Source organism: Streptomyces sp. NPDC085900 (assembly GCF_044540925.1).
GTDB lineage: Bacteria > Actinomycetota > Actinomycetes > Streptomycetales > Streptomycetaceae > Streptomyces > Streptomyces gilvifuscus.
Genome location: NZ_JBITSP010000001.1, coordinates 394,633 through 451,525, shown reverse-complemented (window position 1 = coordinate 451,525; position 56,893 = coordinate 394,633). Strand labels below are relative to the sequence as shown.

49 protein-coding genes and 2 tRNA genes (1 of these 51 cut by a window edge) are annotated in these 56,893 nt (G+C 70.9%); 27 read left to right on the top strand and 24 right to left on the bottom strand.

The window, feature by feature from the left end; genetic code table 11:
* From ACIGDI_RS01990 to ACIGDI_RS01980, 3 genes are all read right to left on the bottom strand, one after another.
* A protein-coding gene (locus ACIGDI_RS01990; protein WP_200701528.1) for a DUF4233 domain-containing protein crosses the window boundary here: on the bottom strand, positions 1–199 show its 5' portion. The gene continues 158 nt to the left of window position 1, outside the view; only the first 199 of its 357 coding nucleotides appear in the window; its start codon is at positions 197–199; its stop codon lies off the left edge, out of view.
* Between the two features lie 4 nt (positions 200–203).
* On the bottom strand, positions 204–1,688 hold the full coding sequence (locus tag ACIGDI_RS01985) for a bifunctional folylpolyglutamate synthase/dihydrofolate synthase (RefSeq protein ID WP_399889129.1): 1,485 nt from the start codon (positions 1,686–1,688) through the stop codon (positions 204–206).
* A gap of 152 nt (positions 1,689–1,840) precedes the next feature.
* Entirely contained in the window at positions 1,841–4,465 is a 2,625-nt protein-coding gene (locus ACIGDI_RS01980; protein WP_399889126.1) for a valine--tRNA ligase, read from the bottom strand.
* A gap of 201 nt (positions 4,466–4,666) precedes the next feature.
* Between ACIGDI_RS01980 and ACIGDI_RS01975 the strand changes: the two genes are divergently transcribed.
* Both ACIGDI_RS01975 and ACIGDI_RS01970 read left to right on the top strand, forming a co-directional pair.
* Positions 4,667–5,104 (top strand): hypothetical protein, encoded by a 438-nt coding sequence (locus ACIGDI_RS01975; protein ID WP_399889123.1) that lies wholly within the window; start codon positions 4,667–4,669, stop codon positions 5,102–5,104.
* Between the two features lie 156 nt (positions 5,105–5,260).
* Positions 5,261–6,244: a hypothetical protein gene (locus tag ACIGDI_RS01970; RefSeq protein ID WP_399889120.1), complete on the top strand. Its 984-nt coding sequence runs from the start codon at positions 5,261–5,263 to the stop codon at positions 6,242–6,244.
* A gap of 67 nt (positions 6,245–6,311) precedes the next feature.
* Here ACIGDI_RS01970 and clpX read toward each other — a convergent pair whose 3' ends face one another.
* The 5 genes from clpX to ACIGDI_RS01945 form a co-directional block, all read right to left on the bottom strand.
* Positions 6,312–7,601 carry an ATP-dependent Clp protease ATP-binding subunit ClpX gene (clpX, locus tag ACIGDI_RS01965; protein ID WP_058925301.1) on the bottom strand — a complete coding sequence of 430 codons (1,290 nt, stop codon included), beginning with the start codon at positions 7,599–7,601 and terminating at the stop codon, positions 6,312–6,314.
* 188 nt (positions 7,602–7,789) lie between these two features.
* The gene (locus ACIGDI_RS01960; RefSeq protein ID WP_200701533.1) at positions 7,790–8,470 is read right to left on the bottom strand and encodes an ATP-dependent Clp protease proteolytic subunit; all 681 of its coding nucleotides are present in this window, start codon (positions 8,468–8,470) and stop codon (positions 7,790–7,792) included.
* Between the two features lie 52 nt (positions 8,471–8,522).
* Complete coding sequence (locus ACIGDI_RS01955) at positions 8,523–9,131, bottom strand: ATP-dependent Clp protease proteolytic subunit (RefSeq protein WP_055623941.1); 609 nt, start codon at positions 9,129–9,131, stop codon at positions 8,523–8,525.
* 275 nt (positions 9,132–9,406) lie between these two features.
* Entirely contained in the window at positions 9,407–10,807 is a 1,401-nt protein-coding gene (gene tig, locus ACIGDI_RS01950; protein ID WP_200701534.1) for a trigger factor, read from the bottom strand.
* Positions 10,808–10,975: 168 nt separating this feature from the next.
* Positions 10,976–11,052: transfer RNA gene (locus ACIGDI_RS01945), tRNA-Pro, on the bottom strand.
* Between the two features lie 165 nt (positions 11,053–11,217).
* On the opposite strand from ACIGDI_RS01945, the gene ACIGDI_RS01940 reads away from it, so the two are divergent.
* Positions 11,218–11,291: transfer RNA gene (locus ACIGDI_RS01940), tRNA-Gly, on the top strand.
* Positions 11,292–11,538: 247 nt separating this feature from the next.
* On the opposite strand, the gene ACIGDI_RS01935 is transcribed toward ACIGDI_RS01940, so the two are convergent.
* Positions 11,539–11,733 carry a hypothetical protein gene (locus tag ACIGDI_RS01935; RefSeq protein WP_016435177.1) on the bottom strand — a complete coding sequence of 65 codons (195 nt, stop codon included), beginning with the start codon at positions 11,731–11,733 and terminating at the stop codon, positions 11,539–11,541.
* A 586-nt stretch (positions 11,734–12,319) separates the two neighbouring features.
* On the opposite strand from ACIGDI_RS01935, the gene ACIGDI_RS01930 reads away from it, so the two are divergent.
* On the top strand, positions 12,320–13,441 hold the full coding sequence (locus ACIGDI_RS01930) for an acyltransferase family protein (protein ID WP_399889114.1): 1,122 nt from the start codon (positions 12,320–12,322) through the stop codon (positions 13,439–13,441).
* Here ACIGDI_RS01930 and ACIGDI_RS01925 read toward each other — a convergent pair.
* The gene (locus ACIGDI_RS01925) at positions 13,431–13,907 is read right to left on the bottom strand and encodes an HD domain-containing protein (RefSeq protein ID WP_399889111.1); all 477 of its coding nucleotides are present in this window, start codon (positions 13,905–13,907) and stop codon (positions 13,431–13,433) included. The genes ACIGDI_RS01930 and ACIGDI_RS01925 overlap by 11 nt on opposite strands.
* Before the next feature lie 58 nt (positions 13,908–13,965).
* Positions 13,966–15,150 (bottom strand): PP2C family protein-serine/threonine phosphatase, encoded by a 1,185-nt coding sequence (locus ACIGDI_RS01920; protein WP_200701537.1) that lies wholly within the window; start codon positions 15,148–15,150, stop codon positions 13,966–13,968.
* Positions 15,151–15,338: 188 nt separating this feature from the next.
* Between ACIGDI_RS01920 and ACIGDI_RS01915 the strand changes: the two genes are divergently transcribed.
* Positions 15,339–16,568, top strand: coding sequence for a GNAT family N-acetyltransferase (locus ACIGDI_RS01915; RefSeq protein ID WP_399889107.1), 1,230 nt, complete (start codon positions 15,339–15,341; stop codon positions 16,566–16,568).
* Here the strand turns inward: ACIGDI_RS01915 and ACIGDI_RS01910 are convergent.
* Both ACIGDI_RS01910 and ACIGDI_RS01905 read right to left on the bottom strand, forming a co-directional pair.
* On the bottom strand, positions 16,565–17,374 hold the full coding sequence (locus ACIGDI_RS01910; RefSeq protein WP_399889104.1) for an Fpg/Nei family DNA glycosylase: 810 nt from the start codon (positions 17,372–17,374) through the stop codon (positions 16,565–16,567). The genes ACIGDI_RS01915 and ACIGDI_RS01910 overlap by 4 nt on opposite strands.
* Positions 17,375–17,409: 35 nt before the next feature.
* Positions 17,410–17,898: a ribose-5-phosphate isomerase gene (locus ACIGDI_RS01905; RefSeq protein ID WP_142151968.1), complete on the bottom strand. Its 489-nt coding sequence runs from the start codon at positions 17,896–17,898 to the stop codon at positions 17,410–17,412.
* Positions 17,899–18,113: 215 nt separating this feature from the next.
* Here ACIGDI_RS01905 and ACIGDI_RS01900 point away from each other — a divergent pair, with 215 nt between their 5' ends.
* Positions 18,114–19,562, top strand: coding sequence for an amino acid permease (locus ACIGDI_RS01900; protein WP_399889100.1), 1,449 nt, complete (start codon positions 18,114–18,116; stop codon positions 19,560–19,562).
* 79 nt (positions 19,563–19,641) lie between these two features.
* Here ACIGDI_RS01900 and ACIGDI_RS01895 read toward each other — a convergent pair whose 3' ends face one another.
* Positions 19,642–21,765 (bottom strand): protein kinase, encoded by a 2,124-nt coding sequence (locus ACIGDI_RS01895; protein ID WP_399889097.1) that lies wholly within the window; start codon positions 21,763–21,765, stop codon positions 19,642–19,644.
* A 282-nt stretch (positions 21,766–22,047) separates the two neighbouring features.
* Between ACIGDI_RS01895 and ACIGDI_RS01890 the strand changes: the two genes are divergently transcribed.
* Positions 22,048–22,782 (top strand): LPXTG cell wall anchor domain-containing protein, encoded by a 735-nt coding sequence (locus ACIGDI_RS01890; protein WP_399889094.1) that lies wholly within the window; start codon positions 22,048–22,050, stop codon positions 22,780–22,782.
* 111 nt (positions 22,783–22,893) lie between these two features.
* The gene (locus ACIGDI_RS01885; protein WP_399889091.1) at positions 22,894–24,207 is read left to right on the top strand and encodes an FAD-binding oxidoreductase; all 1,314 of its coding nucleotides are present in this window, start codon (positions 22,894–22,896) and stop codon (positions 24,205–24,207) included.
* Positions 24,208–24,228: 21 nt separating this feature from the next.
* Here the strand turns inward: ACIGDI_RS01885 and ACIGDI_RS01880 are convergent, their stop codons facing one another.
* Positions 24,229–24,810: a biotin transporter BioY gene (locus tag ACIGDI_RS01880; protein ID WP_399889088.1), complete on the bottom strand. Its 582-nt coding sequence runs from the start codon at positions 24,808–24,810 to the stop codon at positions 24,229–24,231.
* 404 nt (positions 24,811–25,214) lie between these two features.
* On the opposite strand from ACIGDI_RS01880, the gene ACIGDI_RS01875 reads away from it, so the two are divergent.
* The 6 genes from ACIGDI_RS01875 to ACIGDI_RS01850 all read left to right on the top strand — a co-directional run bounded on the left by ACIGDI_RS01875 (position 25,215) and on the right by ACIGDI_RS01850 (position 31,568).
* The gene (locus ACIGDI_RS01875; RefSeq protein WP_399889085.1) at positions 25,215–26,423 is read left to right on the top strand and encodes an ROK family protein; all 1,209 of its coding nucleotides are present in this window, start codon (positions 25,215–25,217) and stop codon (positions 26,421–26,423) included.
* A 206-nt stretch (positions 26,424–26,629) separates the two neighbouring features.
* On the top strand, positions 26,630–27,697 hold the full coding sequence (locus ACIGDI_RS01870) for an ABC transporter substrate-binding protein (RefSeq protein ID WP_399889082.1): 1,068 nt from the start codon (positions 26,630–26,632) through the stop codon (positions 27,695–27,697).
* Positions 27,694–28,545, top strand: coding sequence for an ABC transporter permease (locus ACIGDI_RS01865; protein WP_399889079.1), 852 nt, complete (start codon positions 27,694–27,696; stop codon positions 28,543–28,545). The genes ACIGDI_RS01870 and ACIGDI_RS01865 overlap by 4 nt, the downstream gene beginning before the upstream one ends.
* Positions 28,521–29,255, top strand: coding sequence for an ABC transporter ATP-binding protein (locus tag ACIGDI_RS01860; protein WP_399889076.1), 735 nt, complete (start codon positions 28,521–28,523; stop codon positions 29,253–29,255). The genes ACIGDI_RS01865 and ACIGDI_RS01860 overlap by 25 nt, the downstream gene beginning before the upstream one ends.
* A gap of 66 nt (positions 29,256–29,321) precedes the next feature.
* Positions 29,322–30,656 carry an LLM class flavin-dependent oxidoreductase gene (locus ACIGDI_RS01855; protein ID WP_399889073.1) on the top strand — a complete coding sequence of 445 codons (1,335 nt, stop codon included), beginning with the start codon at positions 29,322–29,324 and terminating at the stop codon, positions 30,654–30,656.
* Between the two features lie 15 nt (positions 30,657–30,671).
* Complete coding sequence (locus ACIGDI_RS01850; RefSeq protein ID WP_399889070.1) at positions 30,672–31,568, top strand: TauD/TfdA dioxygenase family protein; 897 nt, start codon at positions 30,672–30,674, stop codon at positions 31,566–31,568.
* A 25-nt stretch (positions 31,569–31,593) separates the two neighbouring features.
* On the opposite strand, the gene ACIGDI_RS01845 is transcribed toward ACIGDI_RS01850, so the two are convergent.
* Positions 31,594–32,214 (bottom strand): histidine phosphatase family protein, encoded by a 621-nt coding sequence (locus ACIGDI_RS01845; RefSeq protein ID WP_399889068.1) that lies wholly within the window; start codon positions 32,212–32,214, stop codon positions 31,594–31,596.
* Positions 32,211–33,785, bottom strand: a complete 1,575-nt coding sequence (locus ACIGDI_RS01840; protein ID WP_399889065.1) for an FGGY-family carbohydrate kinase — start codon at positions 33,783–33,785, stop codon at positions 32,211–32,213. The genes ACIGDI_RS01845 and ACIGDI_RS01840 overlap by 4 nt, the downstream gene beginning before the upstream one ends.
* A gap of 185 nt (positions 33,786–33,970) precedes the next feature.
* On the opposite strand from ACIGDI_RS01840, the gene ACIGDI_RS01835 reads away from it, so the two are divergent.
* The 9 genes from ACIGDI_RS01835 to ACIGDI_RS01795 all read left to right on the top strand — a co-directional run bounded on the left by ACIGDI_RS01835 (position 33,971) and on the right by ACIGDI_RS01795 (position 42,866).
* Complete coding sequence (locus ACIGDI_RS01835) at positions 33,971–35,392, top strand: ABC transporter substrate-binding protein (RefSeq protein WP_399889063.1); 1,422 nt, start codon at positions 33,971–33,973, stop codon at positions 35,390–35,392.
* A 6-nt stretch (positions 35,393–35,398) separates the two neighbouring features.
* Entirely contained in the window at positions 35,399–36,280 is an 882-nt protein-coding gene (locus ACIGDI_RS01830) for a carbohydrate ABC transporter permease (protein ID WP_399889059.1), read from the top strand.
* On the top strand, positions 36,277–37,107 hold the full coding sequence (locus ACIGDI_RS01825) for a carbohydrate ABC transporter permease (RefSeq protein ID WP_399889056.1): 831 nt from the start codon (positions 36,277–36,279) through the stop codon (positions 37,105–37,107). The genes ACIGDI_RS01830 and ACIGDI_RS01825 overlap by 4 nt, the downstream gene beginning before the upstream one ends.
* Complete coding sequence (locus ACIGDI_RS01820) at positions 37,104–38,189, top strand: ABC transporter ATP-binding protein (protein WP_399889053.1); 1,086 nt, start codon at positions 37,104–37,106, stop codon at positions 38,187–38,189. The genes ACIGDI_RS01825 and ACIGDI_RS01820 overlap by 4 nt, the downstream gene beginning before the upstream one ends.
* Positions 38,186–39,052, top strand: a complete 867-nt coding sequence (locus ACIGDI_RS01815) for a DeoR/GlpR family DNA-binding transcription regulator (RefSeq protein WP_399889050.1) — start codon at positions 38,186–38,188, stop codon at positions 39,050–39,052. The genes ACIGDI_RS01820 and ACIGDI_RS01815 overlap by 4 nt, the downstream gene beginning before the upstream one ends.
* Complete coding sequence (locus tag ACIGDI_RS01810; RefSeq protein ID WP_399889048.1) at positions 39,030–40,109, top strand: ABC transporter ATP-binding protein; 1,080 nt, start codon at positions 39,030–39,032, stop codon at positions 40,107–40,109. Before ACIGDI_RS01815 ends, ACIGDI_RS01810 begins: the two co-directional genes overlap by 23 nt.
* On the top strand, positions 40,106–41,128 hold the full coding sequence (locus ACIGDI_RS01805; RefSeq protein WP_399889045.1) for a 2-hydroxyacid dehydrogenase: 1,023 nt from the start codon (positions 40,106–40,108) through the stop codon (positions 41,126–41,128). Before ACIGDI_RS01810 ends, ACIGDI_RS01805 begins: the two co-directional genes overlap by 4 nt.
* A 13-nt stretch (positions 41,129–41,141) precedes the next feature.
* Positions 41,142–42,569, top strand: a complete 1,428-nt coding sequence (locus ACIGDI_RS01800) for an FGGY family carbohydrate kinase (protein ID WP_399889042.1) — start codon at positions 41,142–41,144, stop codon at positions 42,567–42,569.
* A gap of 90 nt (positions 42,570–42,659) precedes the next feature.
* The gene (locus ACIGDI_RS01795; RefSeq protein ID WP_399889039.1) at positions 42,660–42,866 is read left to right on the top strand and encodes a hypothetical protein; all 207 of its coding nucleotides are present in this window, start codon (positions 42,660–42,662) and stop codon (positions 42,864–42,866) included.
* 11 nt (positions 42,867–42,877) lie between these two features.
* Here the strand turns inward: ACIGDI_RS01795 and ACIGDI_RS01790 are convergent, their stop codons facing one another.
* Positions 42,878–43,540, bottom strand: coding sequence for a DsbA family protein (locus tag ACIGDI_RS01790; RefSeq protein ID WP_399889036.1), 663 nt, complete (start codon positions 43,538–43,540; stop codon positions 42,878–42,880).
* Positions 43,541–43,685: 145 nt separating this feature from the next.
* Here ACIGDI_RS01790 and pepN point away from each other — a divergent pair, with 145 nt between their 5' ends.
* Together pepN and ACIGDI_RS01780 are read left to right on the top strand one after the other, a co-directional pair.
* The gene (gene pepN, locus ACIGDI_RS01785) at positions 43,686–46,265 is read left to right on the top strand and encodes an aminopeptidase N (protein WP_399889034.1); all 2,580 of its coding nucleotides are present in this window, start codon (positions 43,686–43,688) and stop codon (positions 46,263–46,265) included.
* A 207-nt stretch (positions 46,266–46,472) separates the two neighbouring features.
* Positions 46,473–47,519 carry a hypothetical protein gene (locus ACIGDI_RS01780; protein ID WP_399889031.1) on the top strand — a complete coding sequence of 349 codons (1,047 nt, stop codon included), beginning with the start codon at positions 46,473–46,475 and terminating at the stop codon, positions 47,517–47,519.
* A 94-nt stretch (positions 47,520–47,613) separates the two neighbouring features.
* Here ACIGDI_RS01780 and ACIGDI_RS01775 read toward each other — a convergent pair whose 3' ends face one another.
* The 4 genes from ACIGDI_RS01775 to ACIGDI_RS01760 all read right to left on the bottom strand — a co-directional run bounded on the left by ACIGDI_RS01775 (position 47,614) and on the right by ACIGDI_RS01760 (position 51,431).
* Complete coding sequence (locus tag ACIGDI_RS01775; protein WP_399889028.1) at positions 47,614–49,368, bottom strand: TIGR03767 family metallophosphoesterase; 1,755 nt, start codon at positions 49,366–49,368, stop codon at positions 47,614–47,616.
* Positions 49,369–49,613: 245 nt separating this feature from the next.
* A complete protein-coding gene (locus tag ACIGDI_RS01770; RefSeq protein WP_399889025.1) occupies positions 49,614–50,072 on the bottom strand; it encodes an NUDIX hydrolase in 459 nt (152 codons plus the stop codon).
* A gap of 9 nt (positions 50,073–50,081) precedes the next feature.
* A complete protein-coding gene (locus tag ACIGDI_RS01765; RefSeq protein ID WP_399889022.1) occupies positions 50,082–50,969 on the bottom strand; it encodes a pyridoxamine 5'-phosphate oxidase family protein in 888 nt (295 codons plus the stop codon).
* Between the two features lie 15 nt (positions 50,970–50,984).
* Positions 50,985–51,431 carry a VOC family protein gene (locus ACIGDI_RS01760; RefSeq protein WP_399889019.1) on the bottom strand — a complete coding sequence of 149 codons (447 nt, stop codon included), beginning with the start codon at positions 51,429–51,431 and terminating at the stop codon, positions 50,985–50,987.
* Positions 51,432–51,548: 117 nt separating this feature from the next.
* Between ACIGDI_RS01760 and ACIGDI_RS01755 the strand changes: the two genes are divergently transcribed.
* Both ACIGDI_RS01755 and ACIGDI_RS01750 read left to right on the top strand, forming a co-directional pair.
* Entirely contained in the window at positions 51,549–52,091 is a 543-nt protein-coding gene (locus ACIGDI_RS01755; RefSeq protein WP_399889017.1) for a CGNR zinc finger domain-containing protein, read from the top strand.
* Positions 52,092–52,251: 160 nt separating this feature from the next.
* Positions 52,252–55,521, top strand: coding sequence for a S8 family serine peptidase (locus ACIGDI_RS01750; protein WP_399889014.1), 3,270 nt, complete (start codon positions 52,252–52,254; stop codon positions 55,519–55,521).
* 63 nt (positions 55,522–55,584) lie between these two features.
* Here the strand turns inward: ACIGDI_RS01750 and ACIGDI_RS01745 are convergent, their stop codons facing one another.
* Together ACIGDI_RS01745 and ACIGDI_RS01740 are read right to left on the bottom strand one after the other, a co-directional pair.
* Entirely contained in the window at positions 55,585–56,313 is a 729-nt protein-coding gene (locus ACIGDI_RS01745; protein ID WP_399889011.1) for a hypothetical protein, read from the bottom strand.
* 1 nt (position 56,314) lies between these two features.
* Positions 56,315–56,842, bottom strand: a complete 528-nt coding sequence (locus ACIGDI_RS01740) for an RNA polymerase sigma factor (protein ID WP_272174043.1) — start codon at positions 56,840–56,842, stop codon at positions 56,315–56,317.
* Between the last annotated feature and the right edge of the window lie 51 nt (positions 56,843–56,893).

Sequence of the window (56,893 nt, the reverse complement as noted above, 5' to 3'; positions counted from 1 at the left end):
CGATCTGAAGGGCCCAGCCGAGGGCGATGCCGCCCGGGCGGGTGACCATGCCGCACAGCAGCAGGCACAGGAACATCGCGATGCCGCTGACCGTCCACACCGTCGACTGGGACAGGTCCGGATCCTTCATGGCGACCAGGCCGGCGAACCCGATCACGAAGAACTCGCCGATCAGCGTCGAGGAACACAGCGTACGCACGGTGTCAGCCCTTCCCCAGGAGCAGTCGGGCCTCGCCCACGGTGATGACGGAGCCGGTCACGAGGACACCGCCGCCCGCGAACTCGCCCTCCTCCTCGGCGAGGGTGATCGCGGCCTCCAGGGCGTCCGGCAGCCGCGGCTCGACCTGGACGCGCTCCTCGCCGAACACCTCGACGGCGATCGCGGCGAGTTCGTCGGCGTCCATCGCGCGGTGCGTGGAGTTCTGGGTGACGACGACCTCGGCGAAGATCGGCTCGAAGGCCTCCAGCAGCCCCCGCACGTTCTTGTCGCCGCTGGCGCCCACGACCCCGATCAGCCGGCTGAAGTCGAAGGCCTCGCCGACCGCCTCGGCCGTGGCGCGGGCGCCCGCCGGGTTGTGGGCGGCGTCCAGGACGACGGTCGGGGAGCGCCGTACGACCTCCAGACGGCCCGGGGAGGACACGGACGCGAAGGCCTTGCGGATCGTGTCGATGTCGAGGGGGTCGGGGCGCTGGGAGCCGACGCCGAAGAACGCCTCGACGGCGGCCAGGGCCACGGCCGCGTTGTGGGCCTGGTAGGGGCCGTGCAGGGGCAGGTAGACCTCGCCGTACTCGCCGCCGAGGCCGCGCAGGGTGAGCAGCTGGCCGCCGACGGCCACCTGGCGGGCGACCACGCCGAACTCCAGGCCCTCGCGGGCCACGGTGGCGTCCACGTCGACCGCCTTCTTCAGCAGCACCTGGGCCGCGTCGACCGGCTGCTGCGCCAGGATCACGGTCGCGTCCTGCTTGATGATCCCGGACTTCTCCGTGGCGATCGCGGCGGGCGTCTCCCCGAGGCGGTCGGTGTGGTCCAGGTCGATCGGGGTGATGACGGCGACGTCCGCGTCGATGACGTTCGTGGCGTCCCAGGAGCCGCCCATGCCGACCTCCACGACGGCCACGTCGACGGGGGCGTCCGCGAAGGCCGCGTACGCCATGCCGGTGAGGACCTCGAAGAAGGACAGGCGGTACTCCTGCGAGCCGTCCACCATCTCCACGTAGGGCTTGATGTCGTTGTACGTCTCGACGAAGCGCTCGGCCGAGATCGGGGCGCCGTCCAGGCTGATCCGCTCGGTGATCGACTGGACGTGCGGGGAGGTGTAGCGGCCGGTGCGCAGCTCGAAGGCGCCGAGGAGGGCCTCGATCATGCGGGCGGTGGAGGTCTTGCCGTTCGTGCCCGTGATGTGGATCGAGGGGTACGAGCGCTGGGGCTCGCCCAGCACGTCCATCAGCGCGGAGATGCGGCTGACCGACGGCTCCAGCTTCGTCTCGCCCCAACGGGTCGCCAGATCGGCCTCGACCTCGCGCAGGGCCTTGTCGACCTCCGGGTCCTCGGGACGGGCGGGCACGTCGGCCTGCGGCGGACCGCCCTGGGTGCGGAGGGTTCGGCTGCCGGCCTCGATGACCGCGAGATCGGGGTCGCGGGTGGTTTCTTCCGCGATGATCTCGTCGAAGGGGTCGCTGTCACTCACAGGGCCAGTCTAGGGCTGCGCCCGAGGTGAGGGACGGCTGGTCCCGTTCGGCGGGCGCGGGGAGGTCTGTGGCTCGTCGCGCTCACGCGGCGGGGCCGCACATGAGTGGCGGGGCCGCACATGAGTACGGCCCCGCGCCCCTGCCGGATTTGCTACTGCTGGGGCAGGCGGTCCAGCTGGGCCTGGATGCGGGCGATGTCCTCGTCCGCCTTGGCCAGGCGGGTGCGGATCTTCTCCACCACGTTGTCCGGGGCCTTCGCCAGGAACGCCTCGTTGCCCAGCTTGGCCGTCGCCTGGGCCTTCTCCTTCTCCGCCGCCGCGAGGTCCTTGGCGAGGCGCTTGCGCTCCGCCGCGACGTCGATCGTGCCGGAGAGGTCGAGGGCGACCTCGGCGCCGGCGACCGGGAGGGTGGCCGTCGCCGTGAAGGAGTCACCCTCCGGCTGCAGGCGGAGCAGCTGGCGGATGGCGGCCTCGTGGGGCGCCAGTGCCGTGCCGTCCAGGCTGAGGCGGGCCGGGACGCGCTGGCCCGGCTGCAGGCCCTGGTCGGCGCGGAAGCGGCGGACCTCGGTGATGACCGACTGGAGCGTCTCGATCTCGCGCTCGGCGGCGTCGTCGCGGAAGCCGGAGTCCTGGGGCCAGTCGGCGACGACGACGGACTCGCCGCCCGTGAGCGTGGTCCACAGGGTGTCGGTGACGAACGGGACGATCGGGTGCAGCAGCTTGAGCGTGACGTCGAGGACCTCGCCCAGGACGCGCTGGGAGACCTCGGCCGCCTCGCCGCCCGCCTGGAACGTCGTCTTGGACAGCTCGACGTACCAGTCGAAGACCTCGTCCCACGCGAAGTGGAAGAGGGCGTCGGAGAGCTTCGCGAACTGGAAGTCCTCGTAGAACGCGTCGACCTGCGCGACCGTCTTGTTGAGCCGCGAGAGGATCCAGCGGTCGGTGGCCGACAGCTTCGACGCCTCCGGCAGCGGGCCCTGCACCGTCGCGCCGTTCATCAGCGCGAAGCGGGTGGCGTTCCAGATCTTGTTGGCGAAGTTCCTCGACGCCTGGACCCAGTCCTCGCCGATCGGGACGTCGGTGCCGGGGTTGGCGCCGCGGGCCAGGGTGAAACGGACGGCGTCGGAGCCGTACTTGTCCATCCAGTCCAGCGGGTCGACCACGTTGCCGAAGGACTTCGACATCTTCTTGCCGCGCTCGTCACGGACCAGACCGGTCAACGCGATCGTGCGGAAGGGGACTTCGCCGTCCATCGCGTACAGGCCGAACATCATCATCCGGGCGACCCAGAAGAAGATGATGTCGTGTCCGGTGAGCAGGACGTCGGTCGGGTAGAACTTCCGCAGGTCCTCGGTCTGTTCGGGCCAGCCCAGGGTGGAGAAGGGCCACAGGCCGGAGGAGAACCAGGTGTCGAGGACGTCGGTGTCCTGCTTCCAGCCCTCGCCGCTCGGCGGCTGCTCGTCCGGTCCGACGCAGACGACCTCGCCGTCCGGGCCGTACCAGACGGGGATGCGGTGGCCCCACCACAACTGGCGCGAGATGCACCAGTCGTGCATGTTGTCGACCCAGTCGAAGTACCGCTTCGACATGTCCTCGGGGTGGATCTTGACCCGGCCGTCGCGGACCGCGTCGCCGGCCGCTTGGGCCAGCGGGCCGACCTTGACCCACCACTGCATGGACAGGCGCGGCTCGATGGTGGTCTTGCAGCGCGAGCAGTGGCCGACGGAGTGGACGTACGGGCGCTTCTCGGCGACGATCCGGCCCTGCGAGCGCAGGGCGGCGACGATGGCGCTGCGCGCCTCGAAGCGGTCCAGGCCCTGGAAGGGACCGTGGGCGGTGATGACGGCCCGCTCGTCCATGACCGTGATCGACTCCAGGCCGTGGCGCTGGCCGATGGCGAAGTCGTTCGGATCGTGGGCGGGGGTGACCTTGACGGCACCGGTGCCGAACTCGGGGTCGACGTGGGTGTCGGCGACGACGGGGATGGCACGGTCGGTCAGGGGCAGCTTGATGCGCTTGCCGACCAGGTGCTTGTAGCGCTCGTCGTCCGGGTGGACGGCGACGGCGGTGTCACCGAGCATCGTCTCGGCGCGGGTGGTGGCGACGACCAGCGTCTCGTCACCCTCGCCGTACTTGATGGAGACGAGCTCGCCGTCGTCCTCCTGGTACTCCACCTCGATGTCGGAGATGGCCGTCAGACAGCGCGGGCACCAGTTGATGATGCGCTCGGCGCGGTAGATCAGCTCGTCGTCGTAGAGCTTCTTGAAGATGGTCTGGACGGCCTTGGACAGGCCCTCGTCCATGGTGAACCGCTCGCGGTCCCAGTCGACGCCGTCGCCGAGGCGGCGCATCTGGCCGAGGATCTTGCCGCCGTACTCCTCCTTCCACTGCCAGACGCGGTCGACGAACTCCTCGCGGCCGAGGTCGTGACGGGACTTGCCCTCCTCGGCGAGCTGCTGCTCGACCTTGTTCTGGGTGGCGATGCCGGCGTGGTCCATGCCGGGCAGCCACAGCGACTCGTAGCCCTGCATGCGCTTGCGGCGCGTGAGGGCGTCCATGAGCGTGTGCTGGAAGGCGTGGCCCAGGTGGAGGCTGCCGGTGACGTTCGGCGGCGGGATGACGATGGTGTACGCCGGCTTGTCGCTCTTGGCGTCAGCGGCGAAGTACCCCTTGTCCACCCAACGCTCGTACAGCGGCCCCTCTACATCGGCCGGCGCGTACTGGGTCGGCAGTTCGGTGCTGGGCGCTGATGGCTGCTGCTGAGCGTTCTCGGTCACGGGGTCAGTTTAGGGGTGCGCGCGCCCCACCCAGTAACGCGTTTCGTCGCGGAGCACCGCCCCCGCGGCATCGGGGAACGTGGCGATCGAAACGCGAGGAGAGACGCACCGCGGAAACAGTCTGCACCCAAGCGGGTGTTCGATTACCCTCAGCCCGCTACCGGACACATGATGCGCCCATGACATAAGGAGACGGATACCGTGAAACGACACGTGATCGTGGCCGCCGGAGTGGCAACCGCGAGCCTGTTGGCGTTGGCGACACCAGCCCAGGCCGGACCGCTCAGATCATGCAGCGCTTGGTACCTGGACGGTTTGGACGGAGCGGCCGTCGGCGCAACGGGTGGCGGCAGCGAGCAGCCGTCGAGCCGCACCCATCTGGACAACGTGAACCTTCGTGTGACGGACACCAGAGCCGACGGTCACCACGTCGCAGTGCGGCTGGTGACACGGCGGAGTGATGGCACGGACCACTACTGGGCCTGGCACAGCGTGTATTCCGGTGCGAACACGTCGGACTCGTGGGACACCTCGGCGACCGATTCCGGTGGCATACGCCTCGTATGGCAGGAAGTTGGCGTATTCGAAGGGGACAGCAAGCTGGGCAGTTGCTACACCCAGGCCTACTCCGGGGTCTGAACCACTCTGCCCGCTGTCCGGATCCGGCGCCGAGGTGTCACGGCGACGTCCCAATCGGCCATTGCTCGGTAACGGTGCGCCCCCCGATGCACTGGGTCCACGGCGGCTGCGCCAGGATGTCAGGACCACATAAGGCATCTGGAGGGGAACCCAGAGATGAGTCACAACCAGCCGGGCCCGTACGGCGGGCAGCCCCAGCAGCCCGGGCCGTACGGCCAGCCGGGACCCTACGGCCAGCAGCCGCCGCAGGCGCCCCAGCCCGGCTACGGCTACCCCCAGCAGCCGCCGACGGCCCAGCAGCCGGGCTACGGCTACCCGCAGACGCCCCCGCAGGGCGTGCCCCCGCAGCAGCCGAACCCGTACGGGCAGCAGCAGCCGCCCTACGGCCAGCAGCCTTATGGGCAGCAGCCGTACGGCCAGCAGCCCTACACGGTTCCGCAGCCTCCGGTGCCGGGCGGCGGGAAGAAGAAGACGGGCCTGATCATCGGCGCGGTGGCGGTCGTGGCCGCGATCGGGGTGGGGGTCTTCATGGTGGTCGGCGGGAGCGGCGGGGGCGGAGGCGCTGGTTCGAGCGTCGCCGACGACGGCCCGCACAAGCTGACGACGCCGTCGGTCGTGCTCACCGAGTACAAGAAGTCCAGCGGCGACAGCAACACGATGACCAAGTCCGACCTGCAGGACGCCGCGTCCTGGGGGGTCAAGGACGCCAAGGACGTCAGCGCCTCCTACGAGGTGAAGGACACGAGCAACCCGCTGGGCGGGAAGATCCTCTCGTTCGGTGGCGTCTACGGCACGATCGACGATCCCGCGAAGGCCGTTGACGGCTTCTTCGCCTTCATGAAGAAGGACTCCAAGAAGGAGAACGTCACCTTCGAGGGAAGCCCCAAGGAGTACAAGCCAGCGGGACTGAACGGCGCGATCCTCAAGTGCCAGGGTGCCAAGGTCGAGAACTCGTCCGCGGCCGCGTCCGGCATGGCCAAGGAGATGGGCGTGACGTACTGCGTCTGGGGCGACCACAGCACGCTCGGTTTCGTGATGCCGATGAAGTACTCGGACATCGCGGCCGGCAACGCCACCGACCCCACGGAGGCGGCGGCCACGACCGCCAAGCTCCGCAACGAAGTGCGCGTCAAGGCCTGACGAGTTTCCTGGCGTTCAACCACGAAGGGGCCCCGGTCAGTTGACCGGGGCCCCTTCGTTCGGGTCGTTACGCCGTCTTCTGTTCGCCAGGGCCGCGGCCGTTGCGGGCGTCGCGGGGGATCAGGGTCGGGTTGACGTTGGAGTGGACGACGTCGGCCGTGATGACCACGCGGGCCACGTCCTTGCGGGACGGGACCTCGTACATCACCGACATCAGGACCTCCTCCATGATGGCGCGCAGGCCGCGCGCGCCGGTCTGGCGGAGGATGGCCTGGTCGGCGATGGCCTCCAGGGCCTCGCGCTCGAAGTCCAGCTCCACGCCGTCGAGTTCGAACAGGCGCTGGTACTGCTTGACGAGCGCGTTGCGCGGCTCGACCAGGATCTGGAGCAGGGCCTCGCGGTCCAGGTTGTGGACCGAGGTGATGACCGGGAGGCGGCCGATGAACTCGGGGATCATGCCGAACTTGACCAGGTCCTCGGGCATGACGTCCTCGAACTGGTCCTTGGCCTCCAGCTCGCGCTTGGAGCGGATCGTCGCGCCGAAGCCGATGCCCTTGGCGCCGGCCCGGGACTCGATGATCTTCTCCAGGCCCGCGAAGGCACCGCCCACGATGAACAGCACGTTCGTCGTGTCGATCTGGATGAACTCCTGGTGCGGGTGCTTGCGGCCGCCCTGGGGCGGGACGGAGGCCGTGGTGCCCTCGAGGATCTTCAGCAGGGCCTGCTGGACGCCCTCGCCGGACACGTCGCGCGTGATGGAGGGGTTTTCACTCTTCCTCGCGACCTTGTCGATCTCGTCGATGTAGATGATCCCGGTCTCGGCCTTCTTGACGTCGTAGTCCGCCGCCTGGATCAGCTTCAGCAGGATGTTCTCGACGTCCTCGCCGACATAGCCGGCCTCCGTGAGCGCCGTCGCGTCCGCGATAGCGAACGGGACGTTCAGCATGCGCGCCAGCGTCTGCGCCAGGAGGGTCTTGCCCGAACCCGTGGGGCCGAGCAGGAGGATGTTGGACTTCGCCAACTCGATCGCGTCGTCACGGCCGCTGCCGCCGCCGTTCTCGCCGGCCTGGACGCGTTTGTAGTGGTTGTAGACCGCGACGGAGAGGGCCTTCTTGGCGGCCTCCTGGCCGACCACGTAGCCCTCGAGGAACTCGTAGATCTCGCGGGGCTTGGGGAGTTCCTCCCAGCGCACCTCGCTCGTCTCCGCGAGTTCTTCCTCGATGATCTCGTTGCAGAGGTCGATGCACTCGTCGCAGATGTACACACCAGGCCCTGCGATGAGCTTCTTGACCTGCTTCTGGCTCTTGCCGCAGAACGAGCACTTCAGCAGATCGCCGCCGTCACCGATGCGTGCCACGGTGTGCTTCCCCTTCGCCTGGGAGACGCCTAGATCCAGCGGCTCCTGGTGCTGCCTATTCCGACGGTACCTTGCCGGGCCCCCCGTTCGGGCCCCCCTTGGCGCGGTTCACTGTGACGTGCAGCGTGTCAAAGCACACCAACCGTGCCAAGGGGCGGCAGACGATACAGCTTCCGCCCGCCTCTTTTTCAGCGGACGGCCGCGTTGTTCATCTTCCGGGTGGAGATGATCTGGTCGATCAGGCCGTACTCCAGCGCGTCCTCGGCCGTGAGGATCTTGTCGCGCTCGATGTCCTCGCGGATCTTCTCGATCGGCGTGGTCGAGTGCTTGGCCAGCATCTCCTCCAGCTGCGCACGCATCCGGAGGATCTCGTTGGCGGCGATCTCCAGGTCGGAGACCTGACCGCGGCCCGTCTCGCTGTACGGCTGGTGGATCAGAACGCGGGCGTTCGGCAGCGCCATGCGCTTGCCCGGCGTGCCGGCGGCCAGCAGGATCGCGGCCGCGGAGGCCGCCTGGCCCATGCAGACCGTCTGGATGTCGGGCTTGACGAACTGCATCGTGTCGTAGATGGCCGTCAGCGCCGTGAAGGAGCCGCCGGGGCTGTTGATGTAGACCGAGATGTCCCGGTCGGGGTCCATCGACTCCAGGCACAGCAGCTGCGCCATGACGTCGTTGGCGGAGGCGTCGTCGATCTGGACACCGAGGAAGATCACTCGCTCCTCGAAGAGCTTCGCGTACGGGTCGTACTCACGAATGCCCTGCGAGGTGCGCTCGACGAAGCGCGGGATCACATAGCGGGACTCGGCACGCGGGCCGGTGTACTCGGCCTCGGGGCGGGCGAAGAGGCCGCTGCCGGGGAAGTCGTTCACTGTCTGTCTCCTAGGGGCTGTGGCGGTCGGCTGGGGGCTCGGCAGGGTGGCCTCAGGCCGCCCCGGTACCGCCGCCGCCCGGCATACCGGCGGCCGTCGGGATGACGTCGTCGATGAGGCCGTACTCCTTGGCCTCGAAGGCGTCGAACCAGCGGTCGCGGTCCGAGTCGCGGGTGATCTGCTCGACCGACTGGCCGGTGTGCTGCGCCGTGAGCTCGGCCATGCGCTTCTTGGTGTGCAGCAGCCGCTCGGCGTGGATCTTGATGTCGGAGGCCGAGCCCGCCAGGCCCGCGGAGGGCTGGTGGATCAGGATCTCGGCGTTCGGCAGCGCGAAGCGCTTGCCGGGGGTGCCCGCGCTGAGCAGGAACTGCCCCATGGAGGCCGCGAGGCCCATGGCGATGGTCACCACGTCGTTCTTGATGAACTGCATGGTGTCGTAGATCGCCATACCGGCCGTGATCGAACCGCCCGGGCTGTTGATGTAGAGGTAGATGTCCTTGTCCGGGTCTGCGGCAAGGAGCAGCAGCTGTGCGGTGATCTTGTTCGCGATGTCGTCGTCGACCGGCTGGCCGAGGAAGATGATCCGCTCGTTGAGCAGCCGGTTGTAGACCTGGTCGCCGAGGCCACCACCGATGGAAGGCTCGCCGGCGGCGGAGGGCATCAGATTCGTCACGTATCCACCTGCTCGTCTTACGACGGCGCCGGGCCGTCTCACGTGTTCCCATCCGGGGGCTGGGCTAGTTCTGGGGACTCCCCTGCCCTCGTACATGGACCCTAACGCGCAGGCCGGACAGTGCCATCCCGGTTCCCGGACTGTTCGCTGTCAGCGCATGCGCCGTTGCTCCGTGGGACGGGCGGTGGGCACGAGTGCCGGAAAGGGCCCGGGGAGCGTGTCCCCGGGCCCTTTCCCTACGACGTCTCGCGGCGCCGTGGGCGTCAGCCCTCGGTCTTCTCCGCCTCGTCGGCGTCGGTGGCGTCGGCCTCGGTCGCCTCGGCGGCGACGTCGGCGGCGGCCTCCGTCTCCTCCTCGTCGTCCAGGTCGATGACCTCGCCGTTGGTGTCCTTGACCGTGGCGGCCTCGACGACGACCGCGAGGGCCTTGCCGCGGGCGACCTCGCCGACCAGGAGCGGCACCTGGCCGCCCTCGACGACGGCCTGGGCGAACTGGTCGGGGGACATGCCGGAGGAGGCCGCGCGGCGCATGAGGTGCTCGGTGAGCTCCTCCTGGTTGACGTTCAGCTTCTCCTGCTTGACCAGCTCGTCGAGGACGAACTGGGTCTTGATGCCCTTGACCGCGGCTTCCTTGGTCTCGGCGTCGAACTCCTCGACCGTCTTGCCCTGGATCTCGAGGTACTTCTCGAGGTCGAGACCCATCTGGCCGAGCTGGTGGTGCTCCAGGTTGTGCTTGCGGGTGTTGATCTCGTCCTCGAGCAGCTTCTCGGGGACGGGCACCTCGACGAGCTCCAGCAGCTTCTCCAGGACGCGCTCCTGGGCCTGCGTGGCCTGGTCGTACTGCTTCATGTTCTCCAGGCGCTTGCGGCTGTCCGCCTTGAGCTCCTCGAGGGTGTCGAACTCGGACGCGAGCTGCGCGAAGTCGTCGTCCAGCTCGGGCAGTTCGCGCGCGGCGACCTGGGTGACCTTGACGGTGACCTCGGCCTCCTTGCCCGCGGCGGAGCCGCCCTTGAGCTCGGAGGTGAAGGTGGCCTCCTCGCCGGCGGACAGGCCCTTGACGGCGTCGTCGATGCCGTCGAGGAGCTCGCCCGAGCCGATGGTGTAGGAGACGCCGTCGGCGACGCCGTCCTCGAGGACCTCGCCCTCGACCTTGGCCTGCAGGTCGATCGTGACGACGTCGCCGTCCTCGGCGGCGCGCTCGACCGGGGAGGTCGAGGCGAAGCGCTCGCGGAGCTGCTCGACGGACTTCTCGACGTCCTCGTCGGTGACCTCGACCGCGTCGACCTCGACCTCGATGCCGGAGTAGTCCGGGATCTCGATGGTCGGGCGGACGTCGACCTCGGCGGTGAAGTTCAGCGTCTCGCCGTCCTTCAGCTCGGTGATGTCGACCTCGGGCTGGCCGAGGACGTCGATCTCCGCCTCGTTGACCGCCTCGGTGTAGAACTTCGGGAGCGCGTCGTTGACCGCCTCCTCCAGGACCGCACCGCGGCCGAACCGCTGGTCGATGACGCGGGCCGGGATCTTGCCCTTGCGGAAGCCCTTCACCGTGACCTGCTGGTTGATCTTCTTGTACGCCGCGTCGAGGCTGTCCTTGAGCTCCTCGAAGGGCACCTCGACAGTGAGCCGAACCCGAGTCGGGTTCAGGGTCTCCACGGCGCTCTTCACGGTTCGGTCTCCTTGATGGCTGACTGCTTGGATTCTGCCGGGGCCAGAGCGGCTCCGGCGGATCGCCGCCCGGGAGGACTACTTCGTAGAGGAGAGACACACGGGCGTGCAGCTTGCATAGTAACGGCAGCGGCGACACGCCCCAAAGGCGATCACTGGGTGATCAGGTGGTCGGGGTGGCGGGATTTGAACCCACGGCCTTCCGCTCCCAAAGCGGACGCGCTACCAAGCTGCGCCACACCCCGTCTGGTGCGACACGTAGGGTACATGCCCGCACGCTGTGCGACCGCCGCATTTCCCGGAGTGCCGCCGCCGGGACCCGCCTGGCGGCGAAGGGGTGTGCGGCGAGGCGGGCCGACCCGCTACGATGCCTTCAGTGCCGCGGTCTTCCGACCTGCGGCGCGCGCTGTGCGGGCGTAGCTCAATGGTAGAGCCCCAGTCTTCCAAACTGGCTACGCGGGTTCGATTCCCGTCGCCCGCTCCATACGGCCCGGGGCCGGGCCGGAGGATCATCCTCCGGCCCGGCCCCGAGTGTTTTCGGCAGCGGGCGTGGCGCGGCGGATCGCCTCCGTGTGGTTCCCGGCCGTCGGCGCGGTCACGGCCGGGGCGCCGTGACGGACCGCGTCCGGCCCCTGCCGAGGCGGCGCCGGTCGCGTGGGCGCACAGGACGAGCACACATGACGGGGCCGCCGCCGGGTACGCGATGCATGGGCGGCCGGCGGGGCGCGGGGTCAGAAGCTGATCGAGTTGATCGTTTCCGCTATCGAGTTCAGGAAGCGGTTGATCGACGGGGCCATGCCGGTCGACGCGAGGAAGAAGCCGAAGAGCACCGCGACGATGGCGGGTCCGGCCTTGATCGACCCGCCCCGGATCAGGACCACCAGGATGATCGCCAACAGCAGCACCACTGACAGTGAAATGGCCACAACTGATCACACACCCTAGGTCGGTCCGCTCTCCCGGCCCGGGGGCGCCATCCCCGCGCACCCCCGCCAGAACCATCGTGCCACCAACAGGGCCTGCGTATGCGGCTGGTGGGACATCGGCGCGACACCTGTGTCACACCTTTGCCTGAACCATACGGGCCCACGGGCGCCACAGACCCCAACACCGGCTGTCCGCACGGCAATTCGAGGACCCACCCGCCCGAGGAATTCGGCGGGATCGTTTCCATGTCCACACAACGCGTTCGCAGTTAATTCGAATTGTCGCCACGGGCACATCAAAGCGGCGGAACAGCCGCCCCAGTTGTCGGTATACATCCGGACTAAGCAACCCATAAGTCCAGCGAGCGACTCCGACGGAATGTCCCCTTCATGCCTCTTTGCCGGGACGAACCGTGAGGTCAACTCCCCGCAATTTCGGGGCACACGAAGCCCATAAGCAGGAATGACATGGACGGTTTCACGAAAAGCCACAGACAACGCTAGGGTGCCTCAGATGTTTCACGCCGCCTCGTCCCCCGGTCAGCACAGAACGCCGCTCCCTCCGGCACAGTCGCCGGCGTCGGGAGTGCCGAGTCCGCGTTCACCGCAGAGTCAGCAGGCGCGTGCGGCCCAGGGACGACCGGCCGCCGGGCCCGGCAAGCAGCGCGACGCCTTCTTCGACAACGCCAAGTACCTGGCGATCGTGCTGGTGGCCATGGGCCACTCCTGGGAGCCGCTGAAGGGCGACAGCCGCGTCCTGGAGGGCGTGTACACCGTCGTCTACGCCTTCCACATGCCGGCGTTCATCATCATCTCCGGCTTCTTCTCCCGCAGTTTCGACATGCGCCCCGACCGCCTCAGGCGGCTGGTCACCGGCGTCCTGGTGCCCTACGTCCTGTTCGAGACGGCGTACTCCCTGTTCAAGCGCTACGGCGACCACGACCCGAGCATGGACATCAGCCTGCTCGACCCCTGGTACCTCACCTGGTTCCTGATCGCGCTGTTCATCTGGCGGCTGACGACCCCGCTGTGGAAGACCGTCCGCTGGCCGCTGCCGCTCGCGCTCGCCGTCGCCATGCTGGCCTCGGTCTCCCCGGACATCGGCGACGACCTCGACCTGCAGCGGGTGCTGCAGTTCCTGCCGTACTTCGTGCTGGGTCTGTGCATGAGGCCGGAGCACTTCCAGAGGGTGCGCACGCGCCGGATGCGGATGCTGTCCGTGCCGGTCTTCGCGGCCGCGCTGGCCGTCGGCTGGTGGGCGGTGCCGCGGATGGACACCGCGTGGTTCTACCACCGCGACGCCGCGCAGAACCTGGACGCGCCCTGGTGGTCCGGGCCGGTGATGACGCTGGCGCTGTTCGGCTGCTCGCTGCTGCTGACCGCCTGCTTCTTCGCCTGGGTGCCGCGCCGGCGGATGTGGTTCACGGCACTCGGCGCGGGCACGCTGTACGGCTATCTGCTGCACGGTTTCGTGGTCAAGGCCGGTGACTTCTACGGCTGGTTCGACTACGGGTGGATGCGCCGGCCGCTCGGCGAGATCCTCGTGACGCTCGCCGCGGCCGCCGTCGTCACCGTGCTGTGCACCCGGCCGGTGCAGCGGGTGTTCCGGTTCGCGATGGAACCCGAGATGAAGTGGGCCTTCCGGCCGGACTCCGTCGAGGCGGCGCGCGGCCGTGTCAACGCCCCGCGCGAGAAGGTCAGCGCCTAGCGACACCCCAGCAGGGCGCCGTGGCGTCCAGGCCGAGAAGTGCGCGCATTTCGGCGTACTTCTCGGTCAGCCGTGTGCGGGTGGCCGCGTCCTCGACGCCCGCGACGCGTGCCGGGTCGGCGTTGTGGGCGATGTCCGCGGCCTTCACCAGCAGCGCGCCGGGGGTGGCCAGAATCCGGTCGGCGTACTCGCGCGCCGGCTCGCCGTCCCGTTTGGTGAGCGCGAGCACGATGTCCTGCGTACGCGGGCTCAGTTCGAGTCCGCGCAGCCACCGCTCGGTCAGCGGTGTGTCCTCGACGGCGTCGTGCAGCCAGGCCGCCTTCAGCTGGTCCTCGTCCCCGGCGCAGGCCCGCACGCCCGCCACGACGGCGACGAGGTGCTCCACATAGGGGCGGCCCTGCTTGTCGGTCTGGGTGGCGTGCGCCCAGCGCGCGATCTTCTCGACTTCGAGCAACGACAGTGTCATCGCCCCAGTGTGTCCTCGCGGCCCCGGTGTCCTCGCCCGGGGCCCGCGCCCTGAGGGGCTAGCCGAGCCTGGGCTGCCCGGCCGTCGGGCCCTCGCGGCAGATCAGCAGCAGGGCCCGGTCGTCGTTGACGTCCTTGGCCACCGCCTCGATCAGATGCCAGGCCGCGCCGTGGAAACCGCCCGCGACATACCGGTCGGCCTCCCCGGTCAGCCGGTCGATGCCCTCGACGATGTCCCGGTCGGAGGTCTCCACCAAGCCGTCCGTGAACAGCATCAACACGTCTCCGGGGCGCAGCGATCCCTTCACGGGGTCGAACTGCGCGCCGTCGTACACACCCAGCAGCGGCCCCTCGGCCGCCTTCTCCTCCCAGCGGCCGCTGCCCGCGCTGAGCTGCAGGCCCGGCGGGTGGCCGGCGGAGTAGAGCTCGTAGTCGCCGGAGTCGAGGTCCAGCACGAGGTGGATCGAGGTCGCGAAGCCCTCGTCCCAGTCCTGGCGCAGCAGGTAGCCGTTCGCCGCCGGGAGGAAGGCGTGCGGCGGAAGGGAGCCCAGCAGGCCGCCGAAGGCGCCCGACAGCAGCAGCGCGCGCGAACCGGCGTCCATGCCCTTGCCGGACACGTCCGTCAGGACGACCTCCAGGGTGCGGCCGCCGTTCGTCCGGGCCGCGACCACGAAGTCGCCCGAGAAGGACTGGCCGCCGGCCGGGCGCAGGGCCATCTCGCGGTGCCAGCCGTCGGGCAGCTTGGGCAGCTTGCTCTGGACGCGGATGCGTTCGCGCAGGTCGAAGAGCATGGTGCCGCCGCGCCGCCACGGCACCCCGACCCGGCTGCGGAACTGGGCCACCAGCAGGCCGAAGAACCCACAGGCGGCGACCACCAGGACCACGCCCGGGGTGACCCGCGAGGGCCCCTCCGTGTAGGGGCCGAGCTTCACCGACTCCACGATCAGCGCCGTGGCCGCCGCCGCGTACAGGCCGAGCAGGCTGGCCGGACGCAGCAGCAGGCCGCCCGCGACGATCGGGACGACCAGCAGGGCCGGGGAGCACCACACCGAGTTGGCCAGGGTGACGGCCGCGATGACCGGGATGGTGAACAGCAGCAGGCCCAGCGCGATCCACTCCGAGCCGTCCCCGCGGAAGTAGTCGACGGCGCTTCTGCGCACGCCGACCCGGGCCCGGTGCCACTGCATCTTCAACCGGGCCGTGAACGTCTCGGCTTCCGCGCGCCGCTCTCGTCCTGCTGCCATTAGTTCGGGACCTTATCCGTCGGACCCGTCACTTGGCACAGGAGGTACGACTTGTCCCCCATCCGAGGTTCGACTTCACAGTCACCGTGAAGGCCGTGAATAGACCGTTTTGTACGGGCCCGTTGAGCCTTTCGACCTGCGACGCAAATTCCCTCGCTCCTCTCGGGCCGCCCTGATAGGCATGGTTCATGGGCACCGATGTACGCGCGCTGCGCCAGGACGAGTGGGACGAGTGGTACGACAACCTGATCCGCGCCTTCGGCGGGGTTCCGGAGTCGGACGAGGAGCGCGCGCTGTGGCGCGAGCTCACCGAGCCCGAGCGGTGCGTGGGCGTCTGGGACGGTGCGGCGTGCGTCGGGACGGCCGGAGCGTTCGCCTTCCGGCTGACCGTGCCCGGCGGTGCCGCGGTGCCGGCCGCCGGCGTCACCATGGTGTCCGTGGCCGCCACGCACCGGCGCCGGGGCGTCCTGACGTCCATGATGCGGCGCCAGTTGGACGACTTGCGGTCCTGGGGCGAGCCGCTGGCCGTGCTGACGGCCTCCGAGCCCGCGATCTACGGGCGCTTCGGCTACGGGACCGCGACCTTCCACGTGAACGCCGAGATCGACACGACCCGCGTCCGGCTGTCCGCGCCGCCCGGCACCGACGACGTACGACTGCGGTACGCGCGGCCCGAGGAGGCGCTCGACGTCTGCGAGGGGGTGTACGCCCGGGTCGTGGCGCGGCGGCCGGGGATGCTGGTGCGCGGCGCGGGCTGGGAGCGGCTGGGGGTGCTGGACCCGGCGAGCGACCGGGACGGCGCGTCGCCGCTGCAGTGCGTGCTGGCGGAGCGGGACGGCGAGGTCGTGGGGTACGCGCGGTTCCGGGTCAAGCCGGACTGGGCGCCGACGGGCCCCGACGGCAGCGTGCTGGTGCAGGACCTGGAGGCGCTGGACCCGGCCGGGCACGCGGCGCTGTGGCGGTTCCTGTTCGACATCGACCTCACGTCGAAGGTGAACACGCGGGGCCGGCCGCTGGACGAGGGCTGGCAGCATCTGGTGTCCGACATCAGGCGGTGCTCGCTGCGGGTGCGGGACTCCCTGTACGTACGGCTGGTGGACGTCGGCGCGGCGCTGCAGGCGCGGACCTACCAGGCGCCGGTGGACGTGGTGCTGGCGGTGGAGGACGCCTTCTGCCCCTGGAACGAGGGCCGTTGGCGGCTGACCGGCGACCCGAAGGGCGCCTCCTGCGCCCGTACCGAGGACGCCCCGGATCTCGCCCTGTCCGTGCGGGAGTTGGGGGCGGCGTACCTCGGCGGTGTCACCCTCGAGGCGCTCGCCGCGGCCGGGCGGGTGCGGGAGCTGCGCCAGGGCGCGCTGGCGGAGGCGTCACCGGCCTTCGCGTCCACGGCGGCCCCGTGGCTGCCGCACGGCTTCTAGGCGCGCTGGCAGGCGGGGCACCAGAAGAGGTTGCGGGCTGCGAGGTCGGCGGTGCGGATCTCGCCGCCGCAGATGTGGCAGGGCAGATCGGCCCGGCGGTAGACGTAGACCTCGCCGCCGTGGTCGTCGACGCGCGGCGGGCGGCCCATGGCCTCCGGTGTGTGTTCGGGGCGGACGGTGTCGATGCGGTTGTCGCGCACGCCCTCGCGCATCAGCGCGACGAGGTCGGCCCAGATCGCGTCCCACTCGGCCGGGGTGATGTCCTTGCCCGCCCGGTAGGGGTCGATGCCGTGCCGGAAGAGGACCTCGGCGCGGTAGACGTTGCCGACGCCTGCGATCACCTTCTGGTCCATCAGCAGTGCGGCGATCGTCGTACGGCTGCGGGAGATCCGCCGGTACGCCACCAGCGGGTCGGCGTCGGGCCGGAGCGGGTCGGGGCCCAGGCGGGCGTGTATCGCCGCTTTCTCGGCGTCCGTGACGAGCGCGCAGGTCGTCGGGCCGCGCAGGTCGACGTAGGAGGTGGCGTTCGCCAGGCGCAGCCGGACGGTGTCGGTCGGCGGGGGCGCCGGGGCGTCGCCGAAGGTCACCTTGCCGAAGAGGCCGAGGTGGATGTGGACCCAGTCGGCGTCGCGGAAGCCCAGGAAGAGGTGCTTTCCGTGGGCTTCCGTACGGGTGAGCCGGGCGCCGTCGAGCAGTGCGGCGGCGTCGGAGAACTTGCCCTGGGGGCTGGTGACGCGCGGCGCCGTGCCGGAGAAGCGGTCGGCGTAGTCGGCCGCCAACCGGTGGATCGTGTGCCCCTCTGGCACGGTGCCTGTTCCTTTCCGGCCCCCTTCGCGGGGCGTCAGTCCTGCTGCGGGTGGTGCGCCGGGATCGGGGGCAGGTCGCCCGTCGTCTCGTAGTCCGCGAGCATGTCGATGCGGCGGATGTGGCGCTCGTCACCGGAGAACGGGGTGCCCAGGAAGGTCTCGACGAACTTCGTCGCCTCCTCGGCCGTGTGCATGCGTGCGCCCACCGCCACGACGTTGGCGTTGTTGTGCTGGCGGCCGAGCGAGGCGGTCTCCTCGCTCCAGGCGAGCGCCGCGCGCACCCCCTTCACCTTGTTCGCGGCGATCTGCTCGCCGTTGCCGGAGCCGCCGATCACGATGCCGAGGGAGTCGGGGTCCGCGGCCGTCCGCTCGGCGGCACGCAGGCAGAAGGGCGGGTAGTCGTCCTGGGCGTCGTAGATGTGCGGGCCGCAGTCGACGGGGTCGTGGCCGGCCGCCTTCAACCACTCGACGAGGTGGTTCTTGAGTTCGAAGCCGGCATGGTCGGAGCCGAGATACACGCGCATGCCTGTGAGTGTGACACGGCCGTTTCCGGGCAGCAGCCCCGGGTGTCGGCCAAGGGGAATCCGCACGTCACCATGGAACCTCAAGGAAACCTCAAATAACGATCCGGATTCAAAGGTTCACGAATTCCTTTGCCTCCGTTTCACTGGACCGACCCGTACACACCCCTGTGCGGGAAACCGCTCAGACCGCTCACCCGGCGCAAAGGAATTCCCCCATGACTTCCGGGCACCAGCCCTCCGGGCTCCAGGCAGGACTCAAGAACCGTCATCTGTCGATGATCGCCATCGGCGGTGTGATCGGCGCGGGCCTCTTCGTCGGCTCCAGCTCCGGTATCGCCACGGCGGGACCCGGCATCCTCCTGTCGTACGCCCTCGTCGGCACACTCGTCGTCCTCGTGATGCGCATGCTCGGCGAGATGTCCGCCGCGAACCCCACCTCCGGTTCGTTCTCCGCCCACGCCGACCGGGCGCTGGGCCGCTGGGCCGGGTTCTCCATCGGCTGGCTGTACTGGTTCTTCTGGGTGGTGGTCCTGGCGGTGGAGGCCACCGCCGGCGCCAAGATCCTCGAGGGCTGGATACCGGCGGTCCCGCAGTGGGGCTGGGCGCTCATCGTCATGGTCGTGCTGACCGCCACCAACCTCGTCTCGGTCGGCTCCTACGGCGAGTTCGAGTTCTGGTTCGCCGGGATCAAGGTGGTCGCGATCGGCGCGTTCATCGTCGTCGGCGCCCTCGCGGTGTTCGGTGTGCTGCCGGGCGTCCACAGCGACAAGGCGGGCCTGGACAACCTGACCGGCCACGGAGGCTTCCTCCCGCACGGCCCCGGCGCGATCCTCACCGGTGTGCTGCTCGTCGTCTTCTCCTTCATGGGCAGCGAGATCGCGACGCTGGCGGCGGGCGAGTCGGAGAACCCGCAGCGGGCGGTGACGAAGTCGACGAACAGCATCATCTGGCGTATCGCCGTCTTCTACCTGGGCTCGATCTTCGTCGTCGTCTGTCTCCTGCCGTGGAACGACCCGTCCATCAAGGACAAGGGCTCCTACGTCGCCGCCCTCGACTCCCTCGGGATCGCGCACGCCGGCCAGATCATGAACTTCATCGTGCTGACGTCGGTGCTGTCCTGTCTCAACTCCGGCCTGTACACGGCCTCCCGCATGGCCTTCTCGCTGGGCGAGCGGGGTGACGCGCCGAAGGCTTTCGCGCGGACCACGTCCCGGGGTGTGCCGATGGCGGCGATCGTGGCGTCGGTGGTGTTCGGCTTCGTCGCCGTCTTCTTCAACTACAAGTTCCCCGACTCGGTCTTCCTCTTCCTGGTCAACTCCAGTGGCGCGGTGGCCCTGTTCGTGTGGCTGGTCATCTGTTTCTCGCAGCTGCGGATGCGGCGGATCATCCAGGCCGAGGCGCCGGAGAAGCTGGTCGTACGGATGTGGCTGTACCCGTATCTGACCTGGGCGACGGCCGCGTTGATCGTGTTCGTGCTGGGCTACATGCTCACGGACACCGAGCACGACGGACGCGAGACCGTGCTGCTGTCCATGCTGGTCGCGGCGGTCGTGGTGGCGATCGCCGTGGTCAGGCAGAGGGTCCTCGGGACCCGCCGGGCGTCCGTGGGCGACGCGGTGCCCGCCGCGGCCCGCGACGAGGCCGGGAAGGTCAAGACCGGCTGACGCGGGGCGTCGTACGTACGGAAGGGGCTCGCGGTGCGGACCGCGGGCCCCTTCCGCGTTGTCTGTCGCGCTCCCCTGCTCACAGCACGGTGAAGCTGTCCTTGACCCGGTCGTAGATCCTGACGGCCTGGGTCTCGACGTCGGGGTGGTACCAGGTGTTGATCTGGTACGACCTGCCCTCCTGGTCGAAGCCGAGCAGCCGCGCGTGCCAGTTCACGCCCTTGAGGGTGAAGGTGTACTCCCAGACCACCGCGGAGTGGCCGCGGAAGGTCGTCTGCTCCAGGCGGATCTTCCGGTAGTTCTGGCCCTGGTGGGCGTCCTGCTCCGACTTCTGCCAGGTCCCCATCAGGTCGTCGCGGGCGATGGAGGACTTGGCCACGAGTTCCTGGGCGCCGTCGGGCGAGGTGTAGTGGACCTCGGCTCCCGTCATCACGTTGCGCTTCCAGCCCTTGGGGGTCGCCCACGCGTATCCGCCGGCCTCCTCGTGGGTCCCCGGGGGCAGCGTCCGCGGCCGGGAGGTGCCCTCCACCGTGGGAGGCGGGCTGCTGCCGGAGGTGGTGGGGGGCGTGGTCGCGGAGGTCGTGGGACCGGCCTGATCGCCGCCCTGCGAACCGGAGTTCAGCAGCAGCGTCACGACGACCACGGCACCGGCGGCGACCATCGCGGCGGCGGCCAGGAGCCCGGCACGGCGGCGACGGCGACCGGGCGAGGGCGGGGACGCCTGGCCGGAGGGCTCCCTGCGCAGCGGGTGGGGGCCGAGGTGGGGTCGGGTGCCCTGTTCGTGCGGGGAACTGTTCGGCGGGGCCGTCGGGCGGGGCCGGGTCACCGCCGGGGATCGGGTCAGGGAGACGCCGGGGCGGGTGGTCGCGGGAGGGGCGGGGCGGGGCGAAGTGGGGTCGGCCGTCGAGGAGTTGGCGGACGGCGTCTCCGAACCGGCTTCCGAGCGCAGTTCGGAGGGGGCTTCGGTGGCGGCGGACGTCCGGGGGGCGATGGGTGCCTCGCCGGGGTCCTCGGGGTTCACGGCCGTCTCGGCGGGTGCGGCGGATTCGGGAGGGCCTTCGGCGGGAGCGGGAGGACCGTCGGGCGGTGCGGCGGAGGCGGGTGACGGTTCGGGTGGGGTGTGGCCGCGGCGGCGGAGGTGGTGGGTGTCCTGTCGGGCCGGGGGTGGAGCGTCCTCCAGGGGTTCGGGACGCCGGGGGTCCGGGGTGGCTCGTACCAGCCGGGTGTGCGGGGTGGCCGGGGCGGGTGGTTCGTTCGAGGGCTGGTGCTGGGGAGTGGGCGGCTCCGGTGCGGGGACGGCTGGGGGCGCGGGGACGGCTGTTGGTGCGGGGACGGCTGGGGGTGTGGGGGTGCCCGGAGCCGTGGGTCGGCCTGGTGGGGGCCCCTTCTCCGTCGGTTCGGCCGCGCCGCCGGTTCCGCCCACCGGCAGGGTCGGGGTGGGCGGGGGGAAGGCGATCGGGCGCAGGGCTTCTTCCAGTTCCCGGAGGGCCGGCCTGGCCTCGGGTTCCTTCTCCAGGAGCGCCGCCAGGACGTTGCTCAGGGGGCCTGCCGCGGCGGGCAGTTCGGGCTCCTCGTAGAGCACCGCGTGCAGGGTGGCCAGGGTCGTGCCGCGGGAGAAGGGGGAACGGCCGCCCAGGGCCGCGCAGAGGGTCGCGCCCAGGGACCAGATGTCGGACGGCGGGCCCTGCGGGCGGCCGGAGACCCGCTCGGGTGCCATGTAGTCGGGCGAGCCGACCAGCATGCCGACCATGGTGAGGGCCTTGGCGTCCTGGATCGCGGCGATGCCGAAGTCGGTCAGGACGACCCGGCGTTCGGGTTCGCCGGAACCCTCGACGATCACGTTCCCGGGTTTGATGTCGCGGTGCAGGACACCGCGGGCGTGGACCTGCCGCAGGGCCGCCACCAGGCCGAGACCCGTGCGTGCCGTCTCCCGCGGGCTCAGGGGGCCGTCCTCGGCCAGGATGCGTTCCAGCGAGCGGCCCCTGACCAACTCCATGACGATCCACAGGCGTTCGCCCTCGTCGACCACGTCGTAGACGCGGACCACGTTGGGGTGGTCGATGCGGGCCGTCGCCCTGGCCTCGCGCAGGGTGCGTTCGCGGCGGGTGCGCGTGTCCTCGGCGTCCATGCCGTCGATGCGGATCTCCTTGACGGCCACCGGGCGGTCGAGTATTTCGTCCGCCGCCCGCCACACCCGCCCCATTCCCCCCTGCCCGATACTTTCGACCAGCCGATAACGACCCGTCACCAGCAGCCCCTGAACACCACCGTTCCTCGCATTCCCCGGCAAATCCACGGCGCCCCCTCGATGAACCGAAACAACCCCTGAAACCCGAGACGACCTCGGTAGCGCTCCGACCCGCCCCTACTGAAACACAATGGTCACACTTCGTGCCGTACCAGCATAGTGCGGAGAAATCTTGTGGTAGCTCTTCAAGTACTGCGAATTCAGGCGCAGCCAGGGGGAGTCAAGGGGGATGCGAACATGAGTTCTCGTCGCAGTACGGTCATCGCAGGATCGCTGGTCACCGCATCTTTTTCGGCGGTGATGATCCTTTCCTGCACCGCCAGCGCGGACGACCAGGGCCCCGGGAGCAGCAAGGGGGGAAAGGTCATGGACAAGGCGCCGGCGGGCGTCGAGCTGACCACGTTCCTGCCCTCGAAGATCTCGGTCGACAACAGCACGAAGAAAACGGCGATCACCGCCACGGTGAAGAATCAGGGGAGCAAGGACAGCGGAAAGATCCAGCTTTTGGTCGTCGGTTTCGACGGCCTCACGGTCAAGAACGTGGCAGGCTGCTCGGCGATCGCCAAGAACAGCCTTCCGAAAGGCTCGAACAGTGGTTTCTCCTGCCCCATCGACAATCTGGCGGCCGGTAAGTCGAAGTCGTACGCCGTCGACGCGGCGTACGACCTGAGCAAGACCGGGAAGATCTGTCTGCCCGTGCAGAGCGGCGACGGGAAGAAGACGTACTGGCAGCAGGGGCCGGTCCCGTTCGGCACCAACAACCCGTCTCCGAACGCGCCCGCCACCCCGCTGCTCCTCGGCACCGACAACAAGCCGGTGGCGCCCGGCGGCGAGACCGAACTGCCGAAGACCGGCGTCGGGCGGGACGTCCTGCCGCTGGGCGCGGCGGGCGCGGCGCTGGTCGCGGCCGGGGCGGCCGGGCTGTGGTGGTCGACCCGGCGGCCGGTCGGTCCGCTGCGGCCGCGCGGCTGAGCGGTTCCGGGACGGCACGTCCGAGGGACCCGGCGGGGGATCGCTCCCGCCGGGCCCTTCTCCCGAAAAGCTGACGGCGGGTGTCAGGTTATACGGGCACAGTGCAGGTTTATGGACTTCGCCGAGAACACCACCGACCTGCTCGTCCTGCGCCCGGGCGACCCGGGCTACGACGGTGAACTCTCCGGTTTCCAGACCGGGTTCGACCGGCGGCCCGACGTGGTCTTCGCCGTCTCCTCGGCCGACGACGTCGGCGCCGCCGTGCGGTACGCGGCCGGGCGCGCTCTGCCGGTGGGCGTCCAGGCCACCGGTCACGGGCTGCCCGGGGCCTCGCGGGGCGGTGTGCTCGTCACGACGAAGCGGATGGACGGCGTCGTCGTCGACGCCGGTGCCCGAACCGTCCGGGTGCAGGCGGGCGTGCGCTGGGGACAGGTCGTCGCGGCGGCCGAACCGTACGGGCTCGCGCCGCTCAACGGTTCCGCGCCGGGCGTCGGCGCCGTCTCCTACACCCTCGGCGGCGGACTGGGCATCCTCGCGCGGGAGTTCGGGTACGCGGCCGACCATGTGCGCGCGCTGGACGTGGTGACGGCGGACGGGCGGCCGAGGCACGTGACCCGGGAGTCCGACCCCGACCTGTACTGGGCGCTGCTGGGCGCCGGCCACGACTTCGGCATCGTGACCGGTCTGGAGATCGGTCTCGTGCCGGTGCGCCGGCTCTACGGCGGCTCGCTCGCCTTCGACGGGCGCGAGACCGACCCGGCGGCCCTGCTGCGGGCGTACGAGGAGTGGACCCGGACCGTGCCGGACGGGCTGACCTCATCCTTCGCCGCCGTACCGTATCCGGACCTGCCGGCGCTTCCGCCGCATCTGCGCGGGCGGTACGTGGTCTCGGTGCGGGTCGCGTACACCGGCGGCGACGGTGACGCGGTCGTGGCCGCGCTGCGGGAGTCCGGGCCCGTGCTCGCCGACTCGCTGCGCGAGATGCCGTTCTCGCAGAGCCACACCATCCACAGCGACCCGGACTTCCCGCACGCCTACTACGGCGACAGCGCGGTGCTGAGCGAACTGGATCTCGCCGCGGCCGGCGAACTCCTCGCCCGCACCGGGCCGGACGCGGGCGGGCCGATGTGCGTGGTGCAGATCAATCATCTGGGCGGCGCGCTCGCGCGGCCCGCGCCGAACTCGGTGCCGTACCGCGAAGGACGGTTCCTGCTACGGCTGTTGGGCGCCGGGGAGCGGGAGAAGGCCCGTGCGGTGGTGGACCCGGCCCTCGCGCTGCTCGCGGACACGACCATCGGGCGGGCCCGCAACTTCGCCTTCGGGGCCGGCGACCGGCGCGAGGGACTGTACGACCCCGTGACGCACGCGAGGCTCGCCGGGCTGAAGTCGATCCACGACCCGACGAACCTCTTCGGCGGCCCCTGACGGACGAGGGGCCGTACGGCCTCAGCGCCTGCCGACCAGCTTCCAGGCGGCCGGCACGAGGCCCATGGCCAGGGCGGCCTTGAGGGCGTCCCCGATCAGGAACGGGGTGAGGCCGGCCGCGATCGCGGCGGAGGCGGACATACCGGCGGCGTAGGCCAGGTACGGGACACCGACGGCGTAGATGAGGGCCTCGCCCAGCAGCATCGTGCCCGCCATGCGCCACACGGAGCGGTCGGCGCCGCGGCGGGCCAGGGCGCCGACGGCGGCGGACGCCAGAAGCATGCCGAGGATGTAGCCGAAGGAGACGGAGACACCGGAGGTGCCGCCGGCGAACCACGGCACACCGGCGAGACCGGCGAGCGCGTACAGGACGAGCGAGGCCAGGCCGCGGCTCGCGCCGAGGCTCGTGCCGACCAGCAGCGCGGCGAAGGTCTGCCCGGTCACCGGCACCGGGGAGTGCGGGACGGGGACGGAGACCTGGGCCGCGAGGCCGGTGAGCACGGCACCGCCGACCACGAGGGCCACGTCCCGGACGCGGGAGGCGGGGAGGAGGTCGGCGAGGACCTGTCCGGGGCGGGCGGGGGTGACGGCAGCGGTGCTCATGGGGGCTCCGGGATCGGGACGGTCGGGGACATGGTGACGCTAACCCGGAGTGCTCTCCGCGATCACCGTCAGCGCTCGACAAAGGCTGCGGCCAGGCCTTCGTGGGCTCCGGACAAAGGATGCGAGTTACACGGGTCTCGGCGTGACACCGGTCACGGAGGCGGGGTGACCTGGGTTTCGTCGTCTCGCCCAGCGGTCGCCGTCTGGGCAGCGTGGGCCGGTTTTGCTAGCTTCGAGCGCATGGTCGCCCAGTCCCGGAACTTCTCGTCGCGTCGCCATGTCGACCTGCGACGAGTCGGCGCGTCCGCCTGTCGCCGCCGTTAGCGGGGCGCACGGACCGGATCCGGCACGCCCCGCCGCACGAGACGGCGCTGTGTCGGAACCGTTCTTCGAGGATGATCGCCATGCCCCGTACCGCGACCACCACTCTCACCTCCCCTCCTCCCCGTCATGACCGCCCCCGTGGCGACGACCGGCGCCGTACGAGCGCCAGCATCGTGCTGCGGTCCGTGCTGGAGCACGGGCCGGTGGCCCGCTCCACCATCGCCCGGCTGACCGGCCTGTCACCGGCGTCGGTCACGGACTACTGCGCCCGGTTCACCGAACTCGGCCTGATCCGGGAGGCGTCCGAGCCCCGGCGCTCGGGCGGCGTCGGGCGCCCGCACGTCCCCCTCGACCTCGACGACTCGCGGTTCGTGGTCGCCGGCGTGCACGTGGCGGTGCCGTACACGACCGTGGCCCTGCTCGACCTGCGCGGACGGGTGCTGGTCAGCCGAGAGCTGAAGCACGAGAGCACCGAGCCGGGGTGGGTGCTGGCGCGGGCCGCCGAGGGGCTGACCCGCCTGTTGTCGGCGGCGCCGGGCTGTCGGCCGCTCGGCGTCGGCGTCGCCGTCGGCGGCTGGGTGGACCGGGAGTCGGGAACCGTCGTGGAACACCCGCTGCTGGGCTGGCGGGAGGTCGCGGTGCGCGAGGTGCTCGGCGAGCGCCTGGGGCTGCCGGTCCATGTCGACGGGCACGCGCGGGCGTTGGTCAACGCGGAGCGGCTGTTCGGGCCGGCCCGGGACGGCGCCAGCATGCTGCATCTGTTCGTCGGCAATGTGGTCGACGCGGCGTTCGCCACCGGCGACGCGGTGCATCACGGGCCCCGCTCGCAGTCCGGGGCGATCGCCCATCTGCCGGTGCCGGGCGGCACGGAACCCTGCGATTGCGGGCGGACCGGCTGTCTGCAGGCCGAGTTGAGCGAGCGGACGCTGTGCCGGCGGGCGCGTGCGGCGGGCGTGCCCGCGGGCGCGAACCCGATGCGGGTGGTCGCGGCCGCGGCCGCGGGCGACCTCCGGGCGACGCGGCTGCTGGTGGAGCGGGCGGGTGCCGTCGGGCGGGCGGCGCGGCTGCTGCTGGACGTGCTCAATCCGGAGACGGTGGTCGTCACCGAGGTGGGGATCATTCACCGCGACGACTGCCTGAGCGCGCTGCGCGACGGGGTCGGCATCGAACGCGCGGCACATGTGGTGCCGACGAGTTTCCCGGATTCGGTGCTCGCGGTGGCAGGCGGTTCGGTGGTTCTGGACGTGCTCTACCGGGATCCGCTGGCCATGTCACCTCGGACTATTTAATTCAGAAACTCCGAATGTTGACAGCGGTCGGGCCTGACCAGGAACATCCTGGTCATGAGCCTGTTCGTGAGCTGTCGCACCTCTTGTTGCTGACACGTTGCCGCGCGTGAAGCGCTCATTTCCCCCTGCGTGAATTCCCTTTCCCCGGCGTCTGCCGACCTGAATTCCGCATGCGTTCTTTCCTTCTCGACTCACGGAGTTCTGCCATGCCTTCCTCGCCTGTGTCAGGTGTCGACCGACGGCTCTTCCTCACCTCTGTGCTCGGCGCCGCGGCCGGGATCGCCGGTCTGAGCGGCTGCGCGAACGGCAACGCCGCCGCGGACACCCGGGGCGCCACCTCCGCCCCGCTCGCCGACAAGGTCCCGGCCGGCACCCGCCTGAAGGTCGCCTCGTATCTGAACGCCCAGCAACTGCAGTTCCGGCTGGCCGGGTTGGGCGAGCTGCCGTTCAAGGTGTCGAGCTGGGTGAACATCGGCGCGGGCCCCGACGTCATCAACGCCTTCCGCGCCAAGTCCCTGGACCTCGCCAACAACGCGGGCATTCCGCCGATCCAGGCCCACTACCAGGGCTTCGACGCGAAGATCGTCGCGATCGACATCACCCGCAAGCCCAACTACCTTTTCGCCACCAAGCCCGGCAGCGACATCCACACGGTCGCCGACTTCAAGGGCAGGAAGCTCGCGTTCTCGCAGGGGCAGGCGCAAGGAGTCGTCCTGCTGCGGGCGTTGAAGCAGGCGGGACTCAAGTACGACGAGGTGAAGCTGGTCCCGCTGACCAGCAACCAGTTCCTGACCGCACTGCAGTCCGGGCAGGTCGACATCGCGCCGCTCGCCAACAGCCAGGCGCCCGCCTATCTGCAGCAGTACAAGTCCAAGGGCGCCCGTGCGATCACGACGGACGTCGTCGATCTGCTCAACCTGCTGTGGGCGCCGACCTCGGTCCTCGCCGACTCCGCGAAGGCCGCCGCCGTCGCCGCCTACATCCCGTACTGGGCCAAGGGCCAGGTCTGGCAGTACGAGCATCCCGACACCTGGAACGAGGAGTTCTACGTCAAGACCCAGAACCTGACGCTCGCGCAGGCCAAGGGCATCTCCGACCTCGCCAACAAGCCGCTCTTCCCGCCGAGCTGGGCCGAGGCGATCAAGTGGGAGCAGGAGACCGCCGATCTGCTGGCGGAGGGCGGCTTCGTGAAGAAGTTCGACGTCTCCTCACTCTTCGACCACCGGTTCGAGTCCATCGCCGCGAAGGCCGTACCGGCGGAGTACCGGAGGTGAGCGCCGTGACCACGACCACCGCCGCCGCGCCCGCGACGGCCCAGCAGGAGAGCCGTCCCGCCCGGCGCCGCCGCCGCGGCCTCTCCCCCGGCAGGCGACTGCCGGCCACCCGCCTGGTCGGTCCCGCCGTCCTGATCGCGGTGTGGGCCGCCGCGTCCGCGGCCGGGCGGCTCGACCCCGGCGCGATCCCCGCACCCTGGACGGTCCTGCGCACCGCCGGACATCTGTGGAGCGCCGGGACGCTGCGCACCGACATCGCCACCTCCGTGGAGCGGGCCGCGTACGGCTTCGCGATCGGCCTCACCGCCGGCGTCGTGCTCGCGCTGGCGTCCGGGCTCAGCCGGATCGGCGAGGCGCTGATCGACGGGACCGTGCAGCTCAACCGGGCGATCCCGACGCTGGGCCTGATCCCGCTGTTCATCCTCTGGCTGGGCATCGGCGAGGCCTTCAAGATCGCCATCATCGCGATCGTCGTCTACATCCCGATCTACCTGAACACGCACGCCGCCCTGTCCGGCATCGACAGCCGGTTCGTCGAACTGGCCGAGGTGCAGGGCCTGTCGAGGGTGCAGTTCATCCGGCAGATCGTCATTCCCGGCGCCCTGCCCGGATTCTTCGTGGGACTCCGGCTCGGGGTGACCGGCTCCTGGCTGGGCCTGGTCGTGCTGGAGCAGATCAACGCCACCAGCGGACTCGGCTACATGATGTTCCAGGCCCAGAACTACGGCCAGTCCGACGTGATCCTCGTCGGGCTGCTCGTCTACGGGGTCTTCGGCCTGGTGTCCGACAGCGCGGTCCGTCTCATCGAACGGAGGGTGCTGTCATGGCGCCGCACACTGAGCAGCTGACCCGGCCCGCGGTCGAACTCCGCGGCCTGACCCGGTCGTTCGAAGGGCGGACCGTCCTCGACGGCATCGACCTCGACCTGCCGACCGGACAGTTCACGGCACTGCTCGGGCACAGCGGCTCCGGCAAGAGCACTCTGCTGCGGGCCATCGCGGGACTGGACCACGACGTGGCCGGAAGCGGCCGGCTCAGCGCGCCGGAACGGGTGTCCGTGGTCTTCCAGGACTCACGGCTGCTGCCGTGGCGGCGGGTGCTGGACAACGTGCTCCTCGGACTCGACGGCAGGGACGCCGAGGCGAAGGGACGCGAGGCGCTCGCCGAGGTGGGGCTCGAAGGGCGCGAGCGGGCCTGGCCCAACGAGCTGTCCGGCGGCGAGGCCCAGCGTGCGGCGCTCGCCCGGTCGCTGGTCCGCGAGCCGGAACTGCTGCTGGCCGACGAGCCGTTCGGCGCCCTGGACGCGCTGACCCGCATCAGGATGCACGCGCTGCTGCGGGAGCTGTGGAAGCGGCACCGGCCCTCCGTCCTGCTCGTCACCCACGACGTCGACGAGGCGATCGTCCTCGCCGACCGGGTCCTGGTCCTGGACAAGGGCCGTATCGGCCTCGACCTGACCATCGACCGGCCTCATCCGCGCTCGTACCGGGACCCGTTGCTCGGCGAATACCGGGAGCGGCTTCTCACGGCCCTCGGAGTCACAGAGGACCACGCATGACCAGTGACCTCGAAGTCACCGAGGACCACGCATGACCACCGACCTCGGCCTCCCGGAGGAACACCGATGACCCGCCGGCTCCACCTCAACGCCTTCCTCATGAACACCGGTCACCACGAGGCCTCGTGGCGGCTGCCCGAGAGCGACCCTCTCGCCCACGTCGAGCTGGACCACTACGTACGCCTTGCCCGGACCGCCGAGCGCGGCACGTTCGACTCGCTCTTCCTCGCCGACGGCCCCCAGCTGTGGAGCAACCTCGCCCAGCGCCCGGCCGGCGCCCTGGAACCGCTCACGCTGCTCACCGCGCTGGCGACGGCGACCGAGCACATCGGGCTCGTCGCCACCGCCTCGACCTCCTACAACTCCCCCTACAACCTGGCCCGCAAGTTCGCCTCGCTGGACATCATCAGCGGTGGCCGGGCGGGCTGGAACATCGTCACCACCGCGGGTGCCGAGGCGGCCCGGAACTTCGGCCTGGAGCACGAGCCCGCGCACGCCGAGCGGTACGCCCGTGCCGCCGAGTTCCTCGACGTGGCGCTGAAGCTCTGGGACAGCTGGGAGGACGACGCGATCGTCGCCGACAAGGCGGCCGGTGTCTGGGGAGACGACAGCAAGATCCATCCGCCCCGTCACAAGGGGACGTACTTCAGTGTCGAGGGCGCGCTCAACGTCCCCCGCTCGCCCCAGGGTTATCCGCTGCTCGTGCAGGCGGGGTCCAGCGAGGACGGCAAGGCGTTCGCGGCCCGGTACGCCGAGGCCGTGTTCACCGCCCAGCAGACCATCGAGGACGCGCAGGCCTTCTACGCCGACCTCAAGTCCCGTACGAAGGCGGTCGGCAGAGACCCCGAGCACATCAAGGTGCTGCCCGGAATCGTGCCGGTCATCGGGTCGACCGAGGCCGAGGCACGGGCGAACGAACAGCTGCTGGAGGACCACATCGTGCACCGGCACGGCGTGGCCAACCTGGAACGCCTCCTGCAACTTCCGTCCAGAACACTCGAGTTGGACGGCCCGCTCCCCGCCGACCTGCCGCCCGAGGACGCCATCGAGGGCGCCAAGAGCCGCTACACGCTCGTCGTCGAGCTGGCCCGCCGCGACCGGCTCACCGTCCGGCAGCTGATCGGGCGGCTCGGCGGCGGGCGCGGGCACCTCACCTTCGCCGGTACGCCCGAGCAGGTCGCCGACCAGATCGAGAGCTGGTTCACCCGGGGCGCCGCCGACGGCTTCAACATCATGCCGGCCGTCCTGCCCTCCGGCCTCGACGCCTTCGTCGACCACGTCGTCCCGATCCTGCGCGCCCGCGGCCTGCTCCGAACGGAGTACGGCCGCCGCCGGACCCTGCGGGAGCGCTACGGCCTCCCCCGCCCCGCCAACCAGTACCTCGAACCCGCCCTCGTCTGAAAGGACCCGCACGACATGCCCGAGATCGAGATCCAGAAGGTCACCGCGAACATCGGCGCCCGGGTGTCCGGCGTCGACATCTCCCAGCCCCTCGACGCGGAGGCGGTCACCGCGATCCGCGAGGCCCTCAACGCCCACAAGGCGCTCGTCTTCGACGACGTGAACCTCGACGACGAGGGCCAGCAGGCCTTCGTCCGCCACTTCGGCGACGTCACCACCGCCCACCCGACGGTCTCCTCCGTCGACGGCGTCCCGAACGTCCTCCCGGTCGACAGCGAGCGGGGCCGGGCCGCCAACCACTGGCACACCGACGTCACCTTCGTGCTCAACCCGCCGCAGGCCAGCACCCTGCGCTCGCTCACGATCCCGCCGTACGGCGGCGAGACCCTGATCGCCAGCTCGGCCGCCGCCTACCGCCAACTGCCCGACTCCCTGCGCGCCTTGGCGGACACGCTGTGGGCCGAGCACACCAACGACTACGACTACGCCGTACCGGAGGAGGAGATCGACGAGCGGCAGGCCGCGCAGCGCGCCCAGTTCACGTCCATCAAGTACCGCACGGTCCATCCGGTGGTCCGCGTCCACCCGCTGACCGGTGAACGCGGCCTGTTCATCGGCGGGTTCGCGCAGCGGATCGTCGGGCTCTCCCCGGGCGAGTCCCGCAAGATCCTCGACCTGCTGCAGGCCTACGTCACCCGGCCGGAGAACATCCTGCGCCACCGCTGGTCGGAGAACCAGCTCGTCCTGTTCGACAACCGCATCACCCAGCACTACGCCGTCGACAACTACGACGGCCTGCCGCGCCGGCTGCACCGGGTGACCGCCGCCGGTGACATCCCGGTCGGTGTCGAGGGCAAGGAGAGCTACGCGATCGAGGGCGACGCCTCGCACTACACGTCCGTGGCCGCGTAGTCGCACCGGGCGGCCCTGCGTCCTCCTACGCCGTTTCCCGGTCACAGGGCAGGTTCAGCGAGATCAGACCGACCTGGTCGGGATCCATGCGGAGTTCGGTGACGGCGGCGTTCCGCAGCTGCGGGAAGACGCGCCGGTACTCGCCGAGCGGGATGGACAGCAGGCGGCACAGCACCAGCCGCAGCAGGGTGTTGTGGGCGACGACGAGGACGCGTTCGCCGTCGTGGGCGGCGGCGATGCGGCGCAGGGCGGCGGCGCCCCGGCCGGCGGCGGCGACCGGGTCCTCCGCGCCGGGGAAGGGGTGGGCCACCGGGTCGGCGCGGAATGCCGCCGCCGCGTCCGGGTCCTCCTCCGCGAACTGTGCGAGGGTACGGCCCTCCACCACCCCGAAGTCGCATTCGCGCAGGTCGGGTTCGCGGCTCGGGGTGAGCGCGAGGGCCCGGCAGGCTGGCTCGGCGGTGACGACCGCCCGGGAGACGGGGGAGGTCCACACGGCGTCGACGGGGTGGGCGGCGGCCCATCGGCCGAGGGCTTCCGCCTGCGCGTGCCCGGTCTCGGTGAGCGGCACTTCGCTGATCCCCGCGTAACGGTTCTCGGCGTGCCAGACGGTCTGGCCGTGGCGGGCCAGGAGCAGGGTGGCGGTCATGAGTCCGCAGTATTCCGGGTGAGGCGGGCGTGCGCGTGCGCCGCGACCGGGGGCGGGAGCCAGCCGCGCGCCGTCAGTTCGTCGACCAGCCGGGCGTACGGCTCGGCGAACAGGGCGGTCCGGTCCGGGCGGGGTTCCACGACGGTGCGGACGCGGACCATGCGCTCGGCGATGTCGGCGACACCGAGGGAGGCGCGCCCGCCCATGGAGGCGCCCCCGCCGAGAGAGCCGCTCTCGCCGTGGGCCGCGCTCACGCCGTAAGCGGCCAGCGCCGCCATGCCCAGTGCCGGTTCGGTCTGGGCCGGTACGCGGGCCGGGCGGCCCAGGATGTCGGCGCGCAGCTGGTTCCAGTACCGGCTGCGGGCGGCCCCGCCTGTGAAGGTGAGCGGGCCGTCCAGCGGGGCGCCCAGGTGGTGCAGGTAGTCCAGGCAGAGCCGCTCGGTGAGGGCGACGCCCTGCAGCAGGGCGGCCCACAGGTCGGCGTCGTCCTCCGGTTCGCCGAGGACGAGGGCGACGGCCTGCGGGGCTTGGAAGGGGAAGCGTTCACCGGGCGACACCAGCGGGTAGGCCACCGCGCCGGACGGTTCGTGGGCGGCCGCCCGCTCGTCCATGACCGCCGGGTCGGCGCCCGCGAAGGCCGCCGTCAGCACCCCCGCGCCGACGCTTGAGGCCCCACCGGGCAGCCAGGTGCCGTCCGGGGCACGGTGGTTGTAGACCACTCCGGTGGGGTCGTGGACCGGCGCGGTGGAGGCCCCCTTGAGGACCAGGGTGGTGCCGAGCACCGAGTTCCAGGCGCCGGGGCGCAGGGCGCCGGACGCGATCTGGGCCGCGCAGCCGTCGGTCATCCCGGCGACCACGGGGGTGCCGGCGGGGATGCCGGTGGCCTCGGCGGCGGCCGGGCAGACCTCGGCGAGCCGCGTTCCGGGGTGTACGACGTCGGGCAACAGGCCGTCCGGGAGACCGAGTTCGGTGAACGCGGGGTGCGGCCAGGCGTCGTTCTCGAGGTCGTAGCCCGTCTTGAGGGCGTGGGAGGAGTCGGCGGGCGGGTGCTCGCCGGTGAGCCGGGCGACGATCACGTCGGGCTGGTGGGCGAGCCGGAAGCGGGGCGGCCGGGCGACGCGGAGGTGGGGGTGGGCCCCGCGGGGTGCCTCCGGGAGGCCGCCGTACTCCTCCACCAGCCACATCGCCTTCGGCAGCGCCCAGGTGTCCTGCACCGCCAGACCCGCCGCCCGCGCCCGTGCCGCCTGCGCCGAGGCCCGCCGGTCGTCGTACATGAGCCCGGGGCTCAGCGGCCGCCCCGCCACGTCCGTCAGCAGCACCGTCCCGGACGTCCCGCACACCGCGAGCCCGCCGATCCGCACCCCGCGCGACTCCCCCACCGCCTGCCGCGCGGCCGCGCACACCCCCTCCCACCACTCCCCCGGGTCCTGCTCGTGCCGGTCCCCGTCGCGGCGCCCGCCGAGCGGGGCCGAACCCCGCCCCACGACCGTCCCGTCCCCGGTGACGGCCAGCACGCGGACACTCTGCGTGCCCAGGTCGATCCCCAGCCACGCCTCCTGCTCGTCCGCCATCCGGACCTCCCGGGCATCGCGATCCAGTCTGTGAACTTCACACCTACCCACGATATTGACCCGGGATTTTCGCTTGCGCGAGGGATTGACGCGCAACTTCCGGCGTTACACCCTCTGTTAGCGAGTCGACTCGACGTGTTACCCCCACCCAGCGCACCGGGCCCGACCCCACTCGGAGGTCACGGATGGACACGCACGCGCACGACCGCAGACGCTTCCTCGCCCTGACCGCCGGGGCCGCCGCGACCCCGTTGCTGGCGGCCTGCGGCGCCGGATTCGGCGGTGGTGACGACAAGGGCGGCGGTTCGGCCGCCGACGACGTCACCGGCTCCTTCGACTGGAAGCGGGAGAAGGGCAGGACGGTCAAGGCCCTGCTCAACAAGCACCCGTACACGGACGCCCTGATCGCCGACCTGAAGTCCTTCACTGCCAAGACGGGCATCAAGGTCGAGTACGACGTCTTCCCCGAGGACAACTACTTCGACAAGCTCACCGTGGACCTGTCCAGCGGACGCGCCTCCTACGACGTCTTCATGCTCGGCGCCTACATGGTCTGGCAGTACGGCCCGCCGGGCTGGCTGGAGGACCTCGGCCCCTGGATGCGCAACTCCTCGGCCACCGGCGCCGAGTGGGACCAGTCGGACTTCTTCCCCAACCTCCTCCAGGCCGACCAGTGGTCGCTGAAGGACGGCGCCCCGCTCGGCCGGGGCGGGCAGTACGCGCTGCCGTGGGGCTGGGAGACGAACGTCGTCGCCTACAACACCGAAGTGTTCACGAAACTGGGCCTGAAACCGGCCGAGTCCTTCGACGAACTGCGCGAGATCGCGGGCGTCATCAAGCGCAAGGCGCCCGGCGCCGGATACGACGGCATGTACGGGATCGCCGTGCGCGGCTCCCGCAGCTGGGCCACCATCCACCCGGGCTTCATGACCATGTACGCCCGCAACGGCCTGCACGACTTCACCGTGGACGGCGGGAAGCTGAGGCCCGCGATGAACACGCCGGAGGCCGTCGCGTTCACCCGGGACTGGGCGGGCATGGTCAAGCAGGGCGGGCCGCCGTCCTGGACGTCGTACAGCTGGTACCAGTGCTCCAGCGACCTCGGCGCGAAGAAGGCAGGCATGCTCTTCGACGCGGACACGGCCGCCTACTTCCAGGCCGTGAAGGGGGCCAGCCCCGCCTCCGGGAAGATCGCCTTCCACCCCGGCCCCAAGGGCCCGGACGGCTCCCTGGCCACGAACATGTGGATCTGGTCGCTCGGCATGAACGCCAAGTCCAAGAAGAAGAGCGCCAGTTGGCTGTTCCTGCAGTGGGCGACCGGCAAGGAGCACCTGCGCCGGGCGGCCGTCACCGGCAACCACATCGACCCGGTCCGCAAGTCGGTCAGCCAGGACGCCGCCTACAAGGACAAGATGCGGCACCTGCCCGGCTTCATCGAGACCTTCGAGACGGTCGTCGACCGGACGAGGATCCAGTTCACCCCGCAGGCCCAGTTCTTCGACGCCACCACCAGCTGGGCGGCGGCCCTGCAGGAGATCTACGGCGGCAAGAACGCGAAGTCGGTGCTGAACGGGCTGGCAAGTGACCTCGCCTCAAAGGTGAGTTGAGGCGCCATGGGCCGGCGGCTCACCCTGCGCCCGTACTTCCTGATCGTCCCGGCGCTGCTGTTGACCTGCGGGATCCTCTACCCGTTCGGACTCGGCCTCTACTACACCCTCTTCGACTTCTCGGCGAGCAAACCGCAGCCCGACATGGTGCGGCTGCACAACTACGAGACCGTCTTCACCCAGGACGCCTTCTGGAACTCCGCATGGGTGACGGTGCTGTACGCGGTCGGGGCCGCCGCCGCCGAGACCGTGCTCGGGGTGGCCGTCGCCCTGCTGCTGCACCGCTCCTCGCTCGTCGGCCGGGTGCTGGAGAGGATCCTCATCCTGCCGCTGATGATCGCACCGGTGATCGCGGCGATCATGTGGAAGCTGATGCTCCAGCCGTCGGTCGGCGTCGTCAACCACCTGCTGAGACCCTTCGGCCTGGGCGGGGTCCAGTGGACCGACACCCCCACGGGCGCCCTGCTGTCGTCCATCGCGGTGGACGTCTGGGTCTACACGCCCTTCGTGGCGATCCTCGCGCTCGCCGGACTGCGCTCCCTGCCGACGAGTCCCTTCGAGGCGGCGGCGGTCGACGGCGCCGGCTGGTGGTACACCTTCAGGCGGCTGACGCTGCCCATGCTGTGGCCGTACGTACTGGTCGCGGTGATCTTCCGGTTCATGGACTCGCTGAAGGTCTTCGACATCATCTACGCCCTGACCGAGGGCGGCCCCGGTGACTCCACGGTGGTCCTGCAGATCCGCGCGTACCTGGAGGCCATCCGCTTCCAGCGCTACAGCTTCGGCATCAGCTACACGATCGTGCTGTGGGCCGTGGTGTACCTCGCCGCGATGGTGCTGGTGAAACACCTGGGCCGGATCCAGCGAAAGGCGGCCGAGGCCAAATGACGACCAGAAAACGCCTGTTGGGTCTGCTCGCCGACGCGGCCCTCATCCTCTACTTCGTCTTCGCGCTCTTCCCGATCGCCTGGATGGTGATCCTGTCCCTCAAGCCCGCGAACCAGCTGTTCAGCACGTACTTCTCCTTCACCCCCACCCTCGGCTCCTACCGGACGGTGCTCGGCGACAGCGAGGGCATCCCGTTCGTGCGGTTCTTCGTCAACAGCCTGGTGGTGTCGGTGGGCGCCGTCGCGCTCTCCCTGCTGGTCGGGCTGCCCGCCGCCTACGCCTCGGCGCGCTGGCGTTTCAAGGGTTCCGACAACCTGATGTTCACCCTGCTGTCGTTCCGCTTCGCACCCGAACTGACGGTGATCATCCCGCTGTTCGTGCTGTACCAGAAGCTCGGCCTGTTCGACACGTACGTCGGCATGATCTGGGTCCTGCAACTGGTCACGCTCCCCCTCATCGTGTGGATCATGCGGTCCTACTTCGCCGACCTCACACCGGAGCTGGAGCAGGCGGCCCTGCTGGACGGCTACACACGCAAGCAGGCCTTCTTCAAGGTGGCGCTGCCGCTGGTCAAGCCGGGCGTCGCGGCCGTGTCCCTGCTGGCCTTCATCTTCGCCTGGAACAACTTCGTCTTCCCGCTGATCCTCACCTCCAACGAGGCCCAGACGGTGACCGTCGGCGCGCTGTCCTTCCTGGGCGGCGACCGCCCCAAGTACAACCTGACGGCCGCGGCGGCCCTGGTCTCGGTCGTACCGCCGCTCCTGCTCGCCCTGACCATCCAGCGCTATCTGGTGCGGGGCCTGTCCTTCGGGGCGGTGAAGTCGTGATCGGGCTGCGCGGGATCAGCAAGGCCTACGGCCCGGTGACCGCCCTCGACGGACTCGAACTCGACGTCCGGGAAGGGGAGTTCTTCTGCCTCCTGGGCCCTTCCGGCGCCGGGAAGACCACCACCCTCAAGACGATCGCCGGCCTCGAACGCCCCGACTCCGGCACGGTCCTGCTCGACGGCGAGGACATGGCGGGCGTCGAACCGTACGACCGGGGCGTGGCGATGTGCTTCGAGAGCTACGCCCTCTACCCGCACAAGTCGGCCTACGACAACCTCGCCTCCCCCCTGCGCTCCCCCCGTCACCGCCTCCCCGCCGCCGAGGCCCGCGACCGCGTCCACGCCGTCGCCGAACTCCTCGGCATCGGCGCCCTGTTGGACCGTCCCGTCGGGCTGCTCTCCAACGGCCAGCGGCAGCGGGTCGCCCTCGGCCGGGTTCTGGTCCGCCCCGCCCGCGCCTTCCTGCTCGACGAGCCCCTCTCCCACCTGGACGCCAAGCTCCGCCAGCAGATGCGCGCCGAGCTGAAGGCGATCGGGGCCGTCCAGCGCACCACCACCCTCTACGTCACCCACGACTCGGTCGAGGCCCTCGCCCTCGGCGACCGGACGGGAGTGATCCGCGACGGACGGATCGTCCAGACGGGGACCCGTGAGGAGATCTGGTACGAGCCCCGCGACACCGAGGTCGCCCGGGCCTTCGGCCGGCCGCGGATCAACCTCCTGCCGGGGACGGTCACCGAGGACGGCGGCTTCCGGTCGCCGGACGGAAAGGTGGAGCTGCCCGTCCGCGCGGCGGCCCCGGCGGGCACGGAGGTCCTGGTCGGCGTGCGCCCGCGCGACCTCTCCCTCACCGCGCCGGGCCACGAGCTGACCGGCAGCGTGTACGTCACCGAGGTGCTCGGCCGGTCGGTCGAGGTCACGGTCCGGCTGGGCGGGCAGCACGTCTCGCTGGTCGCCCCGCGCGGCGACACGGCCGGCCTGCGGCCCGACGATCCGGTACGGCTGACGGTACGGCCTGAGAACCTGCTGCTGTTCGAGGCCGACGGGCCCGAGGGCCCAGGACGACGGATCGGGAAACGATGAGCAGCAGCACCGGTGCACAGCAGGGGCCCGCGGCCCGCCAGGCCGCCATGGCCGAACAGGTCCTGGCCGAGGGCTCGGCGACGGCGGCCGAGCTCGCCGAGCGGTTCGGGGTGAGCCTGATGACCATCCACCGCGACCTCGACGAACTCGAACGGCAGGGAATCGTCCGGAAGTTCAGGGGCGGTGTGACGGCCCAGCCGTCCGGGGTGTTCGAGTCCAACGTCGAGTACCGCCTCAAGACCATGCGCGCCGAGAAGGCGGCCGTCGCCGACCGCGCGCTCGCCCTCATAGAGCCCGGTATGGCGATCATGCTGGACGACTCCACGACGACTCTGGAGATAGCCCGCCGCCTGCGCAACGGCGAGATCACCCCGCTCACGGTCGTCACCAACTTCCTCCAGGCGATCAACCTGCTGTCCGACCAGCGGGGCATCCATCTGATGGCCCTGGGCGGCGACTACGACCCCCTGCACTCCTCCTTCCTCGGCGTCTCCTGCGTGGAGGCGGTCCAGTCGCTGCGCGTGGACGTCTGCTTCGCCTCCACGTCGGCCGTGCACGGGGGTTTCGCCTACCACCAGGAGCAGCACATCGTGTCGGTGAAGCGGGCGATGCTCGACTCGGCGGCCCGCGACGTCCTGCTGATCGACCACACCAAGCTGGCCCGGACGGCCCTGCACCGGGTCGTTCCGCTCTCCCGCTTCGACCTGCTCCTGGTGGACGACGGGGCCTCGCCCGAGGCGCTGCGGGACCTGGACGAGCACAAGGTCACCTACGAAGTCTGCGCGACGGTCCCGGCGAGTGAGCCGCAGGGGCGCGCGGGCCACCGAGGAGGGGGCGGCGATGACCGCACTGGAACTACGTGACCTGCGCAAGACCTACCGCTCCCGGGGCCGGCCGCCGGTCACCGCCGTGCGCGGCCTCGACCTGACCCTGGGCTCAGGGGAGCTCCTCGGCCTCCTGGGCCCCTCGGGCTGCGGCAAGTCGACGACCCTGCGCATGATCGCCGGCCTGGAGACGGTGACCGACGGGGACATCCTGGTGGCCGGGAGGTCCGTGACCGCGATCCCCGCGCAGGCCCGCAACATCGGCGTCGCCTTCGAGAACTACGCCCTCTACCCGCCCCTCACCGTGGCGGAGAACCTGGCGTTCGGCCTGCGGGCCCGCCGGGGCGCCGACCGCGGTGAAGTGGCCCGCAGGGTCGCGGACATGGCCGCCCGGGTCGATCTCACGCCCCTCCTCGACGCCCACCCGGCAACCCTGTCCAGCGGCCAGAAGCAGCGCGTCTGTCTCGCCCGCGCCCTGATCCGCGAACCGGACGTCCTCCTCCTCGACGAGCCCCTCTCCCACCTCGACGCGGCCCAGCGCGACACCACGCGCCGCGAACTCAAGCGCATCCAGCGCGACCTGGGCCACACCACCATCCTCGTCACCCACGACCAGGAGGAGGCGCTCTCCCTCGCCGACCGCATCGCGGTGATGAGGGACGGCGTGATCCAGCAGCTCGGCACCCCGTACGAGATCTACGACAGCCCCGCGAACGTCTTCGTGGCGGACTTCGTCGGCGAACCCGCGATCAACCTGCTGCCCGGCATCGCGGAGGAGGACGCCCACGTCCGCCTCTCCGACTCCGTACGCGTGGCGCTGCCCGTGCCCGTCCCGCCCGGCCGCGAGGTCGTCGTCGGGATCCGCCCCGAGGACCTGAGCCTCGTCGGCGCCGAGGGGCTGCCCGCCCGGGTCGTCGCCCACGAGCCCCTGCTGGAGGCGGGGATCGCCACCCTCGCCCTGCCCGGCGTCGAACGCCCCCTGGTCGTCCTCACCGGCCCCGAGGTGCGGCTGGCCCACGACGAGTCCGTCCGGGTCACCGCCGACGCGCGCCTCACCCATGTCTTCGACGCCGAGACGGGAGACTCCCTGCGATGAGCGAACACGTACGTGTCCTGGCGGCCGGCGACCACTTCATCCTGCCGTCGCTGATCAGGACGGCGATCGGCGACGAACTGCCCTGCGAGGTGGCCGAACTGACGCTCGGCTGGCCGCTGGAGCCCTTCGGCCCGGTGGCCGAGGTGACCGAGGCGAGCGACGCCGAGGACGAGCTGATCGAGGCACTGGCGCACACCCAGGTGCTGGTCACCCAGATGGGCCCGGTGACCGAACGCGTCCTGGACGCCTGCCCCGACCTGCGTCTCGTCGTCGTCTGCCGGGGCGGGCCGGTGAACGTCAACCTGGACGCGGCCGAGCGGCACGACGTCCGCGTCTGCTTCTCCCCCGGCCGCAACGCCGCCGCGACCGCGGAGTTCACCGTCGGCCTCCTGCTGTCGGCCCTGCGCCGCATCCCCCAGGCCCACAACCTGCTCGCCGGACAGGGCAGTTGGCAGGGGGCGACGTACTACACCTACGAGCACAGCGGCGTGGAGCTGGAGGACCTGCCCGTGGGTCTCGTCGGCTACGGCGCCGTCGGCAGCCGGGTCGCCCGGGCGCTGTGCGCGTTCGGCGCGCAGGTGATGGTGCACGACCCCTATGTGCGGGGCGAGATCCACGGCCTGCGCGTGCAGTCCCTGGACGAGCTCCTGCGCCGCTCCCGGGTGATCACCCTGCACGCCCGGCTCACCCCCGAGACCCGGGGCCTGATCGGCGCCCGTGAGCTGGCGCTGCTGCCCGAGGGCGCGGTGGTGGTGAACGTGGCGCGCGGGCCGCTGCTGGACGAGGACGCGCTGTGCGACGCGCTGGAGAGCGGACGGCTGTCGGCAGCGGCCCTGGACACGTACGCGACGGAGCCGCTGCCGGCGGACTCGCGGCTGCACGCGCTGGCCGAGCGCGTCGTGCTGACCCCGCACCTGGGCGGAGCCTCGCGCGCCGTCGCGGAGAAGGCGGCGCGGATCGCCGCGGAGGAAGTGCGGCGCTGGGTGCGCGGGGAGCCGCTGGCGCACTGTCTGACCTGACCCGGGAGGCGAGATGTACGTCGGTATCGATGTGGGCACGTCCATGGTGAAGGCCGCCGCGTTCGACGACGAGGGGCGTCAACTGGACGTCGCGGCACGCCCGGTGGGACTCGCGCTGCACGGGGGCGTCGTCGAACAGGACATGGAGGAGGTGTACTCCGCGGTCCTCGCCGTACTCGGGGAACTCGGCTCGCGTCTTCCCGGACCTGTGGCCCTGGCCGGCCTGACCGGTCAGGGCGACGGCGTCTGGCTGGTCGACGGCGACGGCCGCCCGGTCCGTGCCGCCGCCTCCTGGATGGACGGCCGCGCCCATGAGCTGGTCGACCGGTGGCTGGCGGACGGCAGGTTCGAGACGGTGTTCCGGCGTACCGGCAGCGCGATGTTCCCGGGCTGTCCGGGGCCGCTGCTGGCCTGGCTGGACAGCCACGAGCCGAAGGCGCTGGACTCGGCGCGGGCGGCCGTCTACTGCAAGGACATGGTGTTCCAGCGGCTGACCGGCCGCTCCCGGCCCACGACGGACGTGTCGGACGCCTCGATGCCGTTCCTCGACCCGCGCACCCGCGCCTACGACAACCGGGTCGTCGAGCTCCTCGGTCTCACCCACCGCCGGGGTCTGCTGGCCCCCGTCAGCGACCCGATCGCCACCGCCGAGGCCCGCGAGGGGCTCCCGGCCGGCACCCGGCTGGCGAACGGCCCGTACGACCTCCCGTCCTGCGCGCTCGGCGCCGGGGTGACGTCCCCCGGCGACGGTCTGCTGATCGTCGGCACCTGTCTGGCCGGCCTGGTCGCGACGACCGAGCTCGACCTGACCGGTGAGCCGGCCGGCCTGTTCATCAGCACCGACCGCCCTGGCCACTGGCTGCGCGCGATGCCGGCGATGGTCGGTACGGCGGCCCTGGACTGGGTGCTGACCACGACCGGCGTCCGCCACGAGGAGGTCGACGCGCTGCTGGCCGGGACTCCGCCGGGCGCGCACGGGGTGCGGGTCCTGCCGTACTTCGCCCCCTCCGGCGAGCGGGCGCCGTTCGTGGAACCCCGGCTGCGCGCCGAGCTGACGGGGGTGTCACTGGAGTCGACGAAGGCCGACCTGATCCGCGCGACCTGCGAGGGCATCGGCTTCGCGGCCCGGCACTGCCTGCGGGCGGCCGGCCTGACGGGCACGCTGGCCGTCTGCGGGGGCGGCACCCGCAGTCCGGCGTGGATGCGGCTGCTGGCGGACGTCCTGGGCCGTCCGCTGCGGGTGGTCGAGGGCGAGGTGGGCGCCCGGGGCGCGGTGCTGGCGGCGGCCGCGCGGTACGGGGTGCGGCTGGACACGGCGGCCTGGACCGAGCCGACGTCGATCGTGAAACCGGACCCGGCCCGGGCGACGTACTACGCGAAGGAGTTCGAGGACCACCTGGAGAGGCTGGCGCAGGCGCGGGAAAGGGCGCGAAGGGACTGATTCCGGGCGTACCCTACCGGCCCTGCGAGAACCTACGCTCACAGGGCCGGAGGCGGTCACCGAGCCTCATCGGGAACCGGAGGGGGACGCATGGAGTCCTGGCGATGCCACGACTGCGGGACCTACGAGGACTTCCGCCCGCTCACCGCCACGGAGCGGGAGTACGTCCGCGGGCGGATTCCGAACCACATCCGTCTGAGCTCCTACCTGGTCTGCACCCGCGAGGGCTGCCGCCGCTACCAGCGGCGGGGGGACTGGACCGACGGCGCCAAGTTCCCCGACCCCGACAAGAGCTAGGACCCGGTGCCCTACAGGTTGCTGAAGTCCGGGCCCTTGGTGCGGGTGCGCTTGATCTCGTAGAAGCCGGGGACCGAGGCGACCGCGAGGGTGCCGTCCCAGAGCCTCGCGGCCTCCTCGCCCTTGGGGGCCGGGGTGACGACCGGGCCGAAGAAGGCGATCTGCTCGCCGTCGGCGCCGGGGACCGCGATGACGGGGGTGCCGACCTCCTGGCCGACCTTCTCGATGCCCTCCTTGTGGGAGGCGCGCAGTTCGGCGTCGAACTCGAAGTCCTCCTGGTCGGCGTAGTCGATGAGGTCGGCGGGCAGGCCGACGTCGGCGAGGGCGCCGGCGATCGCCTCGACGGTCGGGCCCTCGCCGTTGTTGTGGATGCGGGTGCCGAGCGCGGTGTAGAGCGGGCCGAGGACGTCCGCGCCGTGCTTCTGCCACGCGGCGGTCACCACGCGCACCGGCTTCCACGCCTTGGTGGCCAGCATCTCCCGGTACTCCTCGGGCAGCTGGTCGAGCTTGTCCTCGTTGAGCACGGCGAGGCTCATGATGTGCCAGCGGACCTCGATGTCGCGGACCTTCTCCACCTCCAGCACCCACCGGGAGGTCATCCAGGCCCAGGGGCACAGCGGGTCGAACCAGAAGTCGACAGGGGTCTTCGCGGAGGTGCTCGCGGTCTCGGCCATGACTCTCCTAGGAAAAGTGTTCGTTTCAACGAGCAACGACGGGACGTGCCGTCCCCATTCCCGGGTGCCCGCCGTCGAGGCCGCATGGCAGGATCAGCTGAAAGTCGTGTCCACATACCGAACACCTGTCGAGGGAGTACCGCCCGTGCCCGGTGAGAATCTGACCCGTGACGAGGCCCGGGAGCGGGCCGCCCTGCTGTCCGTCGACGGGTACGAGGTGTCCCTGGACCTGCGGTCGGCGGTGGGCGAGGCGGACGCGGAGCCGCGCACCTTCCGCTCGGTCACCACGATCCGGTTCCGCTGCAACGAGCCCGGCGCCGCCACCTTCGCCGACCTGATCGCGCCGGGTGTGACGTCCGTCTCACTCAACGGCAAGGACCTCGACCCGGGGCAGGTCTTCGACGGCTCCCGCGTCCTCCTGGAGGACCTGGCCGCCGAGAACGAGCTGATCGTCGACGCGCAGTGCGCCTACTCCCGCACCGGCGAGGGCATGCACCGCTTCGTCGACCCCGAGGACGGCGAGGTCTACCTCTACACCCAGTACGAGCCGGCCGACTCGCGCCGCGTCTTCGCCAACTTCGAGCAGCCGGACCTCAAGGCGCCGTTCCGCTTCGAGGTGCGGGCGCCCGAGGGCTGGACGGTGTGGAGCAACGGCGCCGGTGAACTCACCGACGGCGTCTGGCGGTTCGCGGAGACGAAGCCGATCTCGACGTACATCACCTGCGTGGTGGCGGGGCCGTACCACTACGTCACGGACTCCTACTCGCGCACCCTCCCCGACGGCACGCGCCTGGACATCCCGCTCGGCGCGATGTGCCGCAAGGGTCTCGCCCCCTACTTCGACGCCGACGACGTCTTCCTCGTCACCAAGCAGGGCCTGGACTTCTTCCACGAGCACTTCGACTACCCGTACCCCTTCGGGAAGTACGACCAGGCGTTCGTGCCCGAGTACAACCTCGGCGCGATGGAGAACCCGGGGCTGGTGACCTTCCGCGAGGAGTACATCTTCCGCGGCAAGGTGACCCGGGCCTCCTACGAGGGCCGGGCCAACGTCATCCTGCACGAGATGGCGCACATGTGGTTCGGCGACCTGGTCACCATGGTGTGGTGGGACGACCTGTGGCTGAAGGAGTCCTTCGCGGACTTCATGGGCACCTTCGCGAACGTCGGCGCGACCCGGTTCAAGGACGCCTGGATCACCTTCGCCAACCGCCGCAAGGCGTGGGCCTACCGCGCGGACCAGCTGCCCTCCACGCACCCGATCACCGCCGACATCCGCGACCTGCAGGACGCGAAGCTCAACTTCGACGGCATCACCTACGCCAAGGGCGCCTCCGTACTGAAGCAGCTGGTGGCGTACGTCGGCCAGGACGCGTTCCTGGAGGGCGCGCGGCGCTACTTCAAGCGGCACGCCTACGGCAACACGCGCCTGGGCGACCTGCTGTCGGTGCTGGGCGAGACCAGCGGCCGGGACATGGCGACGTGGGCGCGCTCGTGGCTGCAGACCGCCGGGGTCAACTCGCTGACGCCGCAGGTGCTGCTGGACGCGGAGGGCAGGGTCGACGAGCTGGCCGTCGTCCAGGAGGCGGCGGAGTCGCACCCGGAGCTGCGGCCGCACCGGGTGGCGGTGGGCCTGTACCGGCGTACGTCCGAGGGCGCGCTGGAGCGGTACGCGCGCGCCGAGGTGGACGTCGACGGCGCGCGTACGGTCGTGTCCGAGCTGACGGGCGCCGAGGCGCCGGAGCTGGTGCTGGTCAACGACGACGACCTGACGTACTGCAAGATCCGCTTCGACGAGACCTCGCTGGCGACGCTGCGCGAGCACCTGGGCGCGATGACCGACCCGCTGGCCCGTGCCCTGTGCTGGTCGGCGCTGTGGAACATGACCCGGGACGCGCTGCTGCCGGCCCGCGAGTTCATCGGGATCGTGCTGCGCTTCTCGGGGCGCGAGTCCGACATCGGCGTGCTGCAGATGCTGCACGCGTGGGCCAACTCGGCGCTGGTCCACTACACGGCCCCCGGCCGGCGGGAGACGGACGGACTGCTGCTGGCCGAGGGCGCGCTGCGGGAGCTGCGGGCGGCCGGGCCGGGCAGCGAGCAGCAGCTGGCGTGGGCGCGGTTCCTGGCGACGGTGGCGTCGGCGCCGGACGATCTGCGGCTGCTGCGGGGGCTGCTGGAGGGCACCGAGAAGATCGACGGGCTGGAGGTCGACCAGGAGCTGCGCTGGGCGTTCCTGGAGCCGCTGGCGGCGCACGGCGTCGCGGACGAGGCGGTGCTCGCCGCCGAGCTGGCCCGCGACGACACCGCGTCCGGCAAGCGGCACCAGGTGCGCTGCCTGGCGGCGCGGCCCTCGGAGGCGGTGAAGGCGCAGGCGTGGGCGCAGGTGGTGGAGTCGGACGCGCTGTCCAACGCGCTGGTGGAGGCGACGATCACGGGCTTCGACCAGCCCTCGCAGCGGGAGCTGACCGCGCCGTACGCGTCGAAGTACTTCGAGGCGATCGAGCGGGTGTGGGAGGAGCGGTCGATCCAGATCGGCATGGACGTGGTGCGGGGTCTGTTCCCGGCACTGCAGGACTCGCAGGCCACGCTGGACGCGGCGGACGCCTGGCTCGCCGCCCACGAAGAGGCCGCGCCCGCCCTGCGCAGGCTGGTGCTGGAGGCGCGGGACGACCTGGCGCGGGCGCTGCGCGGACAGGCGTGCGACGCGGCGGCGGACGCGAGTTGACCGTTGGCCTGAGCTTGCCCGCTCGGTGACCGTTACGGAATTCAGGCAATCACAGCCGTAACCCCTGGTCCCCACCCGAACGGACCAGGGGTTTTCCGTCCCTACTCGGCACCCGAACACCCGTCCTTTAGTGCGGCCTTGTCCGTATTTGTCGACGGGCGTGTAACAGCGGTTAAAGGGGGCGCCAGGCGCGGGAACCTCCTCGCCATGAACCACAACACGCCACTCCCCCCGGCTTCCCCCCGCACCCTCCACCAGCTGTCCGAGGTGCACCGCCGCGTGCTGACCACGGCGCAGCTGCGCGCGCAGGGCGTGACGTCGGCGGAGATGAACGAGCAGTGCCGCGCCGGCGGCCCCTGGCAGCAGTTCCTCCCGGGTGTCTTCCTGCTCCACCCGGGACCGCCGACCAGCGAGGAGCGGCTGCACGCGGTGCTGACCTACGCGGCCCGGGAGTCGGCCCCCGGTGTGCCCGCCCAGCCGGGCGCGGACGACCCGCGCCGCTCGGTGTACGCGGAGGCGATGATCACGGGGGCGGCGGCCCTGACCCTGCACGGCTTCACGTCCACGCCCCCGCTGCCGTCGATCGAGAAGATCGACGTCCTGGTGCCCCGGCTGCGCCGGCTGCGCTCGACGGGCTGCGCGCGGATCGTGCGCACACCGGCCCTGCCGACTCCCCAGGCGGTGACGGGAGTTCCCGTCGCGCCGGTCCCGCGCGCGCTGACCGACGCGGTGTCCGAGCTGGCGGACGCGGGCGCGGTGCGCCGGCTGCTGACCGAGGCGGTGCGCGGCGGCCACTGCGAACCGGCCGCGGTGGTACGGGAGTTGAACAACGCCAAGCTGCTGAGCCGGCCGCATGTGGTGGACGCGGTGGACTCGCTGCTCGCGGAGGGGCGCGCGATCGCCGAGGACCGCCTGTACCGCATGGTCCGGGAGCACGGCCTGCCCGACCCGGTCTGGAACGTCGATCTGCGCCTGCCCGGCGGCCCGCACCTCGGGGGCCTGGACGCCTACTGGCCGGAGCAGGCGGTGGCCGTGGAGCTGGACACCCGCGCCCCGCGCCAGGACGAGGACGCGATGTGGTCGGAGTACGCCCGCAAGCGGGAGACCCTGGAGCGGCTCGGGATCACGGTCGTCCACATCACCCCGAAGAAGCTGCGGGACGCGATGGAGCAGCAGGCGACGGTGGTCCGCACGGCCCTGATGGCGTCCGGCGACCGGGACCCGGCCGCCTATGTCGTGGTGCTGCCCCGCTAGTGACGGAGCGGGGCGGTATCAGGAGGGGAGAGGAGGGGCCGCCTGCGGTAGCCGTGCGGCCCCTCCTCGGGTGCCGGCGTCAGCGATCCTCGTGTCAGCCCTTCTTGAGGACGAGTTCCGTGTTGCGGTCGTCGGCTGCGCCGCCCAGCGTCTTGTTGGCGCCGGGGGCGTTGTAGGACAGCTCCCGGTAGAGAGCCGCCAGACCGGTCTGGGTGAGGTCGGAGAAGTCGGTGCGGTGCGGGGCCGCGGACTCCACCAGGGTGGTGAACAGGGAGATCGTGCCGTCCTTGTTGTCGGCGATCTCGATCACGCGGGCGAGCTGCGGGTAGTCGACGTGCGAGGCGGTGGAGATCTCCCAGAAGGAGCGTCCGCCCGAGACCGCGTGCGGGGTGATGTCGTTGCGGTGGATGTGGCCGTTGACCCAGGCCAGCACGTTGGCGTGGCGGCCGAGGAGGGCGAGGACCTCCTGGCCGTTGTGGCGGCGCTCGTTCGGCCGGGCGGGGTCGGCGTGGCCGGTGTTGGTCATCGTCTTGCTGGTGTGGTGGCTGAAGACGACGGCGTACGAGTCCTTGTTGTCCCGCAGTTGCTTGTCCAGCCAGTTCAACTGGGCCGTCCCGATGGACCCTTCGTAGTGGCCGCCGGGGTCGGTGGTGTCGATGCTGATGCCGATGACGTCGTCGGCGATGCGGAAGGTGTAGTACTGGGTGCCGGCCGCGAGGTTGGCGGAGGAGTAGCCGTGGCCTACCGGGCCCAGACCGCGGTGGGCGGGGTCGAGGTGGGCCTTGAGGTAGTCGGCCGGGGTGTAGGGGGCGCGCCGGTCGTCCGCGGTGACCGAGCGCATGTCGCGGGCGTGCGCCTTCAGCAGGTCCCGGAAGGCGTGGCCCTGGGGGTCGTTGCCGTTCTTGATGTGGTCCTGGAGCTTCTTGGCCTCGGACGCGGACAGCGACATGAGCTTCTTGCCGCCGACGGCGTACTCGGCGAGCCAGGAGTCGCCGTGGCCGTAGCAGCCCAGCGGCATGGCGTCGTGGTTGCCGACGGTGGAGTACCACGGCAGGTTCAGGCCGGGGCTCTGCACCTCGCGGGTGGCGGCGGCGAGGAAGCCGGCGAGGTGCGGGAAGCCGAGCTGCTTGTCGCCGTCGCGGACCGTCGAGTCGGGCTGCCAGTACAGCTTGAGGCCGCTGTTCTGGACGCCCTCGTAGTGGCGCGGGTCACCGGAGTTGGGGGTGATCCGGCCGCCGCTCATGATGCTGAGGAACCACTCCAGCTCGGTCTTGGAGTTGTTGTCGGTGTTGTCGCCGGTGGTCATGGCGAAGTGCAGCGGCGAGCCGGTGACCGGGGCGCCGCGCAGCGCGTTGATCCGCTCCACGAGGGAGACGGCGCCCTGCACGGTCAGCGCCTCGTGCGGGCGCCAGGCGTGCGGGTCGGTGGAGCGCAGGTACTCCAGCCGCATCGGGTGCTGGGCGTCGATCAGGTGCAGGTCGGTGAGCTGCACGAAGGCGGCGAGCGCGGTACGGCGGCCGGCCCGGCCGGACTTGGCGGCGGCGAGCTCCCCGCGCACCACACGGCTCCAGCCGGGGCCGTCGCCGAGGCGGCGGTACGGCGTGCTGGTGCGCGGGGCGGCGACGGTCGCGAGGGTGGTGCCCTTGGTGTACGGGGCGAGGGGCGCGGCCGCGGCCCGGCGGGACTGTGCCACCACCGCCTGGTCGGTCGTGGCGGCGGCGGCCTGGCTGTCGGTCGGCCGCAGGGCGAAGCCGACGCCCGCGGAGACGGCTGCCGCGCCGGTGGCGGCGAGGACGGTACGGCGGTTGACCGCCGGAGTGCTGGCGGCGACAGAGCGTGTGCGCGACATGGCGCGATCTCCCCGAGTGCGGACGCGTCGGCAGTGGTCGCGGGTTTTCGCTTGCGCGAACGACCCGCTCGCTCTGGATGCTTGGCACTGGGGATGACCTGTGCGTGAACGAGACCGCAACGGGCAACGCCGATCACCGTACGTGGATCTTCGGGCACCCCGCGCGTTCACGGGTGCTCGTCGCACGGCCCGGGACCGGTCGCTCCGTGTTCATCTTCCTGGGTAGGGGAGGGGTTCCGCGGGCTTCACGGAGTGCTCGGCGTCACGTGTCCCGTGACCGGCCGATCCCGCCACAGCGTCAGTCCGACGTCCACCAGCCGGACCCGGTTCAGCCCGGTCACGTCGGCCAGCGGATGCCAGGCCGCCATGTCGGTGGAGCCGCCGACCTCGTGCCGCAGGTCGCCGCCGGCGACGCGGCCCTCGTAGACCAGGCGTAGGCCCTGGCGGTCGACCGTGCGGCCGAGGCGGCGGGGGATGCGGAAGCGGTTGGTGTGGACGCCGAGGAGGCCGGTGACCTCGATCAGGTAGCCGGTCTCCTCCTCGACCTCCCGCAGGACGGTGTCGTAGGGGTCCTCCCCGTGTTCCATGCCGCCGCCCGGCAGCGTCCACTCGGGACGCCCGTCGTCGCCGGTCCCGCGGGCCAGCAGGAGTCGGTCGTCGCGGACGCACACGGCGTAGGCCGCCACCCTCAATTTCTGTCGCACACCGGGAAGTTAGTCCGATCGCGGCGGATTGGCAGGTGAGTATTCCGGCACGGACCAGCGCAGCGGCAGCGCGGCCTCCGTCTCGACGACCTCACCCGCCGTGAAGCGCACCCCGCGTTCCCCGTCGGGCCCGAAGACCGTCCGTGCCTCGCCGGTCAGTTGGAGGGTGGTGCCGGTCGTCCAGTCGAGGAAGAGGAGTCCGGCCCGGGGGTCGGCCTCGATGTTGCCGAGGGTCAGGAACATGTTGTTGCCGGGGTAGTCCCGCCAGGTCAGTTCACGAGGCGAGGCGGACCGGACGAACCCCGGGTTGCCGCCGCGGTGGCTGACCTCCACGCCTCCCGGGCCGACCGTGGCCAGGAAGAAGGTGTCCGCCGCGGCGACGAACTCCCGCTGCCGGTCGGTCAGTTCCGTGCCGACGCGGGGGCGTCCCGGCGTGCGGCCGTCCACCACCTCGTACGAGTGCCGCCTCTGGATGTACTTGGGGCAGTTGGAGAAGACCTTCTCCGCCGTGACCGCGAACCCTCTCGCCGTCGGCCGGAGCCGGCCGTTGAGGCGCATACGGCGGCGGGTGCGCGGGTCCACGGCGATGGTGCCCACGGGCGTGCCCGGGGTCGCGGACGCCCGGGCCAGCGGGTCGTACGGCCGCACCGCGCCGGTCACCGACATTTGGTGGGGGTCCGTCGCCCGGACGAACCCGGGGGCGCCCGTCAGCGGGGAGGCCCAGACGCGGCCCGTGGCCGGGTCCGCCGCGCCCAGCACCAGCAGCGGCTGGAGCTCCAGGAAGGCCGCCGCCACCGGCTTGACGCCCTCGCCCACCATCCGGCCCACGTGGTCGGCGGTGTCCCGCACGCCGAGCCGGTCCTGCAGCGCCCGCGCGCCCTCGTGATACACGTCCATGAGCGCCCTCACCGCCTAGAAGAAACCGCAGGTCGGAGCCGATTCGACGGGCGCCGGCGCCCCTTCGGCCCCGCTCGGGACCGAGATCTCCAGCCGGGTGCCGTCGGGATCGTGGAAGAAGATGCCGCCCGACGCGGCGCCCTCGCGGTGGGCCACCACGCCCTCGTACGCGAAGTCGGCGCCGTACGCCTTCAGCGCCGCCTCGTACTCCCTGACCCGCTCGACCGAGTCCGCCTGGAACGCGAGGTGGTGCAGGCCGGCGCGGGCGCCGTCGTACGCCTGGTCCGCCTGCTGCCAGAGCGTGAGGACCAGGTTCTCGGCGTCGCCGAGGAAGGCGTACCGCCTGCCGTCCTCCTTGCCCTCGGCGACGAGTGCGAAGCCCAGGACGTCCCGGTAGAAGGCGAGCGAGCGGTCGAGGTCGGTGACGTTGAGGCCGATGTGGCCGGTGCGCAGAGTCGTCATGGCTCTCCCCTGTGACAGTCCCTCTTGGATCTAACCCTTGTAAGTGAGATTAAAGGTTAGTGATAGCGAGCGCAACCGGTCACGTACCCTTGAGTGGTTAGCCAGGAAGGAGCCCCCATGTCCGCCGCCCGCGATCCGCGCCCCCTCACCGGCGAGCCCCTCGCGCTCGACCTGCTCAACACGCGGTGGAACCGGGAGGGCGTCCTTCAGGACCTGCTCACCGGAACCGACGGGCTCGCGGTGTGGCTCGCGACCAACGCCCTGGACGACCGCTTCACCGCCGACGCCACGACCTTGCGGCACCTGCTGCGGGCCCGCGACGCGCTGAAGAAGGCCGTCGACGGGTCACTGGCGGAGGGCGCGGAGGCCGTGGACGCGGTGCTCGCGCACGGCAGGATCCGGGCCACGCTCACCCCTGAAGGGCCGGGCGAGCTGCCCGAGTTCGCCGACCCGGCCTGGGGGCCCGCGTGGCTCGCCGCCCGCAACTACCTGGAACTGCTGGCCACCGCCCCCGACCGCATCCGCGGCTGCGCCCACGACGCGTGCGTCCTGCACTTCTTCGACACCTCGCGCAACGGCACGCGACGGTGGTGCTCGATGGCGGCCTGCGGCAACCGGGCCAAGGCGTCCCGGCATTACGCACGCTCGAAGGAGACGTGAAGGTCCGTGCGGTTTGGCTGGGTTGACGACGTTTGCCGGTAAAGGGCATCGGGGGTTTTCCCCATACATCCATATCGTTTCGGTCAACATCTGCCAAACAACTGTCCCTTGCGTAAAGCTCGCGGTCGTTCGCACGTTCCTTTACGTACAAGGGATGCCGATGACCCTCACCCCCCAGAGACGCGTGGCCCGCACAGCCGTGGTCGCCGGTCTCGCCGCCGCGCTCTCCGCGGCCGGGCCCATACCCATGGCCTTCTCCGCCGACGGCCCGCCCGCCGCCACCGCACCCGCGGACGGCACCGTCAAGTCCGCCCAGAAGAAGCTCGGTTCGGACGACGCGAACCTGCTCGCCGAGGCCAAGGCCGACGGCGACAAGAACGTCACGATGATGATCGCCACCGCGCCCGGGCAGACCGAGCAGGTCGCCAAGGAGCTCGACGCGGTCAAGGGCGGCACGGTCGGAAGGACGTACGACAAGGTCGGCTACGTCCGCGCCACCGTCCCGACCGGCAAGGCCGACTCGGCCATCGCCGCCGCCGCGAAGCTCCCCTCCGTGCACGGCATCGACCTGCGCGAGGAGATACCGCTGGACGACCCCGCCGTCACGGGCGGCGCCAAGTCCGCCTCGCACCAGACCACTTACCCGGCCCCGAGCAAGAAGACGCCGGCCCGCAACCCGTACAACCCGTCCTTCGAGACGGGTGCCGTCGACTTCGTGAAGGACCACCCGAAGTCGGACGGCCGCGGCATCACCATCGGCATCCTCGACTCCGGCGTCGACCTCGGTCACCCTGCGCTGCAGAAGACCACCACCGGCGAGCGCAAGATCGTCGACTGGGTGACGGCGACGGACCCGGTGAGCGACGGCGACGGCACCTGGCGGCGGATGACCGCCGCGGTCTCCGGGCCCGTGTTCACCGCGGCCGGCGAGACCTTCAAGGCGCCCGAGGGCTCGTACAGGTTCAACTACATGTACGAGTCCGCCACGACCGGCGGCGACATGAAGGGCGACCTGAACCGCGACGGCGACACGACCGACGCGTGGGGCGTCCTCTACGACGCCGCCTCCGGCACCGTGCGGGTCGACACGAACGACAACCTGGACTTCACCGACGACGTGCCGATGAAGCCGTACAAGGACGGCTTCCAGATCGGCTACTTCGGCACCGACGACCCGTCCACGGACGTGGCCGAGCGCATCCCGTTCGTCGTCGAGATCCGCAAGGACGTCGTCTACAACTCCTCCGGCGCGAAGGCCGACTACGTCAACATCGGTGTCATCGAGTCCGAGCACGGCACCCACGTGGCCGGCATCACCGCCGCCAACGGCCTGTTCGGCGGCCGGATGAACGGCGCCGCCCCCGGCGCGAAGATCGTCTCATCCCGCGCCTGCACCTGGAGCGGCGGCTGCACCAACGTCGCGCTCACCGAGGGCATGATCGACCTCGTCGTCAACCGCGGCGTCGACATCGTCAACATGTCCATCGGCGGCCTGCCGGCGCTGAACGACGGCAACAACGCCCGCGCCGAGCTGTACACCCGGCTCATCGACACCTACGGCGTGCAGCTGGTCATCTCGGCCGGCAACTCCGGCCCCGGCGCCAACACCATCGGCGACCCCGGCCTGGCCGACAAGGTCATCTCCGTCGGCGCCGCCATCTCCAAGGAGACCTGGGCCGCCAACTACGGCTCCGCCGTGGAGAAGAAGTACGCGATGATGCCCTTCTCCTCCCGCGGTCCGCGCGAGGACGGCGGCTTCACGCCCACCCTGGTCGCCCCCGGCGCCGCGATCAACACCACCCAGACCTGGCTGCCGGGCTCCCCGGTCGCCGAGGCGGGCTACTCGCTGCCGGCCGGCTACTCGATGCTGCAGGGCACCTCGATGGCGTCCCCGCAGGCCACCGGCGCCACCGCGCTGCTGCTGAGCGCCGCCAAGCAGAAGGGCATCGCCCTCTCCCCCGCCGACCTGCGCACGGCCCTGACCTCGACCGCCGGTCACATCAAGGGTGTTCAGGCCTACGAGGAGGGCGCGGGCCGCATCGACATCGTCGACGCCTGGGACGCCATCCGGCACGGCGCCACCGCCCACGACTACACCGTCAAGGCGCCGGTCGACACCGCGATCGACTACGCCCTGAAGACGCCCGGCTTCGGCACCGGTCTCTACGACCGCGAGGGCGGCCTGAAGGCCGGCGAGAAGAAGACCTACGACATCACCGTCACCCGGACCTCCGGCCCGGACAAGGCGATCCGTCACGAGCTGCACTTCGCGAACAACGCCGGTGACACCTTCCGGATCGTCGGCGACGACGAGGTGCGGCTGCCGCTGAACCAGCCCGTGACCGTCAAGGTGCAGGCCAAGCCGCGCTCCGCCGGTCTCAAGAGCGCGATCCTGGAGGTCGACGACCCGAGGACCGAGGGCGTCGACAAGCAGATCCTGGCCACGGTCGTGGTCTCGACGCCGGTGAAGTACACCTTCTCCGCCTCGAACAGCGTGCAGCGCAACAGCACGCAGTCGTACTTCGTGACCGTGCCCGAGGGCGCCAAGTCCCTGGAGGTCGCCATCGGCGGACTGAAGGGCAAGAGCCAGACCCGGTTCATCGCGATCCACCCCTACGGCGTCCCGGTCGACAACACCGGCACCCCGTACTGCTACCCGAACTACCTCGACGGCAACGGCTGCAAGCCCGACGTGCGCGCGTACGCGGACCCGCAGGCCGGCGTCTGGGAGATCGAGGTCGAGTCACGCCGCACCTCGCCGCTGCTCGACAACCCGTACAAGCTGGACGTCGCCGTCTACGGCGCCGCCTTCGACCCGGCGACGGTCACCGTGCCCGAGGCGAAGGTCGGCACGCCGGCCGCCGTCTCCTGGAAGGTGACGAACACGCTGGCCGCCATCGACGGCCGGCTGGCCGGCGGCCCGCTGGGCTCCGCCAAGACGGCCCGCCCGACCATCAAGCAGGGCGAGACGCAGACCACGACGGTGGAGGTGCCCGCGGGTGCCAAGTCCCTCGACGTGGCCATCGGCAAGGTCTCCGACGCCTCCGCCGACCTCGACCTGACCGTGAAGAACGCCGCGGGCACGGTCGTCGGCCAGTCCGCCGACGGCGACTCGGAGGAGGCGGTCTCCATCGCCTCGCCGGCCGCCGGCACGTACACCATCGAGGTCGCGGGCTACTCCGTCCCGGCCGACTCCACCGCCTACGACTACCAGGACGTCTTCTTCTCCCCGTCCCTGGGCACCGTCACCGTCGACGAGTCGGCGCCGGTGAAGCTCGGCACGGGCGCCTCGGCGACCGTCTCCGGCACGGTCACCGCGGCGGCCGCCGCCCCGGAGGGCCGCGCGTTCTTCGGCCAGGTGCAGCTGGTCAACACCCGCGGCACGGTCGCGGGCACCGGCAGCGTGAAGATCGAGAAGGTCACGCAGTAGCCGTCACGGCACCGATGAGGGCGGGCGTCCGTACGGGCGCCCGCCCTTCGCCGTCCCGGCCCGTCAGCAGGTCAGGCCCGCCGACTCCGGCAGCGCGCTCAGCAGGCCGGGGCGTTCACGGGCGATCTCCTTCTCCCCGACGAGGACGTAGTCCGGGGTGGCCGCGCGCCGCGGGACGGCGACCAGGACGCGGTCGCCCTTGTGGAGGTCCTTGCCTACGGCCTCCTCGTCGACCAGCAGGCTCAGCTCCCGCTTTCCCTTCTCCGGCTTGTACGACCGGGTCACGCGCAGGGTGATCCGCTCATGCTCGGCCGTGCCGGGCACCTGCTCCACCCGGGTCACCTCGCCCTCGGCGACCAGGCCCGCGCAGGCCAGGTAGCCGGGACTGGAGAACGGCGTGCGGGGGGCGGCGGAGTCGGCGGACTTGGCGCCGGACGCGCTGCTGGAGTCGGCGCTCATACCGCCGCCGGCCTGTCCGAGCAGCCAGACCATGCCCGACAGCACGCCTGTGACGGCGGCGACGGCGAGGCCCGCGAAGGCGAACCTGCGCACCCGATGCCGGTCGCGGGGCGCCCGTACCGCCGCGGGCTGCCGTCGCGGCCGCGGCTCGGCCGCCAGCGCGTCCCCGATCAGCCCGAGCTGCTCGCGCAGCAGCGCCACATCGGCCTCGGCCCGCCGGTGCTCGGCGAGGAAGGCCGCGTCGGCGCCGTCCGGGGGCCGCTCGCCGGTGATCGCGGCCATCAGCGCGTCGGTGCCGTCGGCCGTCCCGTGGGTCTCGTGTTCGGCGGTCATCTCACACCACCTCGTCCTCGTGCAGGCGGGCGCGCAGGGCCCGGACCGCCGTGTGCAGCCTGCTCTTGACCGTGCCCTCCGGGACGCCCAGTTCCTGGGCGATCGAGCGGACGGGCAGGTCGGCGTAGAAGCGCAGGACGAGGACCTGACGCTGGGCGTCGGGCAGCTCGTCCAGTCCCTGGGCGACGGCCAGGGACAGCACGCTGGTGTCCTCACCGGAGGGCTGCTCGTGCTGACGCAGGGAGGACAGCCGCTCCCCCAGCCGCTCCTGGCGCTTCTTGGCCCGGTGCCAGTCCATGGCCAGGTTGGAGGCGACGACCGCCGCCCACGCGGAGACGTCGCGCGGCGCCTCGTACCCCTTCGCCGCCCGCTCCAGCAGCCGCAGGCGTACCTGCTGCACCCCGTCCGGCAGGTCCGCCTGCGGCACCCCGCCCAGCGCGAGCACCGCCCGCACCCGGCGTTCCTGAGCCGCGTCCAGGGGATCGCCGTGATCGTCCTCCTGGGCACGGCGGGCCTTTCTGCGCAGCACAAGCCACCCCCCTCACCGCGTTTCCTCTACGACGCCGGACCGCACGGAAAC

Coding starts and splice junctions, on each gene's coding strand:
- ACIGDI_RS01970 (WP_399889120.1), top strand. CDS start 5,261: ATGAGTCACAACCAGCCGGGCCCGTACGGCGGGCAGCCCCAGCAGCCC.
- ACIGDI_RS01955 (WP_055623941.1), bottom strand. CDS start 9,131: ATGCCCTCCGCCGCCGGCGAGCCTTCCATCGGTGGTGGCCTCGGCGAC.
- ACIGDI_RS01925 (WP_399889111.1), bottom strand. CDS start 13,907: ATGACACTGTCGTTGCTCGAAGTCGAGAAGATCGCGCGCTGGGCGCAC.
- ACIGDI_RS01920 (WP_200701537.1), bottom strand. CDS start 15,150: ATGGCAGCAGGACGAGAGCGGCGCGCGGAAGCCGAGACGTTCACGGCC.
- ACIGDI_RS01915 (WP_399889107.1), top strand. CDS start 15,339: ATGGGCACCGATGTACGCGCGCTGCGCCAGGACGAGTGGGACGAGTGG.
- ACIGDI_RS01905 (WP_142151968.1), bottom strand. CDS start 17,898: ATGCGCGTGTATCTCGGCTCCGACCATGCCGGCTTCGAACTCAAGAAC.
- ACIGDI_RS01900 (WP_399889100.1), top strand. CDS start 18,114: ATGACTTCCGGGCACCAGCCCTCCGGGCTCCAGGCAGGACTCAAGAAC.
- ACIGDI_RS01895 (WP_399889097.1), bottom strand. CDS start 21,765: ATGGGGCGGGTGTGGCGGGCGGCGGACGAAATACTCGACCGCCCGGTG.
- ACIGDI_RS01890 (WP_399889094.1), top strand. CDS start 22,048: ATGAGTTCTCGTCGCAGTACGGTCATCGCAGGATCGCTGGTCACCGCA.
- ACIGDI_RS01885 (WP_399889091.1), top strand. CDS start 22,894: ATGGACTTCGCCGAGAACACCACCGACCTGCTCGTCCTGCGCCCGGGC.
- ACIGDI_RS01880 (WP_399889088.1), bottom strand. CDS start 24,810: ATGAGCACCGCTGCCGTCACCCCCGCCCGCCCCGGACAGGTCCTCGCC.
- ACIGDI_RS01875 (WP_399889085.1), top strand. CDS start 25,215: ATGCCCCGTACCGCGACCACCACTCTCACCTCCCCTCCTCCCCGTCAT.
- ACIGDI_RS01870 (WP_399889082.1), top strand. CDS start 26,630: ATGCCTTCCTCGCCTGTGTCAGGTGTCGACCGACGGCTCTTCCTCACC.
- ACIGDI_RS01860 (WP_399889076.1), top strand. CDS start 28,521: ATGGCGCCGCACACTGAGCAGCTGACCCGGCCCGCGGTCGAACTCCGC.
- ACIGDI_RS01855 (WP_399889073.1), top strand. CDS start 29,322: ATGACCCGCCGGCTCCACCTCAACGCCTTCCTCATGAACACCGGTCAC.
- ACIGDI_RS01850 (WP_399889070.1), top strand. CDS start 30,672: ATGCCCGAGATCGAGATCCAGAAGGTCACCGCGAACATCGGCGCCCGG.
- ACIGDI_RS01845 (WP_399889068.1), bottom strand. CDS start 32,214: ATGACCGCCACCCTGCTCCTGGCCCGCCACGGCCAGACCGTCTGGCAC.
- ACIGDI_RS01840 (WP_399889065.1), bottom strand. CDS start 33,785: ATGGCGGACGAGCAGGAGGCGTGGCTGGGGATCGACCTGGGCACGCAG.
- ACIGDI_RS01835 (WP_399889063.1), top strand. CDS start 33,971: ATGGACACGCACGCGCACGACCGCAGACGCTTCCTCGCCCTGACCGCC.
- ACIGDI_RS01830 (WP_399889059.1), top strand. CDS start 35,399: ATGGGCCGGCGGCTCACCCTGCGCCCGTACTTCCTGATCGTCCCGGCG.
- ACIGDI_RS01825 (WP_399889056.1), top strand. CDS start 36,277: ATGACGACCAGAAAACGCCTGTTGGGTCTGCTCGCCGACGCGGCCCTC.
- ACIGDI_RS01815 (WP_399889050.1), top strand. CDS start 38,186: ATGAGCAGCAGCACCGGTGCACAGCAGGGGCCCGCGGCCCGCCAGGCC.
- ACIGDI_RS01810 (WP_399889048.1), top strand. CDS start 39,030: ATGACCGCACTGGAACTACGTGACCTGCGCAAGACCTACCGCTCCCGG.
- ACIGDI_RS01805 (WP_399889045.1), top strand. CDS start 40,106: ATGAGCGAACACGTACGTGTCCTGGCGGCCGGCGACCACTTCATCCTG.
- ACIGDI_RS01800 (WP_399889042.1), top strand. CDS start 41,142: ATGTACGTCGGTATCGATGTGGGCACGTCCATGGTGAAGGCCGCCGCG.
- ACIGDI_RS01795 (WP_399889039.1), top strand. CDS start 42,660: ATGGAGTCCTGGCGATGCCACGACTGCGGGACCTACGAGGACTTCCGC.
- ACIGDI_RS01790 (WP_399889036.1), bottom strand. CDS start 43,540: ATGGCCGAGACCGCGAGCACCTCCGCGAAGACCCCTGTCGACTTCTGG.
- ACIGDI_RS01780 (WP_399889031.1), top strand. CDS start 46,473: ATGAACCACAACACGCCACTCCCCCCGGCTTCCCCCCGCACCCTCCAC.
- ACIGDI_RS01775 (WP_399889028.1), bottom strand. CDS start 49,368: ATGTCGCGCACACGCTCTGTCGCCGCCAGCACTCCGGCGGTCAACCGC.
- ACIGDI_RS01765 (WP_399889022.1), bottom strand. CDS start 50,969: ATGGACGTGTATCACGAGGGCGCGCGGGCGCTGCAGGACCGGCTCGGC.
- ACIGDI_RS01760 (WP_399889019.1), bottom strand. CDS start 51,431: ATGACGACTCTGCGCACCGGCCACATCGGCCTCAACGTCACCGACCTC.
- ACIGDI_RS01755 (WP_399889017.1), top strand. CDS start 51,549: ATGTCCGCCGCCCGCGATCCGCGCCCCCTCACCGGCGAGCCCCTCGCG.
- ACIGDI_RS01750 (WP_399889014.1), top strand. CDS start 52,252: ATGACCCTCACCCCCCAGAGACGCGTGGCCCGCACAGCCGTGGTCGCC.
- ACIGDI_RS01745 (WP_399889011.1), bottom strand. CDS start 56,313: ATGACCGCCGAACACGAGACCCACGGGACGGCCGACGGCACCGACGCG.